49 protein-coding genes, 1 tRNA gene and 1 other RNA gene (1 of these 51 only partly in view) are annotated in these 53,516 nt (G+C 68.3%); 23 read left to right on the top strand and 28 right to left on the bottom strand.

The window, feature by feature from the left end:
• Positions 1 to 274, top strand: the 3' end of a protein-coding gene (locus CXQ96_RS08680; protein WP_104117755.1) for an ABC transporter ATP-binding protein. It extends 659 nt beyond the left edge of the window; 274 of the gene's 933 nt are visible here — the last part of the coding sequence; its start codon lies beyond the left edge, outside the window; its stop codon occupies positions 272 to 274.
• On the top strand, positions 271 to 1,419 hold the full coding sequence (locus tag CXQ96_RS08685; protein WP_104117647.1) for an ABC transporter permease: 1,149 nt from the start codon (positions 271 to 273) through the stop codon (positions 1,417 to 1,419). Before CXQ96_RS08680 ends, CXQ96_RS08685 begins: the two co-directional genes overlap by 4 nt.
• A 10-nt stretch (positions 1,420 to 1,429) precedes the next feature.
• Here the strand turns inward: CXQ96_RS08685 and recR are convergent, their stop codons facing one another.
• The 4 genes from recR to ffs form a co-directional block, all read right to left on the bottom strand.
• On the bottom strand, positions 1,430 to 2,026 hold the full coding sequence (gene recR, locus CXQ96_RS08690; protein ID WP_104117648.1) for a recombination mediator RecR: 597 nt from the start codon (positions 2,024 to 2,026) through the stop codon (positions 1,430 to 1,432).
• A 189-nt stretch (positions 2,027 to 2,215) separates the two neighbouring features.
• On the bottom strand, positions 2,216 to 5,806 hold the full coding sequence (locus CXQ96_RS08695) for a DNA polymerase III subunit gamma and tau (protein WP_104117649.1): 3,591 nt from the start codon (positions 5,804 to 5,806) through the stop codon (positions 2,216 to 2,218).
• Positions 5,803 to 6,756 (bottom strand): tRNA glutamyl-Q(34) synthetase GluQRS, encoded by a 954-nt coding sequence (gluQRS, locus tag CXQ96_RS08700; protein ID WP_104117650.1) that lies wholly within the window; start codon positions 6,754 to 6,756, stop codon positions 5,803 to 5,805. Before gluQRS ends, CXQ96_RS08695 begins: the two co-directional genes overlap by 4 nt.
• A 28-nt stretch (positions 6,757 to 6,784) precedes the next feature.
• Positions 6,785 to 6,880, bottom strand: an RNA gene (ffs, locus tag CXQ96_RS08705) — signal recognition particle sRNA small type.
• 120 nt (positions 6,881 to 7,000) lie between these two features.
• On the opposite strand from ffs, the gene CXQ96_RS08710 reads away from it, so the two are divergent.
• Positions 7,001 to 7,085: transfer RNA gene (locus tag CXQ96_RS08710), tRNA-Ser, on the top strand.
• Between the two features lie 52 nt (positions 7,086 to 7,137).
• Here the strand turns inward: CXQ96_RS08710 and CXQ96_RS08715 are convergent.
• Positions 7,138 to 8,055: an oxygenase MpaB family protein gene (locus CXQ96_RS08715; RefSeq protein WP_104117651.1), complete on the bottom strand. Its 918-nt coding sequence runs from the start codon at positions 8,053 to 8,055 to the stop codon at positions 7,138 to 7,140.
• A 119-nt stretch (positions 8,056 to 8,174) separates the two neighbouring features.
• Here CXQ96_RS08715 and CXQ96_RS08720 point away from each other — a divergent pair, with 119 nt between their 5' ends.
• Positions 8,175 to 8,720 carry a glutathione peroxidase gene (locus CXQ96_RS08720; RefSeq protein ID WP_258058976.1) on the top strand — a complete coding sequence of 182 codons (546 nt, stop codon included), beginning with the start codon at positions 8,175 to 8,177 and terminating at the stop codon, positions 8,718 to 8,720.
• A gap of 40 nt (positions 8,721 to 8,760) precedes the next feature.
• Here CXQ96_RS08720 and CXQ96_RS08725 read toward each other — a convergent pair whose 3' ends face one another.
• Entirely contained in the window at positions 8,761 to 9,681 is a 921-nt protein-coding gene (locus CXQ96_RS08725; RefSeq protein WP_258058977.1) for a hypothetical protein, read from the bottom strand.
• 87 nt (positions 9,682 to 9,768) lie between these two features.
• Between CXQ96_RS08725 and CXQ96_RS08730 the strand changes: the two genes are divergently transcribed.
• From CXQ96_RS08730 to CXQ96_RS08740, 3 genes are all read left to right on the top strand, one after another.
• Complete coding sequence (locus CXQ96_RS08730; protein ID WP_104117652.1) at positions 9,769 to 10,683, top strand: ribokinase; 915 nt, start codon at positions 9,769 to 9,771, stop codon at positions 10,681 to 10,683.
• A gap of 73 nt (positions 10,684 to 10,756) precedes the next feature.
• Positions 10,757 to 11,056: a type II toxin-antitoxin system VapB family antitoxin gene (locus CXQ96_RS08735; protein ID WP_104117653.1), complete on the top strand. Its 300-nt coding sequence runs from the start codon at positions 10,757 to 10,759 to the stop codon at positions 11,054 to 11,056.
• Positions 11,049 to 11,720 (top strand): LytR C-terminal domain-containing protein, encoded by a 672-nt coding sequence (locus tag CXQ96_RS08740; protein ID WP_104117654.1) that lies wholly within the window; start codon positions 11,049 to 11,051, stop codon positions 11,718 to 11,720. The genes CXQ96_RS08735 and CXQ96_RS08740 overlap by 8 nt, the downstream gene beginning before the upstream one ends.
• A gap of 25 nt (positions 11,721 to 11,745) precedes the next feature.
• Here the strand turns inward: CXQ96_RS08740 and CXQ96_RS08745 are convergent, their stop codons facing one another.
• The 9 genes from CXQ96_RS08745 to CXQ96_RS08785 all read right to left on the bottom strand — a co-directional run bounded on the left by CXQ96_RS08745 (position 11,746) and on the right by CXQ96_RS08785 (position 18,996).
• Positions 11,746 to 12,345, bottom strand: a complete 600-nt coding sequence (locus tag CXQ96_RS08745; RefSeq protein ID WP_219816115.1) for a DUF6328 family protein — start codon at positions 12,343 to 12,345, stop codon at positions 11,746 to 11,748.
• A gap of 19 nt (positions 12,346 to 12,364) precedes the next feature.
• On the bottom strand, positions 12,365 to 13,192 hold the full coding sequence (gene thiD, locus CXQ96_RS08750; RefSeq protein ID WP_104117655.1) for a bifunctional hydroxymethylpyrimidine kinase/phosphomethylpyrimidine kinase: 828 nt from the start codon (positions 13,190 to 13,192) through the stop codon (positions 12,365 to 12,367).
• Positions 13,193 to 13,196: 4 nt separating this feature from the next.
• On the bottom strand, positions 13,197 to 14,132 hold the full coding sequence (locus CXQ96_RS08755; RefSeq protein ID WP_104117656.1) for a TIGR01777 family oxidoreductase: 936 nt from the start codon (positions 14,130 to 14,132) through the stop codon (positions 13,197 to 13,199).
• On the bottom strand, positions 14,129 to 14,572 hold the full coding sequence (locus CXQ96_RS08760; protein ID WP_104117657.1) for a hypothetical protein: 444 nt from the start codon (positions 14,570 to 14,572) through the stop codon (positions 14,129 to 14,131). The genes CXQ96_RS08755 and CXQ96_RS08760 overlap by 4 nt, the downstream gene beginning before the upstream one ends.
• A 7-nt stretch (positions 14,573 to 14,579) precedes the next feature.
• Entirely contained in the window at positions 14,580 to 15,245 is a 666-nt protein-coding gene (locus tag CXQ96_RS08765) for a TetR/AcrR family transcriptional regulator (protein WP_104117658.1), read from the bottom strand.
• A 76-nt stretch (positions 15,246 to 15,321) separates the two neighbouring features.
• Positions 15,322 to 16,584 (bottom strand): tRNA guanosine(34) transglycosylase Tgt, encoded by a 1,263-nt coding sequence (gene tgt, locus CXQ96_RS08770; protein WP_104117759.1) that lies wholly within the window; start codon positions 16,582 to 16,584, stop codon positions 15,322 to 15,324.
• Positions 16,585 to 16,640: 56 nt separating this feature from the next.
• Positions 16,641 to 17,519: a DUF6707 family protein gene (locus tag CXQ96_RS08775; protein ID WP_258058982.1), complete on the bottom strand. Its 879-nt coding sequence runs from the start codon at positions 17,517 to 17,519 to the stop codon at positions 16,641 to 16,643.
• 94 nt (positions 17,520 to 17,613) lie between these two features.
• On the bottom strand, positions 17,614 to 18,153 hold the full coding sequence (locus CXQ96_RS08780; protein WP_104117659.1) for an NUDIX hydrolase family protein: 540 nt from the start codon (positions 18,151 to 18,153) through the stop codon (positions 17,614 to 17,616).
• A 129-nt stretch (positions 18,154 to 18,282) separates the two neighbouring features.
• A complete protein-coding gene (locus CXQ96_RS08785) occupies positions 18,283 to 18,996 on the bottom strand; it encodes a VOC family protein (protein WP_104117660.1) in 714 nt (237 codons plus the stop codon).
• A gap of 107 nt (positions 18,997 to 19,103) precedes the next feature.
• Here CXQ96_RS08785 and CXQ96_RS08790 point away from each other — a divergent pair, with 107 nt between their 5' ends.
• Positions 19,104 to 19,697 (top strand): YdeI family protein, encoded by a 594-nt coding sequence (locus tag CXQ96_RS08790; protein WP_104117661.1) that lies wholly within the window; start codon positions 19,104 to 19,106, stop codon positions 19,695 to 19,697.
• Here CXQ96_RS08790 and CXQ96_RS08795 read toward each other — a convergent pair.
• Entirely contained in the window at positions 19,694 to 20,701 is a 1,008-nt protein-coding gene (locus tag CXQ96_RS08795) for a glycoside hydrolase family 76 protein (protein WP_104117662.1), read from the bottom strand. The two genes, CXQ96_RS08790 and CXQ96_RS08795, sit on opposite strands and share 4 nt — an antisense overlap.
• 145 nt (positions 20,702 to 20,846) lie before the next feature.
• On the opposite strand from CXQ96_RS08795, the gene CXQ96_RS08800 reads away from it, so the two are divergent.
• The 4 genes from CXQ96_RS08800 to CXQ96_RS08815 all read left to right on the top strand — a co-directional run bounded on the left by CXQ96_RS08800 (position 20,847) and on the right by CXQ96_RS08815 (position 26,837).
• Positions 20,847 to 21,632 carry an SDR family NAD(P)-dependent oxidoreductase gene (locus CXQ96_RS08800; RefSeq protein ID WP_104117663.1) on the top strand — a complete coding sequence of 262 codons (786 nt, stop codon included), beginning with the start codon at positions 20,847 to 20,849 and terminating at the stop codon, positions 21,630 to 21,632.
• 32 nt (positions 21,633 to 21,664) lie between these two features.
• Positions 21,665 to 22,828 carry an acyl-CoA dehydrogenase family protein gene (locus tag CXQ96_RS08805; RefSeq protein WP_104117664.1) on the top strand — a complete coding sequence of 388 codons (1,164 nt, stop codon included), beginning with the start codon at positions 21,665 to 21,667 and terminating at the stop codon, positions 22,826 to 22,828.
• A gap of 136 nt (positions 22,829 to 22,964) precedes the next feature.
• Positions 22,965 to 25,802, top strand: coding sequence for a phosphoenolpyruvate carboxylase (ppc, locus tag CXQ96_RS08810; protein ID WP_258058996.1), 2,838 nt, complete (start codon positions 22,965 to 22,967; stop codon positions 25,800 to 25,802).
• Positions 25,803 to 25,904: 102 nt separating this feature from the next.
• The gene (locus tag CXQ96_RS08815; protein ID WP_104117762.1) at positions 25,905 to 26,837 is read left to right on the top strand and encodes an NADP-dependent oxidoreductase; all 933 of its coding nucleotides are present in this window, start codon (positions 25,905 to 25,907) and stop codon (positions 26,835 to 26,837) included.
• Positions 26,838 to 26,863: 26 nt separating this feature from the next.
• On the opposite strand, the gene CXQ96_RS08820 is transcribed toward CXQ96_RS08815, so the two are convergent.
• The 5 genes from CXQ96_RS08820 to CXQ96_RS08840 are packed head-to-tail and all read right to left on the bottom strand — an operon-like array spanning position 26,864 to position 35,603.
• Positions 26,864 to 28,237, bottom strand: a complete 1,374-nt coding sequence (locus tag CXQ96_RS08820; protein ID WP_104117665.1) for a tryptophan-rich sensory protein — start codon at positions 28,235 to 28,237, stop codon at positions 26,864 to 26,866.
• Positions 28,200 to 28,835 (bottom strand): DedA family protein, encoded by a 636-nt coding sequence (locus tag CXQ96_RS08825; RefSeq protein WP_104117666.1) that lies wholly within the window; start codon positions 28,833 to 28,835, stop codon positions 28,200 to 28,202. Before CXQ96_RS08825 ends, CXQ96_RS08820 begins: the two co-directional genes overlap by 38 nt.
• A gap of 59 nt (positions 28,836 to 28,894) precedes the next feature.
• Positions 28,895 to 29,803, bottom strand: a complete 909-nt coding sequence (locus CXQ96_RS08830; protein ID WP_104117763.1) for an RluA family pseudouridine synthase — start codon at positions 29,801 to 29,803, stop codon at positions 28,895 to 28,897.
• A gap of 39 nt (positions 29,804 to 29,842) precedes the next feature.
• The gene (locus tag CXQ96_RS08835) at positions 29,843 to 30,661 is read right to left on the bottom strand and encodes a DNA-formamidopyrimidine glycosylase family protein (RefSeq protein WP_104117667.1); all 819 of its coding nucleotides are present in this window, start codon (positions 30,659 to 30,661) and stop codon (positions 29,843 to 29,845) included.
• Positions 30,654 to 35,603, bottom strand: a complete 4,950-nt coding sequence (locus CXQ96_RS08840) for a DEAD/DEAH box helicase (RefSeq protein WP_104117668.1) — start codon at positions 35,601 to 35,603, stop codon at positions 30,654 to 30,656. Before CXQ96_RS08840 ends, CXQ96_RS08835 begins: the two co-directional genes overlap by 8 nt.
• Before the next feature lie 132 nt (positions 35,604 to 35,735).
• On the opposite strand from CXQ96_RS08840, the gene CXQ96_RS08845 reads away from it, so the two are divergent.
• Positions 35,736 to 36,299, top strand: coding sequence for a hypothetical protein (locus CXQ96_RS08845; protein WP_104117669.1), 564 nt, complete (start codon positions 35,736 to 35,738; stop codon positions 36,297 to 36,299).
• On the opposite strand, the gene CXQ96_RS08850 is transcribed toward CXQ96_RS08845, so the two are convergent.
• Together CXQ96_RS08850 and CXQ96_RS08855 are read right to left on the bottom strand one after the other, a co-directional pair.
• Positions 36,296 to 36,988: a DUF4232 domain-containing protein gene (locus tag CXQ96_RS08850; protein ID WP_104117670.1), complete on the bottom strand. Its 693-nt coding sequence runs from the start codon at positions 36,986 to 36,988 to the stop codon at positions 36,296 to 36,298. The genes CXQ96_RS08845 and CXQ96_RS08850 overlap by 4 nt on opposite strands.
• Positions 36,989 to 37,092: 104 nt before the next feature.
• Positions 37,093 to 37,548: a 23S rRNA (pseudouridine(1915)-N(3))-methyltransferase RlmH gene (locus CXQ96_RS08855; RefSeq protein ID WP_104117671.1), complete on the bottom strand. Its 456-nt coding sequence runs from the start codon at positions 37,546 to 37,548 to the stop codon at positions 37,093 to 37,095.
• A gap of 243 nt (positions 37,549 to 37,791) precedes the next feature.
• On the opposite strand from CXQ96_RS08855, the gene CXQ96_RS08860 reads away from it, so the two are divergent.
• The 7 genes from CXQ96_RS08860 to CXQ96_RS08890 all read left to right on the top strand — a co-directional run bounded on the left by CXQ96_RS08860 (position 37,792) and on the right by CXQ96_RS08890 (position 46,315).
• Positions 37,792 to 39,255, top strand: coding sequence for a bifunctional cytidylyltransferase/SDR family oxidoreductase (locus CXQ96_RS08860; protein ID WP_104117672.1), 1,464 nt, complete (start codon positions 37,792 to 37,794; stop codon positions 39,253 to 39,255).
• Entirely contained in the window at positions 39,252 to 40,787 is a 1,536-nt protein-coding gene (locus CXQ96_RS18385; RefSeq protein WP_181036405.1) for a class I SAM-dependent methyltransferase, read from the top strand. Before CXQ96_RS08860 ends, CXQ96_RS18385 begins: the two co-directional genes overlap by 4 nt.
• On the top strand, positions 40,784 to 41,056 hold the full coding sequence (locus CXQ96_RS08870) for a DUF6752 domain-containing protein (RefSeq protein WP_146070841.1): 273 nt from the start codon (positions 40,784 to 40,786) through the stop codon (positions 41,054 to 41,056). The genes CXQ96_RS18385 and CXQ96_RS08870 overlap by 4 nt, the downstream gene beginning before the upstream one ends.
• Positions 41,053 to 42,384: a family 1 glycosylhydrolase gene (locus CXQ96_RS08875; protein ID WP_104117674.1), complete on the top strand. Its 1,332-nt coding sequence runs from the start codon at positions 41,053 to 41,055 to the stop codon at positions 42,382 to 42,384. The genes CXQ96_RS08870 and CXQ96_RS08875 overlap by 4 nt, the downstream gene beginning before the upstream one ends.
• The gene (locus CXQ96_RS08880; RefSeq protein WP_146070842.1) at positions 42,374 to 43,510 is read left to right on the top strand and encodes a glycosyltransferase; all 1,137 of its coding nucleotides are present in this window, start codon (positions 42,374 to 42,376) and stop codon (positions 43,508 to 43,510) included. Before CXQ96_RS08875 ends, CXQ96_RS08880 begins: the two co-directional genes overlap by 11 nt.
• Before the next feature lie 5 nt (positions 43,511 to 43,515).
• On the top strand, positions 43,516 to 44,430 hold the full coding sequence (locus CXQ96_RS08885; protein ID WP_104117676.1) for a phosphodiesterase: 915 nt from the start codon (positions 43,516 to 43,518) through the stop codon (positions 44,428 to 44,430).
• A gap of 196 nt (positions 44,431 to 44,626) precedes the next feature.
• The gene (locus CXQ96_RS08890) at positions 44,627 to 46,315 is read left to right on the top strand and encodes an alkaline phosphatase (protein ID WP_104117677.1); all 1,689 of its coding nucleotides are present in this window, start codon (positions 44,627 to 44,629) and stop codon (positions 46,313 to 46,315) included.
• 236 nt (positions 46,316 to 46,551) lie between these two features.
• Here the strand turns inward: CXQ96_RS08890 and CXQ96_RS08895 are convergent, their stop codons facing one another.
• Both CXQ96_RS08895 and CXQ96_RS08900 read right to left on the bottom strand, forming a co-directional pair.
• Positions 46,552 to 47,286, bottom strand: coding sequence for an SDR family NAD(P)-dependent oxidoreductase (locus CXQ96_RS08895; RefSeq protein WP_104117678.1), 735 nt, complete (start codon positions 47,284 to 47,286; stop codon positions 46,552 to 46,554).
• A 43-nt stretch (positions 47,287 to 47,329) separates the two neighbouring features.
• Positions 47,330 to 48,154 (bottom strand): SDR family NAD(P)-dependent oxidoreductase, encoded by an 825-nt coding sequence (locus CXQ96_RS08900; protein ID WP_104117679.1) that lies wholly within the window; start codon positions 48,152 to 48,154, stop codon positions 47,330 to 47,332.
• A gap of 500 nt (positions 48,155 to 48,654) precedes the next feature.
• Here CXQ96_RS08900 and CXQ96_RS08905 point away from each other — a divergent pair, with 500 nt between their 5' ends.
• Positions 48,655 to 48,951: a DUF1330 domain-containing protein gene (locus CXQ96_RS08905; RefSeq protein WP_104117680.1), complete on the top strand. Its 297-nt coding sequence runs from the start codon at positions 48,655 to 48,657 to the stop codon at positions 48,949 to 48,951.
• A gap of 220 nt (positions 48,952 to 49,171) precedes the next feature.
• On the opposite strand, the gene CXQ96_RS08910 is transcribed toward CXQ96_RS08905, so the two are convergent.
• The 3 genes from CXQ96_RS08910 to CXQ96_RS08920 all read right to left on the bottom strand — a co-directional run bounded on the left by CXQ96_RS08910 (position 49,172) and on the right by CXQ96_RS08920 (position 51,887).
• Positions 49,172 to 50,566 (bottom strand): amidohydrolase family protein, encoded by a 1,395-nt coding sequence (locus CXQ96_RS08910; protein WP_104117681.1) that lies wholly within the window; start codon positions 50,564 to 50,566, stop codon positions 49,172 to 49,174.
• 114 nt (positions 50,567 to 50,680) lie between these two features.
• The gene (locus CXQ96_RS08915; RefSeq protein WP_104117682.1) at positions 50,681 to 51,493 is read right to left on the bottom strand and encodes an Atu4866 domain-containing protein; all 813 of its coding nucleotides are present in this window, start codon (positions 51,491 to 51,493) and stop codon (positions 50,681 to 50,683) included.
• Positions 51,494 to 51,542: 49 nt separating this feature from the next.
• Positions 51,543 to 51,887 carry an Atu4866 domain-containing protein gene (locus tag CXQ96_RS08920; protein WP_104117683.1) on the bottom strand — a complete coding sequence of 115 codons (345 nt, stop codon included), beginning with the start codon at positions 51,885 to 51,887 and terminating at the stop codon, positions 51,543 to 51,545.
• A 433-nt stretch (positions 51,888 to 52,320) separates the two neighbouring features.
• Here CXQ96_RS08920 and CXQ96_RS08925 point away from each other — a divergent pair, with 433 nt between their 5' ends.
• On the top strand, positions 52,321 to 53,256 hold the full coding sequence (locus CXQ96_RS08925; protein WP_104117684.1) for a helix-turn-helix transcriptional regulator: 936 nt from the start codon (positions 52,321 to 52,323) through the stop codon (positions 53,254 to 53,256).
• 54 nt (positions 53,257 to 53,310) lie between these two features.
• Positions 53,311 to 53,516: helix-turn-helix transcriptional regulator (locus tag CXQ96_RS08930; RefSeq protein WP_146070843.1), on the top strand; the 206-nt coding region annotated here is incomplete at its 3' end.

Genomic DNA, 53,516 nt, shown 5'->3' on the forward strand with positions numbered 1-53,516 from the left:
GACGCTCGACGAAGCCGGGAGCCAAGCGCGCCGCTACTACGTGCAGGCCCAGCCCATGTCCGCACTCGCCGAGGCCCTTCGGAGCTATGGGGTCCGTTTCGAGACGCGGGGCGACTCGCGGCGTGAGGAGTTCCTCGTGCAACTCGGCAGTACCGCGGAGGCCTCCTGGCTGCTGCGCACCCTGGTGATGAGCGACGTCGTCGTCACCGCCTTCGCACCCGCAGGGGGCGCGCTGGAAGAGACCTACATGAGCCTGGATACGGACCGACTATGAGCACCCTTACCGAACCCTCGATGCCGCAGCCGGTCCGGCGGGCGACCGAGCTGCGATTCCTGACCGCCGTCCGGACCGTCTTCGCCCTCGAGATGAAGCAGCGGCTGCGCGGCAAGGGCTGGTACTGGATGCTCGGTACCTGGTTCGTCGTCATCGCCTTCATCTTCGTCCTGGCGACCGGGCTTCTCGGCACCACGGACAACGAGGGCGGCATACTCTTCGACCTGATCGTCGGATTCGTCCTGTTCTTCGGGCTCCTCGTCTCACCCGGACTCTCGGCGAACGCCGTCAACGGCGACCGCGCGGGCGGCACGCTCGCCATCCTGCAGGTGACCCTGCTGACACCTGGACAGTTGCTCATGGGCAAATGGCTCGCGTCATGGGTGGGTTCCCTCGCCTTCCTCATCGTGAGCAGCCCCTTCATCTTCTGGGCGCTGGCCCTCGGTGGAGTCAGCGCGCAGGAAGCTCTCGTCTCACTCCTGATGCTGGCCCTGGAACTCGCCGTGGTCTGCGCGCTCGGGGTCGGCATCTCCGCCCTCGCGAACCGTCCGCTCTTCTCGATCGTCAGCACGTACATGCTCGTGGCGCTCCTGGCCATCGGCACCCTGATCGTCTTCGGGCTCAGCACCATGCTGGTGATGGAGAGGCACATCATGACGGTCTCGTCCTACTCCTATCCGGAAGGCAGTTTCGACAGCATGGGCGTGCCCGAGGAGGGTGCGGAACTGGAGTGCCTCACGCACACCTACGAGAGCGAGGTGCCCCGGACGGAGTACATCACCTGGATACTCGCGGCGAACCCCTTCGTGGTGGTGGCCGATGCCGTTCCGTACAGCACCGAAGGGCTGCCGGACGAGTCTGCGTCGGCCTCGCCGCAGGCGGCTTACCTGACCGACGGCCCCTACTACACCCCGGGGGTCATGGAGACCATCAGCCAGGGGGTGAGGTCCGCCCAGGCCGGGCCGGACTTCGAGCAGACCTGCGAGGAGTCCCAGCAGGCACTGCGGCCGCTACCTCAGGGAATGCCGATCTGGCCCCTCGGCCTGGGCATCCAGGTGGCGCTCGCGGCCGGGCTCCTGCTGCTCGCCCGACGCAAACTCACGATGCCCGCGAGACGGCTCGCACAGGGTACGCGCATCGCCTGAGGCAGGGCCGTCAGGACATTGCGCGGCGGCCCTCGAAAGCGCGGCCGAGGGTGACTTCGTCTGCGTATTCGAGGTCCCCGCCCACGGGTAGTCCCGACGCAAGCCGGGTCACCGGTATTCCGATCGTCTTGAGCATGCGCACCAGATAGGTCGCAGTCGCCTCACCCTCGAGGTTCGGGTCGGTCGCGATGATGATCTCCTGGATCTGCTCGTCCGAGAGCCGTGCGAGCAGTTCCCGGATGCGCAGCTGGTCCGGGCCGATGCCGGCAATCGGGTTGATCGCTCCGCCGAGGACGTGGTACCTGCCGCGGAAGGACCGGGTGCGCTCGACGGCGATCACGTCCTTGGATTCCTCGACCACGCAGATCATGGTGGGGTCGCGACGGGGGTCCCGGCAGATTGCGCACTGCTCCTGCTCGGCGACGTTGCCGCAGATGCTGCAGAACTTGACCCGTTCCTTGACCGTGGTGATCGCAGTGACGAGACGGGCCATGTCCTCGGAGTCGGCTTCGAGGATGTGGAACGCGAGACGTTGGGCCGACTTCGGCCCCACCCCTGGCAGGCGTCCGAGCTCATCGATCAGCTCCTGCACTGCGCCTTCGTACACGGTGATTCCTTATCTGCGGATGGTGGTGGTGCAGGCATTCGAGCTATCGGCGGCCTGTTCGTGCTTCTCGGCGTGGTCGGCGAGGAGCGGTCTTCCTATTGTCCGCCCTGCACGACGGCGCAGGGTCCCTTGGCGCGGCTGTTTCGCCCTCAGCGGTCGAAGTGGGCCGACGATGCCTCCGCCCGGCTGCTACTGCCCGTCGACGCCGCGTTCCTCGACGAGGCGTCCGTTGAGGATCCGCTCGATGGCCGTCCGCCCGACGAGTCCCGACTCCTCGATGGTTTCATCGTCGGCGCTCGGCTCGTCCTCGACGAAGCGGAGGTCGACAGCACCGCGCGCGGCGGCGGCTTCCTCGGCGCGCTTGCGCTCAGCCTCGTCGAGCAACTGCTGGTAGCGGCTCACCGGCTTCTGGCGGACATTGTCGGCGGCTGCCGGGCGGTCCAGGGGTCCGCCACCGCCGGACCGGACCGACGACGGACCACTGCTGATCGGCGAGGAGACGGCCGCCGTTGGAGTCGGCTGTTCAACGGTGGCGGCGGGGCGCGTCGGGGCCGAGCGCTCGGTGTGTCCCGGCGGCGGCGTCGAGGGACGGGCGTCGACCTGCGGCGCGGCAGTCGGTGGGATGGCTGCCTCCTCGCCGGTGGGTGCAATAGGTGCAGTGGGCGCAGCGGACGCCGGCGGGCTCCATATCACCGAGCGTGAGGCCTCCGGGGCGGGGGCCTGTGCCTGCGAAGGGGTGGGGGTGCTGCGCTCGGTGGGCCGGCGCTGGTCGGTTGCCGGTGCGGCCGGTGCTGACGCGTGGGACCTGGAGTGCGATGAACTCGTCGCCGTCGTGGCGCCGGTCCGGGCGGGAGCGCTCGTCGGACGCGCCGCCTGCGCGCCCCGCTGTCCTGTCGGCCGGCTCTCGAAGGGGTCCTCCGGCACGGCACCCCAACCGGGACCCGGATCGAAAGCCTCCTCGGGGGGTTCGACGAGCGCCCAGGAGTCATCGGACATGGACGGATCCCAGGCGCTGACGGTTTCGGGAGTCGTCGAATCGGTGGCGTCGGATCGGGCGGTCGTGTCCCGGCGGGTTGTCGAAGCAGGCTCCTGCGGACCGACGACTGCAGGGCTACCGCCTGACGCCACGACCGCCTGGGCTGCTGCCCCCGGCGGTGCTGCGGAGGGTAGCCCGACTGGGCTGTCCACTGAGGGCGGGAAGGCATGGCCTGGTGCACTGCGCGGTGCCGGGGAGGATTGTTCCGCGGAGGGTCGTTCCGCGGGGAGTCGTCCGGCGGCGGTCGGCCCGTCGGAGCTGGACCGCGCCGGCGAGCCAGTAGGCAGTGGCCCGTTCACTTCAGCCGACGGGCGCGCGGCATCGTCGCGATGCACATCCGCTGCCGCGGCAGCGCTGTCCCGCTGTCCGGGGCGGGGCGCTGCGGGCGCATTGCCGGTGGCGGGGAGCGCGGAGCCCGGACGGGTGGGGGTGGCTATGGTTGCATCAGCGGAGCCGGGCGCACCTGCCACTGCCGTCGGACGCGTGCTCCCGCTCGACGCAGGGGGAGATCCGCGGCCGGCTGACGCAGCCGGAGAAGCAGGACCCGGGTTACTGCCCGGGGGCGCCTGACCCGCTGGTACTTTTGGGCCCGACTCACCCGACCCATCGGCGTCGTAGACCGCCTCGATCGAGCAGGTGAGACCGAGGACCTTGTGGATGGCCTGCTTGAGGTTGTCCATGTGGGGCCCGCGCTGGAAGCCGATCGCGTTGCCCTGGTTCGCGAAGGCCAGCACCAGTTGGTTGCCCTCGAAGGAACGCGGCTTCGCGGTGACGTTGACGATGAGCCAGGTGGCGCGCTTGATCCGGGCGACCTCGTCCAGGATCTCGGGCCAGGCCCGCCGAACCATCTCGACGTTGCCGCCGGAAGCGGCAGGCTGTCCCGATGGGGCATCGGGCCGCCGGGGCTCCTGCACGGCCTGCCGATCCTGCTCGGACGACGGCTGAAGCTCATGACCGGCAGGGGGCTGTGGCGCTTGGAGTCCGACGTGGGGAGAGGCGGAAGGCTGGGCGGGCTCGACCCTCCGGGGCTGGGAGGCCTGCGCCCGGTCGATGGTGCCGGCGGGGATCTGGATGCGGGAATCGCGATCGGACTCCGGCGCAGTCTGGCCTTCCGGAGGCGACATCGGTGAGACCGTCGGCCCGGCCGCTTCCACGCGCCCAGTCGGCTGCGCGGTCGGCTGCCCGGTCGGCTGCCCGCTCGGCTGCGCGGTCGGCTGCCCGGTCGGCTGCCCGCTCGGCTGCGCGGTCGGCTGCTTCGAGCTCTGCCCCGCGGGGCGGCTCGGGGATTCAGGATCGGAGAAGGCCGAGTTCGTGGATACGCCCCAGCTGCCGCCCCAATCAGGGGACGAATCCGCCGTGGCGGGAGCCGACGTCGGCTGCTGCGCCCGTGCTGCAGCGGGGACCGCGGGTGAGTGTGCACCTGGAGCGGCAGCGGGAACGGCGGGGGCCGACGGATCGGCGGCGGGAAGGGACCAGCGAGCGGCCGCTTCCTCCGCCGTTCGAGGAACGTCGAGCCGCGGTCGTGCCGGCGCCTTCGGTACTTCATCCGCTTCCGGGGCTTCCACGGCGGGCGTTCCGCCGGCGTATTCGAGGCGTCGCTCGATGCGGTCGACCCGGGCGAGAGTGCCTCGGGCGGTGGCATCCGCAGCTGGAAGGAGCAGCCGGGCACACAGCAGTTCGAGGTGCAGGCGCGGCGACGTGGCTCCCGTCATCTCGGTGAGGGCGGTGTTGGTGACGTCGGCGGCGCGGGACAGCTCGCCCGCGCCGAGCTGGTTCGCCTGCGTGCGCATGCGGTTGAGCTGGTCGTCCGGGACACCGCGCAGAATGGATGCCGCGCCCTCGGGCACGGCATTGATGACGATCAGGTCCCGGAAGCGCTCGAGCAGGTCCTCGACGAACCGGCGCGGATCGTGTCCGGTCTGGATGACCCGGTCCACAGCGTTGAAGACCGTCGCGGCGTCACCAGCTGCCACGGAGTCGACGACGTCGTCGAGGAGCGTCGCGTGCGTATAGCCGAGGAGGGACACCGCGAGCTCGTAGTCGAGGCCGCTCTCACCCGCGCCGGCCATCAGCTGGTCGAGCACGGAGAGGGAGTCGCGGACCGATCCGCCGCCGGCACGGATCACGAGCGAGAGTACGCCGGGTGCGACGGGGACGTTCTCCTGGTGGCAGAGCAGTTCGAGGTACGCCATGAGCGGTTCCGGCGGGACCAGCCGGAACGGGTAGTGGTGCGTGCGCGAGCGGATGGTGCCGATCACCTTGTCGGGCTCGGTGGTCGCGAAGATGAAGAGGATGTGCTCAGGCGGCTCCTCGACGATCTTCAGCAGTGCGTTGAAGCCTGCCGAGGTGACCATGTGCGCCTCGTCGATGATGAAGATCTTGAACCGGTCGCGGACCGGCGCGAAGGTTGCGCGCTCGCGGAGATCGCGGGCGTCATCGACGCCTCCGTGGCTGGCCGCGTCGATCTCGATGACGTCGAGGCTGCCCGACCCGTTGCGCGCGAGTTCCACGCAGCTGTCGCAGGTTCCGCAGGGCGTGGAGGTGGGGCCCTGGGCGCAGTTGAGGCAGCGGGCGAGGATGCGTGCCGACGTGGTCTTGCCACACCCGCGCGGACCGGAGAAGAGGTAGGCGTGATTGATGCGGTCCTTGTCGATGGCCGCCATCAGGGGTTCGGTGACATGCTCCTGGCCGATGACGTCCGCGAAGGTCTCGGGACGGTAGCGGCGGTAGAGGGCTGTACTCACGGATGAACCTTATCGGTTGGTGCTGACGGTTTGCATGCCGGGTCGGCGGGCGTGGAGAACAGGTCGGCGGGGTCCACGATCCACGGTGCCCGAGGCAGCCGACCGGGTTCGAAGGCTGCGAGCGCCGCCTCGAGCGACTCCGCGGGGAGATCGAGGGAGGACAGGATGACGCCGAGCACCTCAGCGGGAGCCCGGCCCAGCCGGGCAAGGTCCTCCAGTGTCACAGCGCCGTCCCGTTTTGCCAAGCGGCGGCCTTCGCGGTTCACCGCGAGAGGTACATGGGCGTAGACCGGCTCGGGCAGGCCGAGCAGTGAGGCGAGGTAGGACTGGCGGGGGGCGGACTCCAGCAGGTCGTCCCCGCGTACGACCTGATCGATGTGCTGCGCCGCATCATCGACCACCACGGCGAGGTTGTAGGCGATGACGCCGTCGTTGCGCTGCAGCACGAAGTCGTCGACGGGTCCGATGACGCGACCCGCAAGGAGGTCCTCGGCGTGCCAGAGGTCGACGGCGGACCTCAGCCGGAGCGCGGGGGCCCGCACAGCACGACGACGGGCGCGTTCCTCCTCGGGCAGGGCGCGGCAGGTGCCGGGGTAGAAACCGGGCCGGGCATGCGGTGCACTCGCCGCTTCAGCGACATCGCGGCGTGAGCAGAAGCACTCGTAGACGAGTCCCTGCTCCAGCAGGTGGTCGAGCGTCCGCTGGTAGCGGCCGACCTGTTCGCTCTGACGAATGACGGGTGTGTCGGAGGTGAGCCCCAGTGCGGCCAGTTCGGCGAGTTGCGCGGCCTCGGCGCCGGCCCGGACGCGGTCCAGGTCCTCGACGCGGATCACGAACTGCCGGCCGGTCGAACGGGCGAAGAGCCAGGCGAGGACGGCGGTACGGAGGTTGCCGATATGCAGCTGACCTGTCGGGCTGGGGGCAAAGCGGCCGGCGCCTCGATCTGCCACCTTCGAAACCTCCCAGCGACCCGCTTAAAGTGAAGACCCCCCATGCACCTGCCAGAGCCCGCTTACCCTTGCTACCTTCCGGTCCTGGGGGAGTTCACAGGATGACACCACATGAGGGGCCGGGAAATAGTCTACACAGGTGCCTGCGGGGCATCCGAATCGGCCGGGTGCTCAGAGAGGTCCCCCGAGGGCGCGATTCGGCAGGAACCACTTGTATGGGTATTCTGGTATCTGCTCCAAATGAGGAGGATTCGCCTAGCGGCCTATGGCGCACGCCTGGAACGCGTGTTGGGTTAACGCCCTCGGGGGTTCAAATCCCCCATCCTCCGCCTTGTTGCTCGAAACAGTAGGACCCCGACTCCATGTCGGGGTCCTACTGTTTTAGGTCGCGGACGAGTCGGCGTCGCCGCTCAGACGACGCAAGCGCTTCTTCGCGGCCGCCTCGGCCGGACCCTCCGGGCCGAGCCCCAGCCGGATCACGCCGAGTACGAGCCGCACGGTTGTCCTGATGGGCAGGGGAACCGGTCCGAGGGACGGCACTCGAAGACCGAGCATCTCCCGGTGTCTCGGCTCGAGCGTCGCCACCGCTCCGGCGAACAGGACCCGGTAGCCGAGGCGTTGGGACCGCGGTAGCGGCGGACGGCGGATGTACCGGAGCGCTTCCCGTACCTGATCACTGGTGGTCAGCTCGTCGTCGAACGCCGCGAGCTGTGAACGCAGTTCGGCTTCGGACCGTGGCGGGTCCTCGAGCCCCATCAGCTGCCCGGCGTGCGCCCACTCGGCGACGTACTGATCCGGTCCTCCAGGGATGGGTCCGCCGTAGGCGGCGTGTGCGGCCACGAAGGCGTCGGTGAAGGCCAGGTGGACCCAGCGAATGAGGTCGGGGTCGGACGCGGCATAGCTCCGTTCGTCCCCCCGGCTGTCGATGTAGGTGCCGTGGACCCTGGTGTGGAGCCGCTGCACGAATTCGGACCCTTCCCGGGCGGCGGTCTTCGAGCCGTAGGTGACCGTGAAGATCCAGCGGATCGTGTTGGCGAGTCGCCCGAGCGGTTCTTCCCGGAAGCTCGAGTGGGCGTGCACGCCGGCCATGGCACCGGGATGCAGGGCCTGGAGCAGCAGGGCGCGGATGCCGGCAACCGTCGGCGTGATGGAGCTGTGGACGGTCCAGACCGCCGAACCGACCGGGAAGTATCCGGCGTCGTCGCCCTTCTCGAACTCGAACTGCCACTGCGGGATGGTGGGATCACCGTCGGTGAAGGTGGTTCGGAGCTGCGTTTTCCACGTGTCGATCATTCCCATGCGGTGACCCGTCCTGTCGGTGACCATGCGGCCGGTTGGTGCGGCCCTGTTCGGGGCAGCCGCGTCAGTCCAACGTACCCGCGCCTGCTTTTGCTCCTGTCCGCCATCCGCGGTGCACGATGGAACGAAGCACGGACAACACCACCTACCAGGGAGAAACCATGTCCTCGTCCGGTTTGTACAGCATCGACCTCACCTTGAACGACGGCAGCCGGACGACGTTCGGCGAGTTCCGCGGGCGCCCGGTACTCGTTGTGAACGTCGCGTCCCGGTGCGGTTTCACGCCGCAGTACGCGGGACTCGAGGCGCTGTACGGAAAGTACGCCGAGGAGGGACTGGTGGTCCTCGGGATGCCCTGCAACCAGTTCATGGGCCAGGAACCGGGCAATGACGACGAGATCGCCGAGTTCTGCTCGACGACGTTCGGCGTGACGTTCCCACTCCTGACCAAGGGCGACGTGCGGGGAAGGGACCAGCACCCGCTGTACCAGCAGCTCACGACCTTCCGGAGCGGTATCCTGCCCGGCCTGGTCAAGTGGAACTTCGAGAAGTTCCTGGTGAACCGCGACGGCGAGGTCGTAGGGCGCTTCGCCCCGACGGTGGAGCCGGACGCCCCTGAGCTCGTCGCGGCTGTCGAAGACGCCCTGGCGCGGCCTGCCGCCTGAAGTGTGGCACTTGCCGCCTGAGGTGCCCGGCCCTGGGACTTCAGGCCAGGGTAGCCACGCAGCGGGCGAGGAAGGCGGCGCCCGCTTCCTCGTGGACGAGATCGCCCTCGGTGATGACATCGTAGGGTTTCGCGGGGACTCCGTCCGCAGGCCGGACATCGACATGCGCGACGTCGAACCCCTGCTCGTGCAGGTAGTCCGCCATGGCGTAGTCGGTGCGGGAGTCGCCCACCGTCCGCCACGTACGGGGGATGTCCATCAGCGGTGCCACGAGGGTCAGGGCACGCTCGGCGCCGAGGTCCTTGCCGACCCGGATCGACTCGATGTCGGTGGAGATGATCGTCGGATCCACCCGGTATTCGATGTCACCGTTGCTGTCCGGTTCCTCACGGTCCAGCCGGCAGGCACCCATGTCATGGCTGTGCATGATGTCGAGGGCGTCCTCGTCGAAGGAGCGCTGGCCCTCGAGGTAATCGGCGTTGGTGGCACTCAGTGACTGCTCGACCGAGACCATGGAGCGCTTCGTCTCGTCGAAGAACATGAGATGCGAGTATTTCTCCTCCACGAGGTCGCGCACATCGTCGGCGAAACTGGCCGGCAGTGCGAGCTCGCGGTCGACGAAGACCTTCCCGGCGCCGTCGGCCGTGAACGAGAACCACGTCGCACCCTTCTCGCAGACCGCGTGGAAAGTGACGCCGGCCGCGATGCCCGACGCCAGCATGGGCTCCATGACCTGCTTCCTGATGAAGTCGTCCGAGCGGCCCGTGTTGAACACGACGGGCCAGCCGGCCGCGGCGAGCCTGAGCAGGTCGGCGATGATGCCGGGAGGAACAGTCCGGGTCACCGGGCTTGCAACAGGGCCGTCGACGTCGAGCAGGAGACCCTGCACGGGGCGCCCCTGGGGGCGAACGGCAGGAGTCGGGGCGTCGGACAACAGGTCGATGGGGGAATCCGAAGGCATGCCCCCATTATGTTCCCGAGCAGCACGCACCTTCCATTCGGGTCCGGTCCGAGCAGCGTACAAGCGGTACGTGGAAGACTGCCGAGCATGAATACCTCGCCGGGCATCGTCGTCGTCGGGTCCATCAACGCGGACCTCGTGATCGCCCTCGGACGGCACCCGCAGCCGGGTGAGACCGTGCTGGGCAGATCGATGACGGTCCTGCCCGGCGGCAAGGGTGCCAACCAGGCCGTCGCGGCGGCACTGCTCGGCGCCGGCGTGGCCATGATCGGTGGCGTCGGGGCTGACACCCACGCGGACGTCGCCCTCTCGGCTCTGACGGCCGCCGGCGTCGACCTGCAGGCCGTTCGGCGGACAGATGGCGCTACCGGTGTCGCCGTCGTCCAGGTAGCCGACGACGGCGAGAACACCATCGTGGTGCTCCCCGGCGCGAACGCCCAGGTCACCCCTGAGGTCGTCCTCGACTCGGCAGGTGCCATCCGCGGTGCTGCCGTCGTCGTCGTCCAGGGCGAGTTGCCCGCAGACGCGACCGAGGCCGCGGTGCGCTCGGCGTCCGGTCGCGTGATCATCAACCTGGCACCGGTGATACCTCTCGACCGGACGGTCCTCCTGCGCGCGGACCCCCTGGTCGTGAACGAACACGAAGGAGCCCTGGTTCTGGGCCAGCTCGGGGGCGGTCCGGTGTCGGAGCACGAGGACATCATCGGGGCCCTCCTGGCTTGCGGAGTGAAGTCCGTGGTGATGACGCTCGGAGGGGCCGGTGCGCTGGTGTCCGACGGTGGGCCGGTCGGACATGTGCCCGCACCCCGCGTTCCCACCGTCGACACGACCGGAGCCGGTGACGCCTTCGTCGGTGCCCTGGCCGCGCGACTCGCGGATGGACAGCCCCTCGACGATGCCGTCCGGTTCGCCGTGAGGGTCGGCTCCTACGCCGTGCAGCGCCCTGGTGCACAGCCTTCCTACCCGGCGCTCGGGACCACGCTTCCCGACCTGCCGGCGTAACCATTAGGCCACGAGATGACGCCTCGACTGCCCCCGCGTTCCATTGGCCGGAGCAATTACCTAGGCTGTAGCAGTGATCTTCAAAGCAGTGAGTGACGGCCGGCCGTACCCGGACCATGGACACGTGACCCCCAAGGACTGGGCGGAAGTGCCTCCCCGGCAGGTGCGGCTCGACGAACTGGTGACCACCAAGACCACGCTCGACCTCGAAGCACTGCTGGCCGAGGACTCGACGTTCTTCGGCGATCTCTTCCCCCACGTGGTGCAGTGGAACGACGTGATGTACCTCGAGGACGGCCTGCACCGCGCCGTACGGACCGCGCTGCACCAGCGAACCATCCTGCACGCGAGAGTCCTCGTGCTCAATGAGTGAGGAGGAATCCTCGCGCCGTCAGCGGGCGGAGGCGAAGCGTGATCCGACCGAGTGGCACGGCCACCGCATCGTCACCGAGACGGACCTCGGCGCGGTGTTCGAGGAGGACGACGCCGCACGCCGGCACCGTGCGTCGATGCGCAGGGTGCGGCACGGCGTCGTCCTTGTGCTGCTGATCGGGCTCCTGGCCGCGGCCGCCTACGTGGCGTTGGGAATCGCGCGGGGCGAGATCAGCGTCGGCGCCTCCGAGCCGACCCCCACCCCGACCTCCACCTGCCCTGCCGGCCCCTTCGACTACCAGGACCCGAGCGCGATCACGGTCAATGTCTACAACGGCACGACCATCGACGGGCTCGCGGGAACGGCAGCCGCCCAGTTGAGGGAACGCGCCTTCGCGGTCAGCGAGATCGGGAACAGGGAGGGCGGTCCCACGGGGGCCACCGCGTTCATCATCTCGGGGCAGGCCGGACGGGCCAATGCCTTCACGGTGCAGCGCACCATTCCCGACTCCCTGTACGTCGCCGACGAACGCGAGGACCGGACCGTCGACGTCGTGCTCGGTTCCACCTACGCGGGCATTATCCCGCCCGAGGGCCTCGACATCACGCCGGCCGGGCTGGCGTGCGCCCTGGAGGAAGGCGCGACACCGGCCGCCGCTCCCTGACGGGTCCGGGCAGCGGGGGCGGAACTCAGGCGCGGTTCCTGAGCGCGCGACGGCGGACGACCAGGGGATAGACGACCCAGAGCAGGACGACCACCAGCAGCAGTGCGCCCGCGACGACCAGGCCCGCCGCCCGGTTCACCACGAGGTCGAAGATGAGCCAGGCCGTGCCGGCGAGCACCAACCCCACGAGGGCCGTCGTCGCCCGGATGATCGCGGCGGTGTGCTGCACGAGGGTCGCCTTTACGCGCAGGCCGAACAGCACTCGGTGCATGTTGACCGAGGACAGCACCAGGGTCGTGATCAGCGCCGAGAGGCAGACCAGGCACAGGTACACGGTCACCTGCACCTCGTCCAGTTCGTCGAACCGGCTCTGGAACGGCAGGGTCAGCAGGAACCCGGTCAGGATCTGGATACCGGTCTGCATCACGCGCAGCTCCTGGAGGAGCTCCTGCCAGTTGCGATCGAGGCGCTGGTTGCGGCTCTCGCCGCGACCGTCGTCGTCGATGTCCTGAGGGAGGAGACCCGCGCCGACCGGGCCCGTGCGGCCTGTGCCGACAGGGCGTTCGCCGACGGGGTTCGTCGGGGACGCGGCGCCGTCGCTGGTCGGAGTTGTTCCGGTGCTCATCGTGGACCTGGCCCGTCCGTCAGCTCGACGACCGGGCGCCTCCCTGCCAGACGGCGTCGAAGGGAGCGCTCGAGGCCACCCGGTTCCGGATCCCCTCGGTGACGAACTGCTTCGCGGTGCGGGCGGCGTCCAGCGGGGACGCACCCTTGGCGAGCTCCGCGGCGATCGCGGCCGCGAGTGTGCAGCCTGCGCCGCTGACGGCGACGTCGCCGACCTTGGGCGCTGAGAGTACCTCGAGCGTGTCGCCGTCGAAGTAGACGTCCACCGCGTCCGGGCCCTCGATGCGCACGCCACCCTTGGCCAGGACGACGGCGCCGCTCTGCCGGTAGATGATGCGCGCCGCTTCCTTGAGGTCCTCCAGGGACTCGATGGTCGTCCCGGAGAGTGATTCCGCCTCGAAGTGGTTCGGGGTCACGAAGGTGGCCAGGGGAAGGATGTTCGCCTTGAGTGCCTGGTCCGTGTCCAGCGCGGCCCCGGGCTCCTGCCCCTTGCAGATAAGGACCGGATCGAGGACGACGTTGTCCCACTCCTGCGCCTTCAGCGCAGTGGCGACCGTGTCGATGGTGGCGGGGGTGCCGAGCATCCCCAGCTTGACGGTCCGGAGCGGGTAGCAGGACTGGATCGCCTCGAGCTGGTCGGCGATGACCTGCTGGTCCACGGGGACGAAGCGGTGCTGCCACTGGTTCTTCGGATCGAAGGAGACGATGCAGGTCAGGGCCACGATGCCGTAGACGCCGAGTTCCTGGAACGTCTTGAGATCGGCCTGGGCTCCTGCTCCACCGGTGGCCTCGGAGCCGGCGATGGTCAGGGTGACGGCGGGGGAGGTAGGGGTCTGGATGTCGGACATCTCCCTAGTGTGCCCGAAGCGGCTCCCGAGCGCCTGCACCGCCGGGGGCGAGGATGTCGTCGAGCGCCGGGCCCAGCGTGGGGTAGGTGAAGGTGAATCCGGCGTCGACCAGCTTGCTCGGCGACACCCAGCGGCTCTTCAGGACCAGTTCGGCCTCTGTGCGGATGACCAGTCCGCCGAGGTCGAGGAGCCAGGCGGGAGTGGGAAGCCCGGCCGGCACGGAAAGGCGCTGCCGTATCGCCGCCATGAGTTCTGCGTTCGTCACCACCCCTGGGGCAGCGACGTTGACGGGTCCGCTGAGCGACGGGGCCTGCGCGACGAGTACGATCGCGCGGAACAGGTCGTCCAGGTGGACCCAGCTGAATTTCTGCGTGCCCGCGCCCATTCGGCCACCGAGTCCGATCCGGGCCAGGTTCACCAGGGGCCTCATCACGCTGCCGCCGCCCAGCACGATCGAGATGCGCAACGCCACCCTGCGTACGTCCGGGACATCGGCATCGGCGAGCGCCTGCTCCCACGCCCGCGCCACGGAGACCGAGAAGCCGGTGCCCAGTTCGCCGTCGTCCTCCGTCTGGGGCCTGTCCATCGCATGACGATAGATGGTGCCGGTGCTGGAGTTGATCCACACCGGCGGAGGCGCGCCGCCACCCGCCCGGCACAGTGCGAGGGCGCGGCCGAGCTCCTCCGTCGTGCCGACGCGGGAGGAGAAGATGGCGTCGGCGTTTCGCTTGTTGTAGCGGCAGTTCACGCTACGGCCGGCAAGGTTGACGAGGAGGTCCGCGCCGTCGAGGACCTCGGCGATGGCGGCCGTATCGCCCCAGACCGCGGAACCCGAGCGCCCGATCGTCCTCACCTGCACCCCGGCTTCCGTGAACCGGCGGACGAGGTGGGAGCCGATGAACCCGGACGCTCCGGCGATGGAGACCCTGGTGATGTTCATTGCACGCGGACCAGCTTCCAGACACTGGCGCGGGCGAGGGCACCCGCACCTCCGATGATGAGGGCGGTGGGCACACTGTCCCGCAGGACGGTGGAGGGGGACAGCAGGGTGGTGATGAGGAACGCAGCCACGGTGAATGCCAGGAAGAAGACCACGACATGGATCCACTGGCGACGCACCGGGCGCAGCAGGAGCCCCAGCACTATCCCGAGCGGCAGCCCCGTGACCAGCCCGACGCCGAGGCCGTACCACAGGGCCAGGAGGAAGACCGCGGGCGCCTGGATCCCCCACGTCGAGGCGAACGCGAGGGCGAGGACGGTGAGTCCCACGAGGAAGCCGACGACGACCGCGCCGGGACCGAACGTCACGTGATGACGGGCCGTCCGTCGGCCGACCTCGTCCGGTGTCTCGTCGTCCGGCGTCCCGCTCGCCGCGCTCACTGCCGCCTCATTGCCGTGTCCCGTGTATCAGCTGCACGATGTCCTCGACGATCTTCCTGACGACGGGAAGGCGGGAGAGGATGACGAGCCTGGAGATCAGTGGTGCAGCCCGATCGATGAGGCGCCGGGTGCGCTCCTGGTGAGGCGAGGAGTCATACACCCAGAAGAGGGTGACGGCCATGTAGGCGTACCAGAGGAGTTCCGGGAGATCGTCACGGATGGCGAGGGGCGGCTGCGGCCTCGACAGGCCGACGGCCTGCCGGAACAGCGAGATGGCTCTCGCGCGAGCCACGGCCGACTCGCTGCCGAAGGGGCTTGTGGTCGCCGACGGCCTGATGGCGATACTGATGAAGTTCGAGCCGAAGTCGTGGTACGGCCCCATGACGTCGATGCCGGTGTTCAGGACCACCTTCAGGAGCTCGCCGAGGTTCTGTCCTTCGCGCAGAAGCGGCAGGGCACGGCTCCGGTGCTCCTCCTGCAGGCTCCGGTAGAGCTCGTGGACGAGGTCGTCCTTCGAGGCGAAGTAGTAGTAGGCGCTCCCGGTGGAGACGTTGGCGGCCGTCGCGATGGCCCGCATCGTGGTCTTCTCGTAGCCGATCTCGCGGAACAACCGCAGCGCGGTCGAGACCAGCAACTCACGGGTCGCTTCGCTCTTCGCGGTCGGCGTCGGCATCGGGCTCCTTTTCGAACGTGTTCAGTTGGAAGTGTAACCCGGATTTGAACGCGTTCAACACGGTGCTCTGCGGCCACTACGCGTAGTACCGTCCCAGCACCTCGGCCTTGAGGTCGTAGAAGGTGCCGTCCTCGATGGCCGCGCGCGCATCGTCCACCATGCGCACCACGAATCGCTCGTTGTGGATCGAGATCAGTGTCGCCGACACCATCTCCTTGGCCTTGAACAGGTGGTGGATGTAGGCGCGGGTGTAGTGCGTGCAGGTATAGCAGTCGCAACCCTCCATGAGCGGCGTGAAGTCCCTCCTGAAGCGCGAGTTCGAGAGGTTCCACCGACCGTCCGGCGTGTAGAACGCCGAGTTGCGCGCCACGCGCGTGGGGGAGACGCAGTCGAAGGTGTCCGCACCGTTCTCGATGCCCGTGAAGAGGTCGTCCGGCTCCGAGATGCCGAGCAGGTGGCGGGGCTTGTCCTCGGGCAGCTCATCGCTGCACCAGCCGAGGATCGTGCCCAGGTTCTCCTTCTCCAGGGCGCCGCCGATGCCGAAGCCGTCGAAGTTCAGGGCGCCGAGGTCCGACGACGCCTTCCGCCGGAGGTCCTCGTACTGCGCACCCTGAATCACGCCGAACAGGGCCTGGTAGGGGCGGTGGCTGCGCTCGGCTGTCAGGCGTTCATGCTCCGCGATGCACCGCAGCGCCCACAGCCGCGTCCGTTCGAGGGACTCCTCCTGGTACCCGCGCGAATTCATGAGCGTGGTCAGCTCGTCGAACGCGAACATGATGTCCGCACCCAGCCGGTGCTGGACCTGCATCGAGATCTCCGGGGTGAACCGATGCCGGTCCCCGTTGAGGTGGGACTTGAACCACACGCCGTCGTCGTCGATGTGTGCCAGGCGCTCCTTGCCGGCGGCGATGCGATCATCCGCCCCCGCCGCGCCCGCGTCGACGGGTACGTCCATGGTGATGACCTTCTTGAAGCCCGAGCCGAGGCTCATGACCTGGAAGCCGCCCGAGTCCGTGAAAGTGGGGCCCGGCCAGTTCATGAAGGCGCCGAGCCCGCCGGCCTCGTCGAGGATGTCGGCACCGGGTTGGAGGTACAGGTGGTAGGCGTTCGCGAGGAGTGCCTGGGCCCCGAGCTCGGCCATCGCGCCGGGAAGGACGGCCTTCACGGACGCCTTGGTGCCGACGGGAATGAAGGCCGGCGTGCGGATCTCGCCGTGCGGGGTCGTGATCGTTCCGGTGCGCCCGTGCCGGCGGCCACCCGTCCCGGCCTCCGGCGTCGTGTCCTCGAGACGATGGTGGACGGAGAAGGAGAACGAGGACTGCTGGGACTGTGGGTGCACCACCCTATTTTGCCAGTCCGCCGCCGGTCGGCCGGACGTCGGCGGACGCCCCAGGGCTACGACGTAGCGAGCTGCGCAGTGAGCGCGCCGATCGCGGCGAGTTCAGCGGCGATCCGGCGTTCCAGGACCTCGCGGCTGAGGGTCTCCGATCCGCCGTGTGCACGCAGGTGCAGCAGCACCCCGATGCGGAGGATCCGGTAGTCCCGCTCGACGTCGGCCTTTCCTGCAGTCGAGGCGCGCAGGATCTCCGGATCGTAGACGTTGGGCTCGTTGAGCTGTCGCTGCCGGAAGGCGGCGGCGGTCTTCGCCCGCAGCGGATCGCTCTCGACGTCGTCTGCCGCCCGGATCGCCGCGGAGTACCTCGCCGAGCGTTGTTCATCGTGCCGCGTGAGGTAGGCGGCGACGGCCAGGCCGCCCTCGATCCACTTCCAGCGGCCGAAATTCCCGTCGAACGGAAGATCCGCGAGCAGGTCTGCAACGCTCAGGGCCGATGCCGTGTCGCCCTCGTCGATGAATAGTGCGAGGGCGAGTTGGTGGAGGTCCTGAAGATTACTGCCGGCCTTGAGGTTGATGCCCCGGGCAAGGCGCCCGGCGATACTCTGGATGGCTGCGCTGTTGGGATGTGCCTGCGCGATCCGGGCTACGAGCGCCTCCGGCGACCCGTGGTCCGCAGCGATGGCGGGTGTGCCCCTCTCTGCGTCCGCAGCTTCGAGGTAGGCGATCGAACCGGTCGCCAACGAGACCCGACGCCCTCCAGCGACCGTGGCAATGACGAGTGCAGGTACCCCGAAATCGTCATTCTCGACGGCGACCGCCGTGACTTCCGCGGCGTCTTCGCTCCCGGGAAGCGCCAGGACGTCGCCCACCGCGAGGATCTCCGCCGGGACCGTGCGTAGACCTGTCCTCTCCACCCTGTTCACCACCATGTGCTGCATGCCAACCTCTGCAAGGAGCCCCCTGGATGTCCGCCTACCCCAGCGCGCTCGTACCACCTACGGTAACGCCGGGGGGCACCCGTCCCCACGCCGACTAGCGGCCCCAGCCTGCGTGGGCGAGGGCCTGACGGAGAAGATCGGCCCGTCCACCCGAGAACTCGGCCTGGATGGAAGGGCTCAGCGCCTCCGAGGGAGTCAGCCAGGACAGTTCGAGGGCGTCCTGGCGCGGATCGCACTCGCCGGTCACCGGAATAATGTACGCGAGGGCCACGGCGTGCTGGCGGTCGTCCGTCAGACCGGTCTCGGAGGGGGACGGGAAGTACTCGGCGATCGTGAAGGGCAGAGGCGACGGCGCCAACTGCGGCAATGCCAGCGGGCCGAGATCCTTCTCCAGATGCCGCAGGAGCGCCGCACGGATGGTCTCCCGATACATGACGCGGCCGGAGACGAACGTCCGAACCATCTCGCCCTGCTCGTTCGCCTGCAGCAGCAACCCCACCTCGTTGACGTACCCGAGGGCATCGCACCGAACGGGAATCGCCTCGACGTAGACCATCGGAAGGCGGCGGCGGGCCTCGTACAGGTCATCTTCGGAGAGCCAGCCCGGATTGGGGTCAGGGGTGCGTACGTTCATACCCCCAGTTTTATAGCAGACCCCGCCATCGGAGCGGGCGGCGCGCTGCTCTTCGGCCCGTGGCTGAATCCGATCTGCCGCGGACGTGCGGTCCGGTCACTGCCCGGTCACTGCCCGGTCACTGCCCGGTCACTGCTCCCTGTACCCCTCGGCATCGTGCTGCCGCTCGGTGACGCAGATCTCTGCACCCCAGGGCGAGTGCACGCGGAGGGACCGGCTGGAACCCCCATCGCGGACTGCGGCTTCGACACCGGCGGCGGCCAGGCCGCCGACCAGTTCCCGCACGTCGCCGTCGTACTCGAAGGCCAGGACCACCGCGGGCCGCTCCGCCGCGCGCACCCCCACGAGGCCGCCGTTCTTCGCGCTGAAGTCATGCCGGGCACCCGCGGTCGCGCCGGTCCTCGGCCTGGCACCCATGTCCGCCAGCACGCAACCCACCGGTCCTACGTCCGGCGTGGACCAAAGGGCGAGAACGGCGAGAGGCGACGATGGAGCGCCCGTCGCGCGGGGACCGATGCCGGCGAGGAACGAGGTGCCGTCCGGCGCCGTGATCCGGGCGGCAAGGCCGTACTCCTCCTCGGAGAGCTCGACCGCGGTACCGGCCTCCGTGGTGCGCCGGGCGAACTCGCGGACATCGGACACGTCGAAGGCGAGAGCGGTGGCGCCCTCCTCGGGGGCGCCGGGCTCGCAACCGTGCACGGCAACCCTGCCGCTCCCGGCGTCGAAGACGGCGTACGCGCCGTTCGCGGCGGGGTCCTCCGCTCGGCGTAGTCCCAGCGCCTGCAGGAACCCGGCCGCCGCGACGGGGTCGGGCGTGTGGACGAGTGGGCGGACGCGGAGCATCGGTCCTCCTTCGAGTCGTCGCGGGAGGCCTGTTCCATGGACGCGGACAGACCGGGGGCCCCTCCAATCTAGTTCCCGCCGAGCCCGTGCGGCCCTAGGGTGGTGGCATGAAACCCGAACTCCCCGAACTCCTGCTGCCGGACGCGCTCGCCTGGCGCGGGTGGCTCGAGGAGAACCACGCGTCCTCGCCCGGGGTCTGGCTCATCCAGCACAAGAAGGGCGGGACGACGACACTGCTCACCTACGCGCAGGCGCTGGACGAGGCGCTGTGTTTCGGCTGGATCGACGGCCAGGCCAGGACGCGTGACGGCGAGAGCTACTTCCAGCGGTTCACGCCGCGAGGCCCGCGCAGCATCTGGTCCGTGCGCAACAGGACGTACATCGACAGGCTGCGCGCCGAGGGGCGCATGCGCGACGCCGGTGAGCGGGCAGTCGCGGCAGCACAGGCCGACGGCCGGTGGGAGCGCGCCTATGCGGGACCTGCCACAGCGGAAGTGCCACCCGAGCTGATGGCGGCGATCGAGGCGAACGAAGCCGCACTCGCCACGTTCGGCACCCTCTCGTCCCAGAATCGCTACGCCCTCATCTTCCGCCTGACCCAGCTCAGGACGGACGCGGCCAGGCAGCGGAACATCGAGAAGTTCGTCCAGATGCTCGCCAGGGGAGAGACCTTCTACCCGCAGGGCAGGAAGGCCGACTAGCGGCACGCCCGTTCGGCCTCGAGGATCATCCAGGCCTGAAGCTGGGACGAGAGGCTGACGGGACCGTCCTGCCGGGGCGGGAAGAGCGTCGCGCGGTCGACCTGCAGGCGCTGACTCCAGATCCGATCGGCCGTCCGTTCCAGCAGCGAGCGCGCGGTGGCTGCCACGTCGGCGCGAAGACCGGGGGCGACGGCGGCTACCGCGAGGTATCGCGCGAGGATGCCGGTGAAGAGGCCGCCGTCACCGGAGGACCCCATCGGCAGCACGCCGTCCCCGTCAGCCACTGTTCGGGATATGGCTTCCACCAGGTCCGCGGCGTGCTGCAGGTTCCTCGGTCCGCCGACGGCCACCAGGGCGCCGAGCACCGTGCCCTGGTTGTAGGTGTAGATGGCGCGCTCCACCGTTCCCTCCACACTGCCGTCCGCTCGCACGCCGTCGAGGTAGAGCCCGGTGCCGGTGTCGTGGAGGCGGTCGCGGAGCCAGTCGAGCAGCTCCTGCGCCCGCGCCGTCTCGCCGGCCCGTGCGAAGAAGATCGCCGCTGGGGCCGTGCTCGCGGTGTTCTTGTAGTCGCGACTGGTATTCCAGAAGACGCCACCACCGAGCTCCTGCGTGTGCGCCGAGCGGAGGGTGTCCCCGAGCAGCCGCTCCCGGTGCCGCGGCCGGCGTCGTTCCTCCACCTGGTCCAACCGCTGGAGCGCCAGGGCGAGCCATGCCATGTCGTCGTAGTAGGCGTTCCGCCAGCGACCGCCATTGCGCAGCCAGATGCCCCGGGCCAGCTTCCGGGCCTCTGCCATCGCGTCGCCCCGCGGGTCACGGAGGTGTTCGTCGATCAGGCAGTCGAGGTAGTGGGCCTGCCACCAGTAGTGCCAGTGGCTGCGCGAGTCCTGCGGCGCGGGAAAGGAGATCGCTCCGAGCCTCGTCCCCGGGATCCTCAGACTGCGTCGGGCGAACAGTCGCCGGACACTCCGGGCGGCTTCCGGGGCGGCGTCGTCGGGCATGGGCATATGACCACCCTAGTCACGCTCCGGGTCGGGCGGGTTGGGCAGGATGCGCAGTCGATCGCACTACGGGTGCGCAGTGAGCCATGTCACAGTACGCTGGGCGCGTGGACGGACCAACGGTGGTCCTCCAAGGGACGAAGGGCCGGTCATGGACATCAGGGGAGCGGTAGCCCTCGTCACGGGAGGTGCCTCCGGACTCGGTTTCGCCTCGGCGCGGCGGTTGTTCGACGACGGCGCTTCGGTGGTTCTCCTCGATCTCCCGCAGTCCGCCGGAGCTGACGCGGCAGCACGGCTCGACCCCGAGGGCGCGCGCGTCCGCTTCGTCGCTGCCGACGTCGCCAGCGCCGAGCAGGTCGAGGCAGCGGTTGCGGCGGCCTCGGAACTCGGTCCGCTGCGGATCGTCGTCAACTGCGCGGGCATCGCCACTCCGGGCAAGGTCCTCGGGCGCGAGGGCGTCCTGCCCCTCGAGCAGTTCGCCCGCGTCATCAACGTCAACCTGGTGGGGACCTTCAATGTCATCAGGCTCGCGGCCGAGGCCATGGCAGCGACGGACACAGTCCTCGGACTCGGGGGGTCCGAGGAGCGCGGAGTCATCATCACGACGGCGTCGGTCGCGGCGTTCGACGGACAGATCGGCCAGCCGGCCTACTCCGCCTCCAAGGGAGGTGTGGCAGCCATGACGCTGCCGATCGCCCGCGAACTGGCCCGGTCGCTGATCCGCGTGGTCACGATCGCCCCCGGCATCTTCGAGACACCCATGATGGCGGGACTTCCGCAGGAGGCTCAGGATTCCCTCGGCGCCCAGGTCCCGCACCCGTCCCGGCTCGGCAAACCCGTCGAATACGCAGCCCTGGTTGCCCACATCATCGAGAACCAGATGCTCAACGGCGAGACGATACGCCTCGACGGCGCCATCCGCATGGCGCCCAGGTAGCTCCAGGCCGGTCGAATCGAAAGGACGGCTCGATGGAGAGCCAATTGCCCACCGCCGACTTCCTCGGTTTCGAGTCCCTCCTGGCGAGCCATGAGCGGGATAAGTTGCAGGACGTCCGGGACTTCCTCGCCAAGGAGGTCGCGCCGCACGCCGTGAACTGGTGGAACCGGGCCGAGTTCCCCCACGCGATCCTGCCGAAGCTCGCCGCGCTGAACCTCAGCACCCCCGTGCAGCAGGGCTACAGCCACCTGTTCAGCGGACTCGTGATCGCCGAACTGACACGGGCTGACACTTCCATCGCCACGTTCTTCATGGTCCACCACGACCTGTTCGTCGAGGCCCTCCACACGTTCGGCAGCGAGGACCAGAAGGAACGCCTCCTGCAGGACGCCATGGAGCTGAAAATCACCGGGGCCTTCGCGCTCACCGAGCCCCAGCACGGGTCCGACGTCGCCGGCGGCATGGCGACGACGGCGACCCGCGATGGCGATGCGTGGATCCTCAACGGTGCGAAGCGGTGGATCGGCAACGGGACCTTCTGCGACCGAATGCTCCTCTGGGCCCGCGACACCGAGACCGGCGGTGTGCGGGGCTTCATCCTCGATGCCACCCTGCCCGGCGTCACGCGGACGGCGATCGGCAACAAGATCGCGCTCCGGACGGTGCAGAATGCCGACGTCACGCTCACGGACGTACGCATCTCCGAGTCGGATCGCTTCGCCGGGATCGAGTCCTTCGACGACACCCGGCAACTCCTGCTCGGCTCACGCATCCTCATCGGCTGGCAGGCGGTGGGCCAGCAACTGGCCGCGTTCGACGTCGCCCGGCAGTACGCCGTCGAGCGCCACCAGTTCGGCAGGCCCCTCGCCGGCTTCCAGCTCGTGCAGGACCAGCTCGTGACCATGATGGGCAATGCCACCGCGAGCCTCGGGGTGATGGCACGCGTCGCCCAATTGCAGGCGGAGGGCGCGTCGGACATGCCCCGGGCGGCGTTCGCCAAGTCCTTCACCACTGCACGCATGCGGGAGACGGTCGCCCTGGGAAGGGGCATCCTCGGGGGAAACGGGATCGTGACGGACCACGCGATGGCGAAGATCTTCGCGGATGCCGAAGCGGTCTACACCTACGAGGGTTCCTACGAGATCAACAGCCTCATCGTCGGCCGGGCGCTGACCGGGGTCTCCGCGTTCACCTGATCGGCCTGTATCCGTTCATATGACGGACCCGGTGAGGCGCACGCCACAGAACTGGGTAGTATCCCAACAGCAATCCGACGTATCCAGTGCCGCATACGCCCCGTTTTCCGTGCCCTGAAAGCAGGCTGTTGTGACAGTGCCCCTCGAAGTGTCCCCCGCGCACGCCGCCGACCGGTTCAGCGAGACCGCCGGCGACATCAGTTCCGACCTCCGCGCCGACGTCCGCCGCGTCAGCACCCTGCTCGGCGAATCGCTCGTGCGTCAGCACGGCCAGGACCTGCTCGACCTTGTGGAGCGCGTCCGCCTGCTGACCAAGCAGTCCAAGGAGTCCGGGAGCGTCACCGATGCGGGCGAGCGCGCTGCGCTCGCGGAGCAGGTCCGTGAGCTCCTCGCAGCGCTCCCTATCGACCAGGCGACCGAGCTCGTGCGCGCCTTCGCCGCCTACTTCCACCTCGCGAACGCCGCCGAGCAGGTGCACCGCGTGCGCGGCCTGCGCACCCGCTCCGAGGAGGACGGCTGGCTCGCACAGACGGTCACCCGCATCGCAGCCGACGCCGGGCCCGAGGCGCTCGCCGACGTCGTGCAGGAACTCGATGTGCGTCCGGTGTTCACGGCGCATCCCACCGAAGCCTCACGCCGGTCGGTGCTCGACAAGCTCCGCCGTCTCTCCGATGTCCTTGCCGAGTCGACGGCGGAGGGGTCGCAGCAGCGGCGCAGGCAGGACCGACGGCTGGCGGAGGTGATCGACCTGATCTGGCAGACGGACGAGCTGCGCCAGGTGCGGCCCACCCCGATCGACGAAGCCCGCAACGCGATCTACTACCTGGGCGACATCCTCACGACCTCCATGCCCGAGCTGCTCGAGGACCTCTCGGACCTGCTGGCCGAGCACGGCGTCTCCCTCCCGGCAACCGGGGCACCGCTCCGATTCGGCTCCTGGATCGGCGGTGACCGCGACGGCAACCCGAACGTCACCGCGGCCGTGACGCGGGAGATCCTGCAGATCCAGAACCAGCAGGCCGTGCGTATCGCCATCCACTTCATCGACCGGCTCATCTCGTCCTTGTCGTCGTCGACCGCGATCGTCGAAGCGTCCGCCGAGCTTACCGCTTCGATCCAGCGCGACCTCGCGAACCTCCCACGCCTCGACAAGCGTGTGCTCGAGCTGAACGCACAGGAACCGTACCGGCTCAAGCTGACCTGCGTGAAGGCGAAGCTGCTCAACACCGCGGCGCGCGTCCAGAACCAGACGGCGCACGAACCCGGACGCGACTACAACGACACGGCGCAGGTGCTGGCGGACCTCCAGCTGGTCGGGGACTCGCTTCGGCACCATGCGGCGGGCCTCGCCGCGGACGGCGCCCTCGCGACGGCGTCGCGGGTCATCTCGTCCTTCGGCCTGCACCTCGCGACACTCGACATCCGCGAGCACGCGGATATGCACCACGACGTCGTCGCGCAGCTCACGGACCGCCTCGGCGAGCTGGAGGTGCCCTACCTCGAACTCGATCGCGCGGGCCGCCTGCAGGCACTCTCCCGCGAGCTGGCGTCCCGGCGTCCGCTCGCGACGTCGAACCCGCCGCTCGACGACGGCGCCCGCCGGACCTTCGACGTCTTCCGGGAGATCTCGGCGGCACTGGAGACCTACGGCCCCGACGTGATCGAGACCTACATCGTGTCCATGACCCGTGGAGCGGACGACGTCCTCGCGCCCGTGGTCCTGGCTCGGGAGGCGGGCCTGGTCGATGTCGTGGGGAACGGATCGGGCGGACCGGATTCGGGTGCGTTCGCGAAGATCGGCTTCGCTCCGCTCCTCGAGACCGTCGACGAGCTCCGGGTCTCGGCCGAGATCGTCGACACCCTGCTGTCCGATCCGACCTACCGCGAGGTGGTGCGCCTCCGCGGTGACCTGCAGGAGGTCATGCTCGGCTACTCCGACTCGAACAAGGAATCGGGAGTCCTCACGAGCCTCTGGGAGATCCACAAGACCCAGCGGCGCCTGCGCGACGTCGCAGCCAAGCACGGCGTCCGCCTCCGCCTGTTCCATGGACGGGGTGGTTCCGTCGGCCGCGGTGGCGGCCCGACCTACGACGCGATCCTGGCACAGCCGAACGGCGTGCTCGAGGGCGAGATCAAGTTCACCGAGCAGGGCGAGGTCATCAGTGACAAGTACTCGCTGCCGGCACTGGCCCGCGAGAACCTCGAGCTGTCCCTGGCCGCCGTCATGCAGGGGTCCGCGCTGCACAGGACGCCCCGTACGTCCGACGACGAGCGCGGCCGCTGGGCCGAGGTCATGGAGACGGTGTCCGATGCCGCGTTCCTCCGCTACCGGTCGCTGATCGACCACGAGGACCTGCCCGCATACTTCCTCGCGTCGACCCCCGTGGAGCAGCTCGGGTCCCTGAACATCGGCTCGCGCCCGTCGAAGCGCCCCGACTCCGGCAGCGGCCTCGGCGGCCTGCGTGCCATCCCCTGGGTCTTCGGCTGGACGCAGTCGCGGCAGATCGTGCCGGGCTGGTTCGGCGTCGGGTCCGGGCTGCGTGCCGCGCGCGAGGCGGGGCACGAGGGGCTCCTCAGGGAGATGCTCGACCGTTGGCACTTCTTCCGCACCGTGGTCTCGAACGTGGAGATGACACTTGCCAAGACGGACCTCGAGATCGCGGCCCACTATGTCGAAGCCCTCGTGCCGGGCGAGCTCCAGCACCTCTTCGGCGTCATCCGCGAGGAGTACGAGCTGACCCTGGCCGAGATCCGGCTTCTCACGGGCGAGCACGAACTGCTCGACAACCAACCCGTGCTCAAGCGCTCCCTCGCGGTGCGCGACCAGTACCTCGACCCGATCTCCTACCTCCAGGTCGAGCTGCTGCGCCGTGTGCGGGCCGGGAACGACGGCGGCCAGCCCGACGGGCAGCTCCAGCGGGCCATGCTGATCACCATCAATGGAGTAGCCGCCGGGATGCGCAACACCGGTTGATCCGGAATACCGTCCGGCGGGTGCGGGTTGCCGCCTCTGGAAGCTGAACCGCCGGCCTCGGATCCGATCATCCGGGGCTGGCTCATCCTGAGGAGGAGCACCATGAAAGCAGCGTTCTACGAGCAGTACGGCGAGCCCGACGTCCTTCAGTACGGGGAGCAGCCGGATCCGAAGGTCGGCCCCGACTCCGTACTGGTGGACGTCCGTGCCGCCTCGGTCAACCCGGTCGACTGGAAGATCACCGCCGGCTATCTCGACGCGGTCCTCCCCACCCACTTCCCCGTCATCCCCGGGTGGGACGTCGCCGGCGTCGTCGCTCAGCCGGGTCCCTCGGTCACGGAATTCGAGGTCGGGGACGAGGTCATCGGCTACGTCCGGATGGACACGGTCGGTCTGGGGACCTTCGCCGAGAGGGTAGCCGCGCCGGTACGGGCCCTCGCGCGCAAGCCGAGGAACGTCTCCTGGGCGGAAGCCGCCACGATGCCGCTCGCCGGATTGACGGCCTACCAGTCACTCCGAGCGGTCGACGCGACCGAGGGCGACACCGTACTCGTGCACAACGGGGCCGGTGGTGTGGGCACGTACGCCATCCAGATCGCGAAGGTGTGGGGAGCCCGCGTGCTGGCCACGGCGTCCGAAAAGAACCACGACTTCCTCCGCTCGCTGGGTGCCGAGCCCCTGACCTACGGGGAAGGCCTCGGCGAGCGCCTCGCGCACGCGGCGCCCGAGGGACTGGACGCCGTCGTCGATTTCGTAGGTGGTCAGGACTGGATCGATTCCCTCGCCCACCTGCAGAGTCCCGAGCGGATTGCCTCCGTCACGGACACGGCGGTCAAGGACAAGGGTGGTCGCTACATCTTCGTCCGGCCCAACCCGTCCGATCTGCTGGCGCTGACCGAACTCGTCGAGGCCGGACACGTGAGGCCCATCCTCGCCGAGAGCTTCCCGCTCGAGCGGGCGGCCGATGCCTTCCGCAGCAGCATCGACGGGCATGTGCGCGGCAAGATCGCCGTCACCGTGGGCGAGCAGGCCTAGTTCGTCGCGCTGCTGGGTCTGCGGCCTCAGTAGCGCGACGTCTCGTAGTCGTCATCGCCCAGCAGATCCAGGGGCTCCCGTCGGGCGTCCTCCTGCGCGCGGAGCCATCGCCGGTAGGCGTGGTCCACCCGGTGACGGCGGGACCCTGCCGTGATGAGCAGCAGGAAGATCGCCAGCCCGGCAACGAAGGCCACGTTCGCGGCGAACGGCTGACCGAGCACCCGCTCGACGGCGATCCACAGCAGGCCCCATGACGTCGCTGCGGCAACCGCGATGCGTCCCCGGTCCGTCGAGCAGATGATGGCGGCCGTGATCAGGATCGCGGCGATGCCGACGATCGCCCAGGTGCTGCCCTTCCAACCGAAGAGCTCGACGCCTTCAGCGGCGAGGAGGGCGGCTCCGTTGGCTGCCGCAGCCACGAGCACCCAGCCGAGATAGAGGCCGATCGGGGTGTCGACGAGCACGCCCTCGAGCCGGGTCTCGTTGGGATGGTCGTTGAGGGTGCGGACGGCCGCCAGAAGGACGAGGCAAAGGAGCAGGATGACCACCAGGCTCATGGTCAGGCGGTCGGCCTGGGCGGTCAGGATCCAGGCGAGGTTCAGGAGCATCGAGGCAGCGACCGTCCAGCCCAGGCGCCGCTGGCGTTCGCTCTCGCGCTGGGACGGGAGCCACTGGAACACCGTGAACGCCACGAGGCCGGCATAGATGACGCCCCAGATCGCGAACGCGGACGACGACGGTGCGAGCAGGGTCGCGTCCGGAGCGAAGATGCCGCCGGCGGCATCGCGGATGGATGGCCCACCGAATGCACCCACACCCGCCGCCGACCCGACGATGCACGCCACAGCAGACACCGTGACGACGGTCTGCCGCACGACGTCGGGGTTCCATGACCCGACGTGCGTTCCGACATGGTGAACCGTGGCGCGGCTGCCGCTGCTGAGGGCACTGCTGGTCGTGCCCGCCGCGGTCCTCGCTCTGGCGGCTGCACGGCGGAGGCGCTCGGCAGCGTCGCTGGCTCCGGCGCTGGTTCTGGCGCTGGCTTCGGTACTGGTTCCGCCGGTGGCTCCGCCGTTGGCTCCGGCGCTGGTGCCAGCGCTGGTGCCGTCGCTGATTCCGGCGTTGGTTCCGGCTCTGGTCCCGCCATTGGTTCCGCTGCCGGTCCCGCCACCATCGGCGCCCGTCGCCGTCCGCGCTACCGCTGCGGTCTGTGGCGGACGCTGCTCGTGATCGTCCGCCGTCTCTGCGGTCTCTGCGGCCCGGGGCTGTGCGGCCTTCAGTCGTTCGAGGGCGCTCGCGGTGCCGGCTGGAACCTCTGCCGCTGAAGCCGGCACTGTGATCGACGGTGGCCTGACCGGCTTGTCAGGAAGCCTCGGTCCCGGGTTCTTCGGGGTGCTCATGCGCTTTCTTGGCCTTCCGGTGTTTCTTCAGGGCGAGGATTGCCGCCGTAATGGCTCCCACCAGAGTACCGACCACCATTCCGAGGAGGGCACTGACCCCCGCCGGGAGGCCGGTGGAAGCACCGGCGACGAAGCCGAGTCCTACCAGCCACGCGGTCCACAGGACTCCGCCTGCCGCTGCTGCGAGCATGAACGGGCGAAGGGGCAGTTCCGCTATCCCTGCGGCGGCAACGCTCGCGGTCCGTCCGCCGGGAAGGAAACGGACGGCGACGACGGCCGCGTAGGTGGGCGACGAGCCGGCCTTCTCGATGGCACTGCGCAGCCCGCGGTGGATGGAGCGGCCCCACCGGAAGCGGTCGAGGAAGTGCGTGAGACGGCGCCGGAACAGCAGGAACAGGGCGACGTCACCGATCCAGCTACCGGCGAAGGCGGTGAGGACCGCAAGAGGAAGCAGGAGCACACCGTGGGCGGCCATCGTGCCGGAGCCGATCACGAAGAGTTCCGAGGGCACCACGGGCAGCACGACGTCGATGATGATGACGGCGAGCATGGCGAGGAGGTAAAGCGGTGCCGGGATGTCCGTGCCGAGCAGGTCCACGCTGCAAATCTACCGTCCATGCCCGGGCCGGGTACGGCTCCGGGTACCCCGGATCGAGTTCAGGCGAACTCTTTCAGCATGAGGCCCGAGGTGAAACACCGGTCCGAGCCGTCCAGCGGATCCGTGAACGAGATGCTGTGCGCGAGGAGTTGCAGTGGCCTCGCGTAGTCGTCCGGCGCCTGCGGATGCAGGATCGGGTAGAACGGATCGTTGATGATGCCGAGCCCGAGTGACGCCATGTGCAGCCGGAGCTGGTGTGTCTTGCCCGTGTGCGGCTGCAGGCGGTAGAGCCCTCGGTCGTCACGCTGGTCCAGCAGGCCGACGGTGGTGTGGGTGTTTGCCGGGCCCTCCACCTCCTGTGCGAGGAGGTAGGTTCGCGACTTCACGATCCTGCTGCGCACGTCCAGGGGTGCTGCGTCGAGTTCGAGATCGGGCCGCACGGGTGCCACCGCAAGGTATTCCTTGCTGATCCGTCGGTTCTCGAAGAGGAGCTGGTACGCGCCGCGGGTCTCCGGATCCACCGAGAACATCAGGATGCCGGCTGTCATTCGGTCCAGCCGATGCATGGGGATGAGGTCAGGAAGGTCGAGTTCCACCCTGAGACGCACTAGCGCGGACTCTGCGACGTACATACCGCCCGGGGTTGTGGGGAGGAAGTGCGGCTTATCGACGACCAGCAGGTGGTCGTCCTGATGGAGGATGTCCAGTTCGACCGGCAGGCGCTTCTCCACCGGCAGCTCGCGGTAGTACCAGACGAAGGTGTGCTCGCCCAGCGGTGTGGACCGCGACAGCACCTCACCGCCGAGTGCCACCACCTCGCCGCGGTCGAAGCGCTCGCCGATCCCTTCGGGGTCCACGTGGTCGAACCGGTCGAGGATGTACTCGAGCGCCGTGTTCCAGGGGCCTTCGGCGGGCAGCCGGAGCCGCGTGGCATTCACCCCGTTCCGGACGGGAAGAGGTGACTTCATCGCCATCAGTGCACCGCCCGTGCGTTTCCGTCCATCACGTCAGGGTAGCGCCGCTCCTGCCGGCGCCTGCAATCGCGGCTGGCAGTGCGGGCAGTAGTAGAGCTCGCGCAGCTCGGTCTCCTTGTCGCCGAGTTGCTCGAGGGCGACGGGAGTGCCGCAGCGCAGGCAGCCCCGCCGGTAGCGCCCGTACACCCAGAGGTTGTTTCCGCGGAGCTGCCCCGTGGTGGCCCGGGTACCTCGCGCCTTGTTCGCTTCGAGCAACTTCTTCGACAGTTCGACGATGCGGGGCAGGTTCACGACGTCGCCGACCGGGGTGAGCGGATGGACCCCCGCGAGGAAACACAGCTCGCACCGGTACACGTTGCCGATTCCGGCGAGGTTCCGCTGATCGAGCAGGGCGAGCCCGATGGGTCGGTCCGGCTGATCGAGCAGCCTGCGCAGCGCCTCGTCCGCATCCCAGTCGGGACCGAGGAGGTCCGGCCCGAGATACCCGACCGCCTCGTCCTCCTCGGCGCGCGGGATCACCCGGAGGAAGCCCAGTTCGAACCCCACGACGACGGCGTCCTCCGTCTCGAGGATGCACCGCGCCTTGAAAGCCGGCCTGCGCCACTTCTCCCCGTGCGCATAGACGTGCCAGAGACCCTCCATCTTGAGGTGCGAGTGGATGTCCCAGCCGTCCTCCCCGCCGCCGCGGATGAGCAGGTGCTTGCCGCGGGACACCGTCTCCTGCACGGTGTCGCCGGTGAAGTCGACCGTCGCGAAGCGAGGGACGCGGATGTCGCACCGCGTCAGCACCTTCCCCGCGAGGGCCCGGTGCAGCTCCCGGGCTGCCCGCCAGACCCTATCGCCCTCAGGCACGGATCCTCAGTCCCCTCGGTGTCGTGTAGAAGCCGGCGTCGGCGAGGGCCCGGCCGATGTCCGTGTCGAGGATCTCCCCGCCGTTGACCTTCTCGAGCGCCATCTTGTCCGTCGCGCCCCGGCGGATGATCGACACCAGGGCGAGGGAGGCTGCACGCAGCACCCCTGGGTCTTCGGTGAACGCCAGCAGCGTCTTGCCGCCCCGCTCCACGTACAGGGCGAGGGCCCCGTCCACCAGTACGACGAGGGCGCCGGCCTTCCGCCCTGCACGGTGCCCGCCCTCCGCCTGCGGCCAGCTGAGCGCGGCGCCGTAGGGGTTCGCCGGATCGGTCGCGGCCAGTGCGACGGCCTGCAGGGGTGGAGCCTCGCTCCCAAGCACGTCCTGCGCGGTGGGCAGCTGGTTGTCCGCGCTGAAGGAGCGCAGGCGGTCCACCGTCGCGGGCACGGCGAACTGGGCGGCGCCGAGGTGCTCGATGAAGTAGCCGCGTCTGCACCGGCCCATCTCCTCGAGCCGGGCGAGCACCTTGTACATCAGGCCGAAACCGCCGGGAATGCCCTCGTTGCCGACCGCGCCTCGGGTCACGACGCCGTAGCGGTCGAGCAGGAGCTCCGCCGTGGCGTGGGCGTGCAGGGTGGTCTCCGCCTCCACCTGCGGCAGCATGTTCCAGCGACCGGCGGCCAGCGGCGGGGTGGCGCGCTGGTACCCGCCGCCGTCGTCCGCTGCCACGCTCAGCCGCATCGATGCGCCGGTCAGGGACTTGCCCGGAGCCCGACCCAGCCGACCTGCGCGCAACGTCCTGGCCCTCGCCGGTACCGGCCGCTGCTTGTGTGCGGTCTTGCCGTTGGCGAGGAGCGAGCGCACGGGCGTGAAGGTGTCGTTGCTGATCCTGCCCGCCCAGACGAGATCCCACAGCGCGGACACGACGGCGGTGTCCGACGCTACTTCCTGTACGTCCAGCAGGTTGGTGAGCTGCCGGAGGAAGTACCCGCCGCCGCCGGCGAGCAGCTCGAGCAACGCGGTATGCAGTGCCGACGGCTCGAACGCCGGGTCGGGTCGCAGTGTCAGTGGTGCGTTCTCGGCGAGGTGGAGGGCGATCCAGCCGTCGTTGCCTGCGAGCGAGCCGGCGCCGGACCACAGGACCTCACCCGTCGCGGTGAGCTCGTCCAGCATGGCGGGGGTGTAGTTGGCGACGCGCTGGGCGAGGATCAGCGGCTCCCATGCCGACGCCGGGATCGGGACCCCGGAGAGCTGGTCGATCACGGTGATGACGCCGTCGAGCCCGCGTAGCCCCGAGCCGATGTGCTGCCATGCGGGGAGGAAGCGGCCGTAGGCCGCCGGGTCGACGGGTTCGACCTCCTGGCGGAGGGCGGCGAGCGAGCGACGGCGCAGTCGGCGGAGCACCTCGACGTCGCACCACTCACTGGACGCCGGCGCATGCACCGTGATGGTGCCAGGAGCAGCGCCGGAGTCCGCGGAGATGTCGAGGACGGGTACCGACTCGGCGGGCCGGAACTCACCCTCCACGACACGGCCGGCCCCGGCGAGACGCTGCAGGGATCCGGCGACGACGGCGACGCCGAGCCCGAGGTGCGATGCCGCCTCCGCGGCGGTGAAGGGACCGTGCGTGCGGGCGTAGCGCCCGATGAGGTCGCCGAGCGGATCGGCAACCGGCTCGATGAAGGCCAGCGGGATGCCCATGGGCAGGGGCACGCCGAGGGCATCCCGGAGCCGGGCGGCATCCTCGACGGCGGACACACGCTCGACGCCGGCGATGTTCACGACCAGCGCGCGGTTCGCCTTGACGAGCGCCGCCACGTGCTGCCGGACGACATCCACAGACGCCCTCGCGGCCGGGGAGACGGCAGGAGCTGCGGCACCCACATCCGGAGGGGATGGGGCAGCGAAGAGTTCGACGTCCGACACTGTCCGCTCTTCTGCCGCCGGTGTCGCCTCCACCGGAGCCTCGAGCCGCTGGGTGAGCTCCTCGACGGTCAGGGGACCGAGGAGCCTCAGCAGGTCGGCGACCCCCTCGAGCCCACGGGCAAGGCGATCCGGCTTCAGGCGCTGCAGCTCCAGTTCGGTGTCCGCGATGACCCGGGCGTCCAGCAGTTCCCGCAGTTCCGCCCGACCGAGCAGCTCGTTGAGCAGTGTCGGGTCCAGGGACAGGGCAGCAGCCCGGCGCTCGGCCAGCGGGGAGTCACCCTCGTAGAGGAAGGACGCGACGTAGCCGAACAGCATGGACCGTGCGAAGGGGGAGGGCTGTTGCGTCGTGACCTCGACGATGCGTAGTTCCCTGCGCTCGAGGGACGCGGCGAGGTCCTTCAGGGCGGGGAGGTCGTAGACGTCCTGGAGGCACTCGCGCACCGTCTCGAGGACGATCGGGAAGGTCGGATACTTCTTGGCGACGTCGAGCAGTTGCGCCGAGCGCTGCCGCTGCTGCCACAGTGGCGTGCGCTTGCTCGGGTTCTGCCGCGGCAGCAGCAGGGCTCGCGCAGCGCATTCCCGGAAGCGCGAGGCGAAAAGCGCCGATCCGCCGACCTCAGCCGTCACGATGCCGTCGAGCTCCTCGGCGTCGAACAGGAAGAGATCCGCCCCGGGTGGTTCGTCGTCCATGAGCGGAACCCGCAGCACGATGCCGTCGTCGGAGGCCATCGCCGATCCGTCCATACCGTACCGCTGCTCGAGCCGCGCGCCGACGGCGAGGGCCCAGGGCGCATGGATGGGCATGCCGAAAGGACTGTGCAGGACGACGCGCCAGTCACCGAGTTCGTCGTGGAAGCGCTCGACGACGAGCGTCCGGTCGTTGGGGACCACCTCGGTGGCCTCGCGCTGCTCGGTCAGGTAGGTGATGAGGTTGTTAGAGGCGAAGGCGTCGAGCCCGATCCTCCTGCAGCGCTCCTGTGCCTTGTCGGGCGTGGCCCCCGACATCTCCCGCACGAATGCGCCGAGGGCCCTGCCGAGTTCGACGGGCCTTCCGAGCGAGTCGCCCTTCCAGAACGGCAGCTTGCCGGGCTGTCCGAAAGCGGGGGAGACCAGCACGCGGTCGTGCGTGATCTCCTCGATGCGCCAGCTCGTTGCACCGAGGGCGAAGACATCTCCGACGCGCGACTCGTACACCATCTCCTCGTCGAGTTCACCCACGCGGCGTCCGCCTGCCCGCGGCCCCTCGCCCTCGGACCCGACGAGAAAGACCCCGAAGAGCCCGCGGTCCGGGATGGTGCCGCCGGAGGTCACTGCCAGTCGTTGCGCGCCCGGCCGGCCGGTGATGGTCCCCTCGACCCGGTCCCAGATGATGCGCGGCCGCAGTTCGGCGAACTCGTCCGACGGGTAGCGGCCCGCGAGGAGGTCGAGGGTCGCGTCGAACGCGGACCGCGGCAGGGTGGCGAACGGGGCAGAGGTGCGGACGACGTCGAACCATTCCTCGACGTCGATGGTGCCGAGCGCTGCGGCCGCGACGGTCTGCTGCGCGAGGATGTCGAGCGGATTCGTGGGGATGTAGAGGGGCTCGATCTGCCCTGCCAGCATGCGCTCCACCGTGACGGTGGTGTTGACGAGGTCCCCCCGGTGCTTCGGGAAGAGGACGCCCTGCGACACCTCGCCCACCTGGTGTCCGGCACGGCCCACGCGCTGCAGGCCGCTGGCGACGGAGTGCGGGGACTCGACCTGGACCACGAGATCCACCGCACCCATGTCGATGCCGAGCTCCAGGGAACTCGTGGCGACGACGCATCGCAGCCTCCCGGACTTGAGGTCGTCCTCGATGAGGGCTCGCTGGTCCTTGGACACGGAACCGTGGTGGGCACGCGCGAGGAGCGGCTCCGCACCGCTGCTCTGGCCGGCCTGCGCCATCATCTGGGCAGGCGTCGCTGTCGTGTGGGCGAACGACGGCGCAGGGGATGCAGGCGCGGGTTCGACGGCGGGAGCGCCTCCCGCGGCCCATACCGCGTCGCGTTCGAGCCGCTCGGCGTGGATCTCGTTGAGGCGGGCGGTCAGGCGTTCTGCGAGCCGCCGCGAATTCGCGAACACGATCGTCGAGCGGTTGAGCTCGATGAGGTCGACGATCTTCTCCTCGACGTGCGGCCAGATGCTCGCCTGCGGGACGGCGTCGCCGTCGTCGTCCGTGTTTGCTGCCGCACCGCCGAGCTCCGTCATGTCCTCCACGGGAACCGTGACCGTGAGGTCCCACTGCTTCTTCGACGGAGGGGCGACGATCTCGACCGGCGCGTTGCCCGAGAGGAAGCGTGCCACGGTTTCCTTGGGTTCGACCGTGGCGGAGAGTCCGATCCGCTGCACGGGCTTGTCGAGCAGGGCATCGAGGCGCGCCAACGAGACTGCGAGGTGCGCACCCCGCTTGGTTCCGGCGACGGCGTGGACCTCGTCGATGATGACGGTGTCCACCTCCATCAGCGTCTCCCGCGCCTTCGAGGTGAGCATGAGGAACAGCGACTCGGGCGTGGTGATCAGGATGTCGGGCGGCCGGGTGAGCATGGCGCGCCGCTCGGCCTGGGGCGTGTCACCCGAGCGGACACCCACGGTGATGCTCGGAGCGGGCAGACCGAGGCGCTTCGCGGTCTGGGTGATGCCGATCAGGGGCGCGCGCAGGTTCCGCTCGACATCCACGCCGAGTGCCTTGAGCGGCGAGATGTACAGCACGCGGGTGCTGCGTCTCGCCTTTCTCGCAGCGGGCTTGCGCCCGTTCGACCCTGCCGGGGATCCGACCTCGTCCGCATCACCGCTGCCCTCGCCCGACGCGATCAGCCGGTCCAGGGCCCACAGGAAAGCAGCGAGCGTCTTGCCGGACCCGGTGGGCGCGACGACGAGCGCGTTCGAGCCCGCGGAGATCGCCGACCACGCGCCCTCCTGGGCAGGAGTGGGCTCGGAGAAAGCACCCGCGAACCACTCATGGGTTGCGGGTGTGAACCTCGTCAGCACCTGCGTCATCCCTTCATCATGCCCCAGCCCACCGACACTCGATGGAGTGCCGCCGCACCGTGCTGTTGCCATGGGTGGAGGGCGATCGGGGAGTAGGTTGCGTAGGAGGGCCGCACAGCGTGGCCGGCGGAGGGCGATGCCATGGCACTGGGAGCGGAAGCAGGGCAGGCCGTGACACTCCGCGGGCATGTGTCCAACAACTGGTTGCCGGTAGCCGGCGTCGGGGCGCTCTTCCTCGGGGGCGCCGTGGCGGCAGTCGTGTTCGACGGCGACACCGGCCGTATTGCCGTCTACTTCGTGGTGAGCACCCTGGTGCTCATCGTCCTGACTGCGCCGTGGCTCGTACGCCACCCTCCGGCCATCAACGCGAACGCCGGGTCGTACCTCGTCCTTGCCGTCGTCGTCGAGCTGGGGGCTCTGCTCGGCGGGGCCGTGGAGGCCTTCCGCGGACTCGGTGCCTGGGTCGTACTAGGGATCGGACTCGGCGTGTACGGATACCTCGAGCGCGGCCGTGTGATAGTCACCGCTGGCGTGGTGGCTGCCCTTCTGGGAGTCGTCTCGATCGCCTCGGCGCTGCCGTGGCTGACGCTGGCGCTCGCGCTCGCCACCGCCGCACTGATTCTCTTCGCGGCCTGGCGGCTACGGCTGCTCGGTCTGGGCCCGGCACGCCCGCACACCGATGGGCACCGGGGTAGCGGAGGCTAGGCGGCGGGCTGCAGCGTGCCGACGGTCATCAGGACGATGGACGTCGCCGAGCAGGCCGGGATCTCCTGTGGCAGGACCAGCGAATCGGTCGCGCCCGGCGGGTAGACCCGGAGACCGGCGGCGGGAGTGAGCCCGCAGTCCTCGCCGTAGTTCTGCGCGTTGGTCTGCTGCAGGGTCGCCGTGGCGGACGTACCCGGAGCCAGTGACACACGCGCCGACGCCGATCCGTCGCGGTCCGCCGCAGCGCCGATCTGGGTGCCGGCTGCGTCCACGAAGGACACCCCGGGGTAGCCCTCGACGGCGCACTCCTGGTCGGAAGTGTTCGTGAGCACCAGCGTGCGGTAGACACTGCCCGCCGCGCCGCCGCCGGGCTGGTTCTCCACCGACCCGGCCAGCTGGGCGGCCGTGCACGGTGCGCCGGCCGCAGGTGCCGGAGAGGAGGGGCCGGGGGAGGGCGACGGCGTCGTACCCGCGGTGGGGCCGGCGGAAACGGACGGCGACGGTGACGGCGTGGTGGAACTGCTCGGCTCCGCGGAGGACGTCGGCGCTTCGCTCGTGGTGCCGGCCGACGGCGACACGGACCGTCCGCCGTCCGGCTCGGACGCCGTGCTGCAGCCGCTCATCGCGACGAGTGCTCCGGCGGCCGCAGCGGCCGCGATCCAACGCTTGCTCCCCAGCAGTTCAGTCATGGGTTCACCCTACGTCCGGCGGCCACCGGGTCCAGTGGATGTCGGGTGTTCACGGCACGGCGTGCTGCGATTGTTACCTCTGCCGTCACCCCACCCGACCGGGCTCACTCGTGGTGGTACGAGCGCCCGCCGGCTATCTCCTGGGCACGATAGACCTGTTCGGCGAGGATGAGCCGCACGAGCTGGTGCGGGAAGACCAGCGGAGACAGGGACCAGACGAAGTCCGCCCGATCATGCACCTGCTGGTCGACGCCGTAGGCGCCTCCGATGATGACCGTGATGCCCCGGGAAGCCTCGAGCGGCCGCAGCAGCGTCCTGGAGAGCGTCGGCGAGTCGATGGCCTTGCCGCGCTCATCGAGCAGTATGACGAAATCGTTGGAGAGCTTGACGAGCAGGCGCTCAGATTCCTCCTTGCGAGCGGCGTCGTGCTCGCGCGCCGAGTGGGGGATGAGCTGCCACGAGAGGTCGAACGGCTTCTTCAGCCGCTTCACGTACCGGTCGATCCCCTCAGCCACCCAGGCCTCGTGCTTGCGGCCGACAGCGAGTACCCGGATTGACATGTGCTCAGGCTATCGCGGGTCGGACAGCGCTCCCGGTGACGGGCACGGGAGGTCGCCGCGTACGGCTAGCGGTCACTTCGGCCCAGTGCAAGGACCGGAGAAGTGAACGTCCGGCCAACGGTAGGCAAAGAACAAGCGCTTGCACAAGCAATCCACGCGCGGAACTTTTCCTGACCGGAGGGCGGGTGGCTCAGTACGCTGGCTGAATTCTGGCAGGACCACTAACTGACGAAGGGGGCGGCAATGTCGACCATCACCGGCGGAATCGACGCGACGAACACAGCGGGCAGCGAGGCACGCTCCCGACGACGAACAGTCGGTGTGGTCCTGGCCGGTGGCGTGGGCACCCGCATGGGGCTCGAGATCCCCAAACAGTTCGTGCCGGTCGCAGGGCGGACGAGCCTCGAGCACACGGTCGACGTCTTCCAGCAGTGCCCCTTCATCGACGAGATCATCGTGATGATGGACCCGGGCTCCATGGACCGGGCGGAGAAGCTCGTCACCCGGGAGCGCTTCCCGAAGCTCACCGGTCTTCTGCCCGGCGGACGCGACCGCAACGAGACGTCCTACCTGGCGCTGCGCGAGATCGCGACACCCGGCGCCAAGGTGGTCTTCCACGACGCCGTCCGCCCGCTGGTCGATCCCGCCATCATCCGCGCGTGCGTCGATGCCCTGGACACCTACGACGCCGTGGACACCGGGATCCCCTCCGCCGACACCATCATCGAGGTCGACGAGCACGACATCATCCGCGCAGTGCCGCCACGTGCCTCACTGCGCCGCGGACAAACCCCGCAGGCCTTCCGGTGGGACACCCTGATGGAGGCCTACGGGCACGCCCGGACCGACGCAGGCTTCGCTGCAACGGACGACTGCTCCGTCGTGCTGAAGTACTGCCCTGACGTCCCGATCATCGTCGTCCCGGGCCACGAGGCCAACATCAAGATCACGCACCCGATCGACATCCACCTGGCCGACAAGCTGTTCCAGCTCAAGCATCAGCACGTGGATCCCGTGCCCTTCCCGGCAGGCTCGCTGCGGGACGCCGTCGTCGTCGTGTTCGGTGGCAGCTCGGGGATCGGCAGCGCGCTCGGGCGCCAGCTGCAGGACGAGGGCGCCCACGTCGTGTGCCACAGCAGGACCGGTAGCGGCACCTTCGTGGAGGACCGGACCTCGGTCTCCCGCGCGCTCGCCGATGCCGCCGCGCAGTACGGCCGTATCGACCACGTGGTGCTCACCGCAGGCGTCCTCACGATCGGTGACCTGGTGGACCTCTCCGACGAACAGCTCCAGCACGACGTCGGCGTGAACCTCATGGCCGCGTTCGTCGTCGCGCAGGAGGCGCACTCCTATCTCGCGGACTCGCACGGCTCACTGTTGCTGTTCTCCTCCAGCTCCTACACGCGCGGACGCGCCAAGTACACCGTGTACTCGGCGACCAAGGCGGCGCTCGTCAACCTGACGCAGGCGCTCGCGGATGAGTGGAGCTGCGATTCGATCCGCGTCAACTGCGTCAGCCCCAGCCGTACCGCGACTCCGATGCGCGAGAAGGCGTTCGGCCACGAGGACGAGCAGACGCTCGTCCAGGCCGCCGACGTCGCCAGCGTCAGCGCGCAGGTCCTCGCGGCCGACATCACCGGGCAGGTCTTCGACGTCCGGCTGCCCCAGGTGGATCCGCTACCGACCCAGCTCGAAAGTGTCCGGTGAGGGCGGCCGCCCTGACAGCCGATGCACATCGGCTGGTGATCACCGGTGCCCGGATCCCCTCCGGAGACGCCCTGTCCGTCCTCTTGGCAGGTCGACGCATCTGGACGGTCCGAGCTCCGGAACCTGACGACGACGGCGTGCTGGCCATCGACTGGCCGCCCGCGCTCGCGGAGCGGCTGGCCGGAAGGGCGCGGCTCGCCGTCGAGCACGCGGGCGTCGAGGTCGCGGCGGCCACCATCGCGATCGACGACGACGGCACGGAGTTCGACCTCAGCGAGCCCGGCACGGGCATCCCGCAGGTCGTCAACAAATGGGGGCGGATCGCACGGTCCTTCGAGGGCCGCGACGCTGCGCTCATCGAGCAGGTCCTCGACGAGGCCGAGCACCTGATCCAGGTGCTGCGCCGGACCCTCGGCGTCGAGCTGTTCGTCACGGGCGGCACGCTGCTCGGGCCCGTACGGAACGGCCGGATCATGGCGCACGACGACGACGCCGACCTCGCGTACCTGAGCGAGCACACGAACCCCTCCGACGTCGTGCTGGAGAGCTTCCGCATCGAGCGGACCCTCGCCGCGCAGGGCTACGAGGTGGTGCGGCACTCGAGCGGTCACCTGCAGCTCATGTTCCCCGGCGGCACGGTGACAGACCGTTTCTACCTCGACATCTTCACCTACTTCGAATGCGACGGCTGGTTCTACGGAACCTTCCACGCGCGCGAGCGAGCCGACGCTGTGACCATCCACCCGCTCAAGCCGCTGCCCGTCAACGGACGCCTGCTGCCCGGACCGGCGGAGCCCGCACAACTGCTCGCGGCCATCTACGGGCCGTCGTGGGAGGTACCGGATCCCACGTTCACGTTCGTGACGCCGCCGGCCGCTTTCCGCCGGTACTACTGGTGGCTCAACCACTTCGACGTGGACCGCGAGAACTGGGAGGACCACCACCGCGCGGAGATCGAAGGCGGCCCTGCCCTGGCGCCGTCGGATCTCGCGAGAACCACGGCCGAGCACCTTCCGCCGTCGTCGACCGTGCTCGATCTCGGGTGCGGCCTCGGCGCCGACGCCCGTTACCTCGCTGACCGCGGGCACCGCGTCCTCGCCGTCGACTACAGCCGGCCTGCGCTCGCCTGGGCGCAGGAGAACCTCGCGCAGGGCGACGGTGCAGTCCACTTCGAGCGCGCCAACCTGACCATGGCACGGCACGCGCTGCACCTGAGGAAGCGGTGCGCGCAGCTCGACGGGACGGTCCACGTCCACGCGAACCACCTGTTCAACGCGCTCAGCCCTCTCGGCTGGGATACCACGCTGATGCTCATCAGGCACCTGCTGGCCGCCCCCGGAAGCATGGCTTTCCTCGAGGTCGGGGTGGCAGGGGACGAGGGATCGGCGAGCTGGGACGACTACCGCCCCGTGGAATGGAAGAGGTTCCAGGACGAGCTGCGCAGGTATTCGCTGAGTGCGGAGGAGCAGTACGACGACGGAGCAGGCGTGGCGACAAGCCGGCGTGTGCTCGTGAGAAGGGAGATGGGATGACGAATTCAAGGGCACGGACAGCAGTCGTGAAGGTGGTGCGTCGGAGCGGACTCGCGGAGCCGTTCCTCGCCCTCCGGGCGGAGGTGGGGCAGTTGCGGGCGGACACAGAGCGTTTGCGGTTGGACTCGGAGCAGTTGCGGGCGGAGCTGGTCCGCCTCGATGCGGACCTCGACGAGTCACGGCGGCTCAATCTGAGGGCGGCCGAGCTGCTCGACATCGTCTACGAGGAACTCGGAGCACGAAGCAGCGCGCTGGAGGAGGCACCATGAGCAGACAGGGACCGCCGCTGGAGATCATCGGCGGCTTCGAGAGCACCTTCATGCCCGCACACAACCGCGACATCTTCGAGACGACGGAGCACGACGTCCGGTGGCGCGACGACCTCGCCCTGCTCGCGAAGTCCGGCATCACCAGGCTGCGCTACCCGATCCGGTGGCACCGCATCGAGGAGACGGAGGGCAGCTACGACTGGTCCTCCACGGACGAGGTGATGGGCTACCTGAGGGAGCACGGTTTCCGGCCGATCGTGGACCTCGTCCACCACACGAGCTACCCGGCGTGGCTCACCCAGGGTTTCGCGGACGACCGCTTCGGCCCCGCGTACCTGCGCTACGCCGAGGCGTTCGCCCGCCGCTACACCTGGATCGAGGAGTACACGCTCTTCAACGAGCCGTTCTCCACGCTGTTCCTCTGCGGGCACGAGGCCATCTGGCCGCCCTACCACTCCGGTCTGCAGGGGTTCCTGGACCTCATCATGAACGTGATGCCGGCCGTCGCCCAGGCGAGCCACCTGTACCGTGAGCTGCTGCCCCGCGCGCGCCACGTCTGGGTGGACACCTGCGAATTCCACACCGGCTCCGACGAGTCGGGCCAGCGGTACGCAGACATGGCCAACGATCGGCGCTTCCTCGTCATCGACGCATTCCTCGGCAGGGGGTACGACGTCGACAGCCAGCTCGGCCGCGACCTCGCTCCGGCGGGCGGCGAGCGCCTGCTGTCCCTCCCCACGGGCAGTATCGACGTGCTCGGCCTCGACTACTACGCCCATTGCCAGTGGAACTTCTCGGAGGAGGGAGGAGCCGCGCCCACGCCCACCCCGCTGCCACTGGCCGACCAGATCCAGCAGTACTGGGAGCGCTACGGGCTGCCGTGCATGCTCACGGAGACGAACGTCCGCGGGCACACCTCGGACCGCGCCACGTGGCTCAAGTACGTCCTCGAGCAGTGCGAGGAGGCACAGGCGCGCGGCATCGTCATGGACGGCGTGTGCTGGTTCCCGGTCATCGACTCCACGGACTGGAACTCGCTGCTCTTCCGCTGCGAGGGCCACGTGGACCCGGTGGGCGTGTACTTCCTCGACGAGTCGCTCGAGCGACGTTCCTCGGTCATGTCGACGTCGTATGCGCTCGCGGCCGGGGGGGCCCGCTCGACCGACCTGCCCGCGTACTTCTTCGCCGAACCGGCAGCCACCTGGCTGCAGGGCTATCGACCCCAGATGGCCCACTGGGACTGGCAACAGCCCCCCGGAACCGACATCGGTTCAAGTCTTCCCCGTACAACTACGAAAATGGAATTGAGGATCGTCGATGCAAAGTGAACTCATTGTTTTGTCGCACCTGCGGTGGGATTGGGTCTGGCAGCGACCTCAACAGCTCGTGTCGCGCCTGAACAAGACGCCGGGTCGGAAGACCTGGTTCGTGGAGGAGCCCCTCACGCCGCAGGGCGTCGAGGTGACCGAGAACCGCCTGGGCACCGTGGACGCGGACGGTCTGACCCGCGTCTTCCTCGAGATCCCGGAGCAGGGCAGGCATGTCGGCTTCTTCGACGAGGTCATGCCCGACTACGTCGAGCAACTGCCCAAGCTCATCGGTCCGCCTACCGGCGACAGGGTGGTGTGGATCTACACCCCGCTGGCCCTCGAAGCGGCCCTCGCGCTGGAACCCACCACCCTCGTGTTCGACGTGATGGACGACCTGGCGGCCTTCAAGAACGCAGCTCCGGAGCTCATCGTCCGGCAACGCCAGGCGCTGCGGAAGGCCGACGTCGTCTTCGCCGGCGGCCGCTCCCTGCACCGGTCCGTGGTGAAGCAGGGGCGCGAGGATGCGCACCTCGTACCCAGTGGGGTGTCGGTCGAGCACTATGCTGCGGCCGCACGGGATGCCAGCCCGGACCGCAGCAAGCCGGTTGCGGGCTACGTCGGAGTGCTCGACGAACGGCTGGACCTCGACCTGATCGCGGGCCTCGCCGAGCGCCTGCCCGAGTGGGAGATCCGCATGGTCGGTCCCATCTGCAAGATCGAGGAGTCGGACCTGCCGCAGGCCCCGAACATCACGTACCTGGGCCAGCAGGCCTACGAGGACCTGCCCGGTCACATGGCTCAGTTCGACGTCGCCCTGATGCCGTTCGCGATCAACGAGGCCACCAAATCGATCAGCCCCACCAAGACACTGGAGTACCTGGCGTCGGCGCTGCCGGTGGTCTCCACGCGGGTGGCCGACGTGGTCGCGGACTTCCCCGGCGTGGTGGACCTGCAGGACGACGCAGCAGGGTTCGCCGCCGCGTGCGAGGCACTGCGGGGCAGGGCCGGCAAGGCGCCGTCGTCCGAGTTGCGCCGGTTGCTGAAGCGCCACGACTGGAACAGGGTCGCGGAACTGATGGACAAGCTGGTCTTCGACCAGGAGCGGTCGACGCCGGAGCGCGCCACGGCCGGGGCAACCGCCTAGCAGCCATGCCGACGACCAGCAGGCGGGAGGATGCATCCCTATCCCGGGAGCACCCTCCCGCCGACCACCTCCTCCTCCACTTCAGCGACACGCACTTCGTCTCCGACGGGCTGCTCTACGACGGCGTCGATGGCCGTGCTCGGCTGGCGCAGCTCCTGACGGAGGTCGGGAAGTCCGGAGTCCGCCCGGACGCGCTGGTGTTCACGGGCGACCTCACCGACACGGGGGATCCCGAGGCCTACGCCGCGCTGCGCGACGTCGTCGAGCCCTTCGCAAAGCAGCTGGACGCGCCGGTGATCTGGCTCATGGGCAACCATGACAAGCGACCCGCCCTGCGCGCGGCGCTGCTCGGTGAGCCGCCGGAGGAGACACCGCTGCACCGCAGTTACCGGCTCGGCGGCCTGCGCGTGATCACGCTCGACACATCCGTACCCGGGCACCACCACGGCGAGCTCGACGACGCGCAGCTGGCTTGGCTCGAGGTCGAGTTGTCACGTCCCGCGCCCGAGGGCACCATCCTCGCGCTGCACCACCCGCCCATCCCGATGGTGCAGGACCTCGCCGTACTCACGGAGCTTCGCAGGCAGGATCGGCTCGCCGAGATCGTGGCGGGCAAAGACGTCCGGCTGATCCTGGCCGGGCACGTGCACTTCCCGTCGTCGTCGCTGTTCGCAGGCATCCCCGTCTCGGTGGCGTCCTCGACCTGCTACACCCAGGACCTCAACGTGCCGGTGGGTGGCATCCGGGGGAGGGACGGCGCACAGGGCTTCAACCTCGTGCACGTCTACCCGCACACGATCGTCACTTCCGTCGCGACGCTCGGGTCCTTCGCGACCGTCGGGGAGTACGTGGCGCCGGAGGAGGCACGACGGCGGCTGGCGGGTGCGGGTCTCGCCTCGGGTGACAGGACGCGGCGCTGATCGTTCCGCCCGATTCATTCGTGGTGTGCTTCATCGGGTGGTCGTCCGGTGGGAAGTCGGAGTCGGCGGGGGATGAGCTCGCACCACGGGTGCCTCGACGCAGCCCACAGGAGGGGCTCCTGCTGTTCAACCCAGGTCTACCGGCCATTCGCGCACGAGAAAGGGTCCGTGCTCCTGACAGCGGAAATCTGAGGGCATGACTCCCACCACTCGCGACGGCGTCTCCCGCCGCGCCATCGTCAGGGGCTCGGTCCTGGCCGCGGCTCTGGCCTCCGTTCCCGCCGCCGCAACCGCAGCACCCGCCCGGTTCCCCGCCGGGGTGGCGCTGGTTCGCAACCGCCTGACACTGCCCAGCGGCATCGCCACCGGCGACGTCACCTCGAACTCGGCCGTGCTGTGGTCCCGCACGTCGGGCGCCGGCCAGATGACGGCGATCCTTCGCGCGATCGACGACGGCGGCGAGATCCTTCGCGGCCGAGGTGCTTTCGAGCGCACCCTTCGCGGCCCTCGCGCCACCCAGGCATCTGATTTCACCGCCAAGATCCACGCGGACAAGTTGCCGTCGAACACGCGCTTCGCGCTGGAGATCAGCTTCGAGGACGACGGCGGCGGTGTCGGCGAGACGGTGCAGGGATCGTTCCGCACAGCCCCCGACGCGGGAACATACAACGGCAAGGGCCGCGCCGGTGAGAAGGGCAAGGGAAGCGACCTGCCGACGTCGTCCGCGCAGAGCTTCGTCTGGACCGGCGACACGGCGGGCCAGGGCTGGGGCATCAACGAGGAGATCGGTGGGATGCGCGGCTACCGGGCCATGCACCAGACGCGCCCCGACTTTTTCATCCACTCGGGTGACACCGTGTACGCGGACGGCCCTTTGGCCGACACCGTGGTGGAACAGGACGGGCAGGTCTGGAAGAACCTCGTCACGGAGGAGGTGTCCAAGGTCGCTGAGACCCTGACGGAATTTCGAGGTCGGCACCGGTACAACTCGATGGACGCCAACATGCGTGCCATGTTCGCCGACGTCCCCGTGATCGCCAACTGGGATGACCACGAGACCACCAACAACTGGTACCCCGGTGAGATCCTGGACGATCCCCGCTACACGGTCCGCGATGTCAACACACTGGCGGCGCGGGGGCGGCAGGCATGGCAGGAAAACATGCCCATCACGGACAGCGCAGCGCTGTGGCGGCCGGGGAAGCTCGACGACGCAGGTCAGTACCAGCCGGCGCGCATCTACCGGAAGATCAGCCGCGGCCCGCAACTGGACGTCTTCTGCCTCGACATGCGCACCTTCAAGTCCCCCAACACCGACGGCAAGGAACCCTACGCCACCACCATCCTGGGGCAGGAGCAGGTGGACTGGCTCATCCGCGAGGTGACCAGGTCCAAGGCGACCTGGAAGGTGATCGCCGCGGACCTACCGCTGGGCATCATCGTGCCCGACGGCGCGGTGAACCAGGAGAGCCTCGCCAACCGGGATCCCGGCGCTCCCTTGGGCAAGGAACTGGAGATCGCCGGGGTGCTGAGCGCATTCAAGCGGAACCGGGTGAAGAACGTGGTCTGGCTGACCGCCGACGTGCACTACTGCGCCGCGCACCATTACTCCCCGGAGCGAGCCGGGTTCAAGGATTTCGACCCGTTCTGGGAATTCGTCGCAGGGCCTATTGCCGCGGGCTCCTTCGGCCCCAATGCGATGGACGGCACCTTCGGTCCCGAGGTGGTGTTCTCCAAGGCCGGACGCTTCCCCGGCGAATCACCACGCAACGGCGAGAATCAGTTCTTCGGGCACGTCCAGCTCGAGGACGACACTTTCTCCGTGAGCCTGCGCAACGCGAACGGGGCGACGGTGTTCTCCAAGGTGCTCACACCGGAGCGGTAGCGCTGCCGGTTTCGTGGCGCGCCCGGGTGACCGTGCACCGTGGCGCGGACCACGACGACGAGTGTGGCCTTGGTGCGACTGGTAGACCCCCTTCGGTCCATCTCGGTAGCCGTTCTGGCTCGTGTGTACCTTCCTGTGTCGGCCCTGCGGGTTGAAGTGTCCGGCCGGACGTGCCTGATACGAGGAGGGCCTCCACCTTCTCGCGGTGGAGGCCCTCTGAATCTGACTGATCGCGGTCAGTGGGGTGGCAGGCCGGCGGATTCTCCGCCGTCGGCGATGAATTCCGCTCCGGTGCTGAAGGCTGATTCATCGCTGGCGAGGTAGACGACCAGTGCGGACAGCTCGGTGTCCTCGGCCTGGCGATGCAGTGCCACGTTGGCAGTGTTGTCGCCGAGTTCGGCCGTCATGGGGGTCTTGACGAAGCCGGGGTGGACTGAGTTGGCGCGGATCCCGTACTGACCCAGGTCCAGGGCTGTGGTCTTGGTCAGTCCCCGGATTCCCCACTTGGAGGTGGTGTAGGCGGGGAGGTAGGCGTATCCGGTCATGCCGGCGGTGGATGACACATTGATGATGGATGCCCCCGAGGACTCCTTCAGGGCGGGGATCGCGGCCTTCGTGCCGTTCCAGATGCCGGTGAGGTTCACGCCGATGACTTCGTCCCACAGCTCGTGGGAGTGGGTTTCGATGGATTCGCGGCGGAAGATGCCGGCGTTGTTGACTAGGACGTCCAGGCCGCCGAAGGTGTTGACCGCTGTCGACACGACGACGTCCCACTGCCCCCTGTCCCGTACGTCGAGGGGGACGAACACGGCGTTCTCGCCGAGTTCGTCGGCGACGACCTTGCCTTGGTCCTCGAGCACGTCGGCGAGGACCACTTTGGCTCCTTCGGCGACGAGACGTCGTGCGTGGGCCGCTCCCATGCCGCGTGCGGCGCCGGTGATGATGGCTACTTTCCCGTCGAGCTTTCCCATGATTCTGTTCCTTCCTGGAATGGTGTTCCTTATCGGCTGTTTTTTATCGGTGGGGGGTCGGTTTGGCGTGCCCGGCGAGGAGGTCGCGGGTAGCGGCCATGAGGGCGTTCTGGCTGTTCGGGTCACGGGCCTCGGTGCTGGGGGTGACAGGCACTCCGTCGTCGATGTAGGTGCCGGAAGGGTAGGTGCCATCGATCGCTTCGATGACGCGCTGTGCCCCGTGGGCGAGGGTGGCGCCTCCTGAACCGAACATCGAGTGCAGCAGGCTGGTGCTGATGACCCCGGGGCTGATGCTCACGACGTTGATGCCTGTGTCTTCGAGCTCGCGAGCGAGCCACAGGGAGTAGGTGAGGATGGCGAGTTTGGAGTGTGCATAGGCGGTCACGGGGCTGTAGCCCGCGCTCAGGTTCAGGTCGTTCATATGCAGGTGGGTTGTGCGGTGGGTGGTCGAGCTGAGGTTGATGATCTTTCCCGAGGGGTGAAGTGCGGGCAGGAGGAGTTCGGTCAGAAGGACCATTGCGAGATAGTTGACCTGAAGGGTCCGCTCATGACCATCAGGGGTCATGCGGCGACGATCCGCTCCTGGTATGCCGGCGTTGTTGACGAGGACGTCGATGGATCCCGCCGTCTCCAGAATGGATTGTGCCGCGGAGCTCACGTCGTCCAGGGAGCTGAAGTCCGAGCTGATGTAGGTGACCGCCCTGGCCCCCCGGGCCTCGAGGTCGATGACCAGGGATCGTGCGTCCTCGGCCCGTTCCGGCCCTTGGACAATGAGGTGCACATTGCGGGAGGCGAGGAACTGCGCTGCGGTCTTACCGATTCCGCTCGTGGCGCCTGTCACAACAATGGTTCGGTGCGATGTCTCCATGACTCCACGGTAGGAAGGAGCCTCGGCAGCAGGGAGGGTGCGATGCACCCACCCGGTAGCGCCTCTGGTCACAGCGTCCAGTAGTGATCGCTTCATCGGTGGTGACGGACGCGGAGGGGCCTCCGACAGGGCCGCGCTCAGAATTTGAGCCCGCTGTGTTCGAGCCGCTATGCGGAGACTCCTCGCCGATTCTCCTGATCGCCCGCTGTACGAGGCGGGGCCTTCGGTGGCCAGAGGGCTGATCTCTCGGATTGCACCTTCGGGCCCGGACCGAGAGATTTTCAGGTCGTTCTTCGTGAGCTTGCGGGTCCAACGACGGCGGCGAGGAGTGCGGGGAATCGCTCATTTTACATCCGGCCTGCGCAAGGTCATCGTGATGACCCGTCCCTCTGTGGTCTGTTGCAAGAGCCCACTCTGGTCGGGATGTGCAAGCCGGATTGTTCGACCGAAGTCGATGTATTGTGGAAGCATCGAAAAAATTCGAAGCGAGGAGTCGACTTATGGCCGCTTACATCAGCATTGACATGACCCCGACCGATCCTGAAGCGATCGCCCGGTACGAGCAGAACGTCGGTCCGATCCTGGCGCAGTACGGGGGGCAGGTGATCGCCCGGGATGAGACGCCGATCCTGGCCGAGGGAGACCGGAAGCCTGCCCTGGCAGTGATCATCCGGTTCCACAGTAAGGACGCATTCCGTGCGTTCTATGACTCCGCCGAGTACAAGCCGTGGCGTGAGTTCCGGATGGCTCACGCGCAGGAGAACGCCATCGTGATCGAGGGCGTGGACGCAGCCTGAAGGCATAGGAGGCACATCGGGTCCTGAGGGGTAATGCACTCTCGATGCACTGAATCTGCTTCGGGCCTGCTCAGTGGCGCGTCTGTTTTCATGTATCAGCCGAGGGCGGCCGCTTCTTCCGTAGGGAAGCGTCCCGCCCTCGGTTATGGAGAGGGCCATTTCTCGCAGGCGGCGCGAGGTGTTCGATCGGCTCTCGTTACTCGCGGTGAGGTGCCCGCGCCTATCGTGCGGCCAGAATCCGGTCCCGGGATGCTCCCACTTCGCTCTTCAGGGCGGTCACATCAACGTCGACGAGCGCCCGGTTCCACTTTCGAGCCTGACCGGCGACGAAGACCGCTTCGACATTGCGAGGATCGGCCCCGAGGACGATTGTGCCCACGGCATCATTGAGGGGCATGTTGTTGATGTCCTCAGCGGCGATGATCAGCAGATCAGCCTGTTTCCCGGGTGTTAGTGACCCGGTGACGTGTCCGAGGCCGTTGCTGTTCGCGCCCTGAACGGTGGCGAAGTCGAGGACGTCGCGGGCTGTGATGCGTTGTGGTGCTGCGGTGGTCCAATAGGCGGTGTTGACCGCGAGCATCCGCTGAATCGAGAGCAGGGTACGCATCTGGGTGAACATGTCGCTTGCGAGGGCTACTTCCACATCGATGCTCAGGCCCGGACGGATGCCGGCCTTCAGCGCGTCGTCGATGGCAGGGATAGCTGTTTCGAGCCCGATCTGGGCGTCGGAGGAGGGCGCGAGGGCGACGGTCGTCCCGGCATTGCCCATGGCCGCCCATGCCTGATCGGTGAGGCCCGTGCAATGGATGAGAGTCATGCGTTCGTTCAGGATGCCAACCCGTTGCCAGTCAAGGATGGCCTGCGATGAGGTCGGCCCGAAGACCGCATCGATGCTGACCCATAGATCGAGGTCGCGGGCGACGGCGGCGAGGTCTTGCCCGTAGGCGAGGGCTGGACCTGCGACTTCGTCTGTCGCCAGTGTTGCCAGGCGAAGTGTGAGCAGCTGATCCGTCGACGTGAAGTACCGGTCCTTGAGTCGCTTCAGGTCGGCCGGCCACTGCTCGTTCCAGTCGCCGAAGTGTGGCCGCATGGAGGCGTGCACTCCTCGGATACCGGTGTCAGTGAGGGCCTGGATGGCAGCGTCGGAGTGATCGGCTGTTCGGGAGTTATGGGAGAAATCAAGCATGCACGTGATGCCGCTGTCGAGTGCGGTGAGGGCGGCCAGCTTCGTCCCGGTGTACATGTCGGCTGGTTGGTACAGGGGTGCGATGCCGCTGAGCGTGCTCATTACGTACTCGCCGAGGTCATTGACGTCCGGCATGATGCGCCGTAGCTGTGCCTCCCAGGCATGGCGATGGGTATCGACGAAGCCAGGGCTGACGATTGCGTCTGTAGTGTCGATGACGATCGCGTTGTCGGCTGCGCCGTGGGCTCGAAGGTCCGGGCCGACGTCGATGATCTTGGATCCTTCGAGGAGGACGTCGCCTTGCTCGAAGTCGCCGATGACAGGGTCCATGGTGACGATGGCCCCGCCGGTGAGAAGCACCCGACGCAACGGGTCGGTAGCGGTGGCCGCGAGTGTTTCGCCAAGGGCGGCTCGTGGGTCGGTTGTCATGATGACTCTCCTTTTCGTCAGTCAGAGCGGTTGTGTGCAGTGGTAGGCCGGTGCGGGCGGTTCGGAAGACGCGGTGAATCGGAAAGGGCAGTGGATCGGCAGGAAAAGTTCGGTTCAGCTGTCAGGCCGGCGCATGATGTATCCGGCGTGATGGAGGGTGTCGTCGATGAACTCGCCGTACGCCCAGAATCCCAGGTCGTCGAGATAGTCGATCCGGTTTCCGTTGATCCAGTACTGGCCCTGGAAGGCATGTTCCCGGCCCCCGCGTGTTTCGTCATAGCGACCTGCGGGCAGCAAATGCTGGTGCAGGAAGTCGTCCTCACTGACCCAGGTGCCCTGCAGGTTCGGGGCGGCAGGCACAGGTGCCGCGGAGTGGGGGCCGTCTGAAGGCGCCCCGTTGGAGGGCAGGTTGTTGGAGGGCAGGTTGCCGGGGCCAGGTTCCCGGCCGTTCCAGGAACGCACTTCACCGCCCAGTACGATCGCGGCCGCGGTGGATGGATCGTCGAGAATCGACTGGTAGGCCTGATCTGCGGACTCCTCGACGAGGATGAAGTCTGCGGGTCGACCCGGGATGAGCGTCCCGGTGCTTTCGGCTCGGGAGGCACGAACGCCCGAGGTGGACAGGGCGTCGATGACGGCCGGGATGACGGTCAGACCTGAGCAGTCGATGACAAGCATGTTGTCATCGCCCGCGGCGGCGATGAGCCCGGGGCCGATACCGACGATGGTAGGGCCGCCAAGGAGGATGTCTCCTTGGGCGATGGTGCCAATGAGGGGGTCGCGGGTGTGAATCGTTGCGTTATGGAACAGCAGTGGCTGCCGGTGATGCGGCTCCTGGGCTTGGATGACCGCGAGGGTGGCGGAGTTCAGAGGCCTGTCTTTGGATTCCGGGGTGGCCACTGTGTCAGCGGGTCGTGAGTTGCTCATGGCGGGTCCTTCCTGTGGGTCAGTGCGGCAGAGTGCGAGCCGGGGTAGGTCACGGTGAGAGTGCGGGCTCATCGCCCATCGGGTGCCGCAGGGGCTGCTTCTCGGATCCTCTGGGAGTGTGGGGGCTCAGGACCGAGGGGTTCTCCTTGTAGAGCACGAGATGCTCGTGATAGAGCACGCCGTCCCGGATGTCTCCGGTGGCGCTGAACCCGGTATCGTCCCGGTACTCGAGGTGTGAGCCCGTCACCGTGTATCTGCCGGTGTAGGCGCTGCGCTGCGAGCCGCGTGCTTCGTCGTACCGGCCGTTGGGTAGGAGTTCCTGGCGGATATAGCCGTCGGCTGTTACCCACATCCCCACCACGTCGGTGTTCTCGGCTTGTTGTTTTGTCGTCATGATGTTCCTCCCGTAGCTGTGCTGTCGTGTCACGGATATATCCGTCGAGGGTTGACACATCCCTCACGGGTGGCAGCTTCCGAGGGGTCCGGACGGCCGCCGTGCCGTCAGCTCCGACAGTAAGAAAGAAGTGGACGTACAGCGTGGGTGTACTGCACCCATGCTCCGAAGGGGAGGGCGTCGCCACTCCTGGCCGATCTACCTGGCAGATTGGCTCGCCGGCCACAGCACAGACATGCATGCAGGACGATGGGCGGCCATTGGCTGATTCCATGCCGCCCGGCTATCAGCCGTCGTGGCTTGGGTGCCATTCATCAGCCCCAGAAGGGCCGAGAATCGCCAGCACAACCCAGAATGGGACTGGACGTCATAAATCACGGGTTGAGAAGAAATGTTATGGAGACCACTTATTGTCCCTTTGTAGCCTTGCTCCATGGCCGACGATTCTCTCGGGGCCTTCCTTCGGGCCCGCCGCAACGCCGCCTCTGCGCAGGACTATCCCTTCGCTAGCCTCACGACCCGCCGGGTGCCTGGGCTTCGTCGCGAGGAAGTCGCCGAGCTCGCAGGTCTGAGCACGGACTACTACATCCGCCTCGAGCAGGGACGGGAGAAACGGCCTTCGGACCAGGTCGTCTCCGCTCTGTCCGAGGCCCTGAAGCTCACCAGACACCAGGACGATCACCTCAGGCTGCTGGCCGGTCTGGCTCCCCAACCGCCGGCGACGGCCGCTCCCATCGACCCGGCCCTCATTCACATGCTCAACACGTGGATCAACTCGGCGGCATTCATCCTCGATCCGCTGCTGAACATCACCCAGCTCAACCCGCTCGCACGGGAACTGTTCAGCTCCTTCGCCCGCCACGACAACCTTGCGAGGACAGTGTTCTTCGACCCGGCAGCCAAGCTGTACTGGGACGACTGGCCCCAGTCGGCCGAGATGGCTGTTGCGGCTCTGCGGGCGACAATGCACCAGCATCCCTCGGCCGCCGAGCGGGACGCCTTGATCTCCGAACTACGAACCGACCGGGAGTTCGAACGACTCTGGCAGAAGTTCGACGTTCGGCCGAAGATGGATGACACGTGCCTGCTGCACCATGAACGCGTCGGAGAGATCACAATCCGCTTCCAGGCCTTCAGCGTCATGAGTGCGCCCGGTCATCAACTGGTCGTCTACACCGCAGAACCAGGCAGTGTGAGCGAAACGCGCCTGTTGTCCCTGCTCACAGATGACAAGCTTCCTGAGGTCGATGACGCCGGCACAACCCCTTTCTTCATTCACCCCACTGCACGAACAGCCCGACAGTTGCTCGAGCCTCCTGAGTCGGCATTCCGTCCGGATCAGGCCACCGGACCATCGATAGTTCAGTGACTACTCCCTCACCCAGGGTGGACTCTCCCTGAGCCTACTAAGTAGGATTTTGATATGGCTGACGATTCTCTCGGGGCCTTCCTTCGGGCCCGCCGCAACGCCGCCTCTGCGCAGGACTATCCCTTCGCTAGCCTCACGACCCGCCGGGTGCCTGGGCTTCGTCGCGAGGAAGTCGCCGAGCTCGCAGGTCTGAGCACGGACTACTACATCCGCCTCGAGCAGGGACGGGAGAAACGGCCTTCGGACCAGGTCGTCTCCGC

Source organism: Arthrobacter sp. B1805 (genome assembly GCF_002929745.1).
Lineage (GTDB): Bacteria > Actinomycetota > Actinomycetes > Actinomycetales > Micrococcaceae > Arthrobacter_D.

What these genes read in the sequence shown, in the direction of transcription:
- CXQ96_RS08900 (WP_104117679.1), bottom strand. Translation starts at nt 48,154, where the DNA reads ATGGAGACATCGCACCGAACCATTGTTGTGACAGGCGCCACGAGCGGA.
- CXQ96_RS08855 (WP_104117671.1), bottom strand. Translation starts at nt 37,548, where the DNA reads ATGTCAATCCGGGTACTCGCTGTCGGCCGCAAGCACGAGGCCTGGGTG.
- CXQ96_RS08880 (WP_146070842.1), top strand. Translation starts at nt 42,374, where the DNA reads ATGCAAAGTGAACTCATTGTTTTGTCGCACCTGCGGTGGGATTGGGTC.
- CXQ96_RS08915 (WP_104117682.1), bottom strand. Translation starts at nt 51,493, where the DNA reads ATGAGCAACTCACGACCCGCTGACACAGTGGCCACCCCGGAATCCAAA.
- CXQ96_RS08725 (WP_258058977.1), bottom strand. Translation starts at nt 9,681, where the DNA reads ATGCCTTCGGATTCCCCCATCGACCTGTTGTCCGACGCCCCGACTCCT.
- CXQ96_RS08895 (WP_104117678.1), bottom strand. Translation starts at nt 47,286, where the DNA reads ATGGGAAAGCTCGACGGGAAAGTAGCCATCATCACCGGCGCCGCACGC.
- CXQ96_RS08885 (WP_104117676.1), top strand. Translation starts at nt 43,516, where the DNA reads ATGCCGACGACCAGCAGGCGGGAGGATGCATCCCTATCCCGGGAGCAC.
- CXQ96_RS08820 (WP_104117665.1), bottom strand. Translation starts at nt 28,237, where the DNA reads ATGAGCACCCCGAAGAACCCGGGACCGAGGCTTCCTGACAAGCCGGTC.
- CXQ96_RS08785 (WP_104117660.1), bottom strand. Translation starts at nt 18,996, where the DNA reads ATGCTCCGCGTCCGCCCACTCGTCCACACGCCCGACCCCGTCGCGGCG.
- CXQ96_RS08815 (WP_104117762.1), top strand. Translation starts at nt 25,905, where the DNA reads ATGAAAGCAGCGTTCTACGAGCAGTACGGCGAGCCCGACGTCCTTCAG.
- CXQ96_RS08755 (WP_104117656.1), bottom strand. Translation starts at nt 14,132, where the DNA reads ATGAACATCACCAGGGTCTCCATCGCCGGAGCGTCCGGGTTCATCGGC.
- CXQ96_RS08875 (WP_104117674.1), top strand. Translation starts at nt 41,053, where the DNA reads ATGAGCAGACAGGGACCGCCGCTGGAGATCATCGGCGGCTTCGAGAGC.
- CXQ96_RS08840 (WP_104117668.1), bottom strand. Translation starts at nt 35,603, where the DNA reads ATGACGCAGGTGCTGACGAGGTTCACACCCGCAACCCATGAGTGGTTC.
- CXQ96_RS08870 (WP_146070841.1), top strand. Translation starts at nt 40,784, where the DNA reads ATGACGAATTCAAGGGCACGGACAGCAGTCGTGAAGGTGGTGCGTCGG.
- CXQ96_RS08740 (WP_104117654.1), top strand. Translation starts at nt 11,049, where the DNA reads ATGAGTGAGGAGGAATCCTCGCGCCGTCAGCGGGCGGAGGCGAAGCGT.
- CXQ96_RS08795 (WP_104117662.1), bottom strand. Translation starts at nt 20,701, where the DNA reads ATGCCCATGCCCGACGACGCCGCCCCGGAAGCCGCCCGGAGTGTCCGG.
- CXQ96_RS08805 (WP_104117664.1), top strand. Translation starts at nt 21,665, where the DNA reads ATGGAGAGCCAATTGCCCACCGCCGACTTCCTCGGTTTCGAGTCCCTC.
- CXQ96_RS08775 (WP_258058982.1), bottom strand. Translation starts at nt 17,519, where the DNA reads ATGCAGCACATGGTGGTGAACAGGGTGGAGAGGACAGGTCTACGCACG.
- CXQ96_RS08685 (WP_104117647.1), top strand. Translation starts at nt 271, where the DNA reads ATGAGCACCCTTACCGAACCCTCGATGCCGCAGCCGGTCCGGCGGGCG.
- CXQ96_RS08765 (WP_104117658.1), bottom strand. Translation starts at nt 15,245, where the DNA reads ATGCCGACGCCGACCGCGAAGAGCGAAGCGACCCGTGAGTTGCTGGTC.
- CXQ96_RS08720 (WP_258058976.1), top strand. Translation starts at nt 8,175, where the DNA reads ATGGAACGAAGCACGGACAACACCACCTACCAGGGAGAAACCATGTCC.
- CXQ96_RS08780 (WP_104117659.1), bottom strand. Translation starts at nt 18,153, where the DNA reads ATGAACGTACGCACCCCTGACCCCAATCCGGGCTGGCTCTCCGAAGAT.
- CXQ96_RS08830 (WP_104117763.1), bottom strand. Translation starts at nt 29,803, where the DNA reads ATGAAGTCACCTCTTCCCGTCCGGAACGGGGTGAATGCCACGCGGCTC.
- CXQ96_RS08790 (WP_104117661.1), top strand. Translation starts at nt 19,104, where the DNA reads ATGAAACCCGAACTCCCCGAACTCCTGCTGCCGGACGCGCTCGCCTGG.
- CXQ96_RS08850 (WP_104117670.1), bottom strand. Translation starts at nt 36,988, where the DNA reads ATGACTGAACTGCTGGGGAGCAAGCGTTGGATCGCGGCCGCTGCGGCC.
- CXQ96_RS08745 (WP_219816115.1), bottom strand. Translation starts at nt 12,345, where the DNA reads ATGAGCACCGGAACAACTCCGACCAGCGACGGCGCCGCGTCCCCGACG.
- CXQ96_RS08910 (WP_104117681.1), bottom strand. Translation starts at nt 50,566, where the DNA reads ATGACAACCGACCCACGAGCCGCCCTTGGCGAAACACTCGCGGCCACC.
- CXQ96_RS08715 (WP_104117651.1), bottom strand. Translation starts at nt 8,055, where the DNA reads ATGGGAATGATCGACACGTGGAAAACGCAGCTCCGAACCACCTTCACC.
- CXQ96_RS08920 (WP_104117683.1), bottom strand. Translation starts at nt 51,887, where the DNA reads ATGACGACAAAACAACAAGCCGAGAACACCGACGTGGTGGGGATGTGG.
- CXQ96_RS08800 (WP_104117663.1), top strand. Translation starts at nt 20,847, where the DNA reads ATGGACATCAGGGGAGCGGTAGCCCTCGTCACGGGAGGTGCCTCCGGA.
- CXQ96_RS08925 (WP_104117684.1), top strand. Translation starts at nt 52,321, where the DNA reads ATGGCCGACGATTCTCTCGGGGCCTTCCTTCGGGCCCGCCGCAACGCC.
- CXQ96_RS08890 (WP_104117677.1), top strand. Translation starts at nt 44,627, where the DNA reads ATGACTCCCACCACTCGCGACGGCGTCTCCCGCCGCGCCATCGTCAGG.
- CXQ96_RS08730 (WP_104117652.1), top strand. Translation starts at nt 9,769, where the DNA reads ATGAATACCTCGCCGGGCATCGTCGTCGTCGGGTCCATCAACGCGGAC.
- CXQ96_RS08905 (WP_104117680.1), top strand. Translation starts at nt 48,655, where the DNA reads ATGGCCGCTTACATCAGCATTGACATGACCCCGACCGATCCTGAAGCG.
- thiD (WP_104117655.1), bottom strand. Translation starts at nt 13,192, where the DNA reads ATGTCCGACATCCAGACCCCTACCTCCCCCGCCGTCACCCTGACCATC.
- CXQ96_RS08860 (WP_104117672.1), top strand. Translation starts at nt 37,792, where the DNA reads ATGTCGACCATCACCGGCGGAATCGACGCGACGAACACAGCGGGCAGC.
- CXQ96_RS08845 (WP_104117669.1), top strand. Translation starts at nt 35,736, where the DNA reads ATGGCACTGGGAGCGGAAGCAGGGCAGGCCGTGACACTCCGCGGGCAT.